55 protein-coding genes (2 of these 55 cut by a window edge) are annotated in these 55486 nt (G+C 69.6%); 29 read left to right on the top strand and 26 right to left on the bottom strand.

All coding sequences use genetic code 11. The features are described from left to right. Positions 1-1910: the 5' portion of an efflux RND transporter permease subunit gene (locus tag KW843_RS04130; RefSeq protein WP_218293823.1), read on the bottom strand. It extends 1195 nt beyond the left edge of the window; only the first 1910 of its 3105 coding nucleotides appear in the window; its start codon is at positions 1908-1910; the stop codon falls past the left edge of the window. 12 nt (positions 1911-1922) lie between these two features. Continuing rightward, positions 1923-3257, bottom strand: coding sequence for an efflux RND transporter periplasmic adaptor subunit (locus tag KW843_RS04125; protein WP_218293822.1), 1335 nt, complete (start codon positions 3255-3257; stop codon positions 1923-1925). A gap of 349 nt (positions 3258-3606) precedes the next feature. On the opposite strand from KW843_RS04125, the gene KW843_RS04120 reads away from it, so the two are divergent. The 8 genes from KW843_RS04120 to KW843_RS04085 all read left to right on the top strand — a co-directional run bounded on the left by KW843_RS04120 (position 3607) and on the right by KW843_RS04085 (position 9438). Continuing rightward, complete coding sequence (locus KW843_RS04120) at positions 3607-4017, top strand: DUF2306 domain-containing protein (RefSeq protein WP_218293821.1); 411 nt, start codon at positions 3607-3609, stop codon at positions 4015-4017. Between the two features lie 50 nt (positions 4018-4067). Further along, positions 4068-4640 carry a DUF6622 family protein gene (locus KW843_RS04115; protein ID WP_218293820.1) on the top strand — a complete coding sequence of 191 codons (573 nt, stop codon included), beginning with the start codon at positions 4068-4070 and terminating at the stop codon, positions 4638-4640. Between the two features lie 67 nt (positions 4641-4707). Next, entirely contained in the window at positions 4708-5001 is a 294-nt protein-coding gene (locus KW843_RS04110; RefSeq protein ID WP_218293819.1) for a 2TM domain-containing protein, read from the top strand. A gap of 10 nt (positions 5002-5011) precedes the next feature. Beyond that, complete coding sequence (locus KW843_RS04105) at positions 5012-6085, top strand: dienelactone hydrolase (RefSeq protein ID WP_218293818.1); 1074 nt, start codon at positions 5012-5014, stop codon at positions 6083-6085. Positions 6086-6113: 28 nt separating this feature from the next. Then, positions 6114-7139, top strand: coding sequence for an alpha/beta hydrolase (locus KW843_RS04100; RefSeq protein WP_255594527.1), 1026 nt, complete (start codon positions 6114-6116; stop codon positions 7137-7139). Between the two features lie 36 nt (positions 7140-7175). Next, positions 7176-7481 carry a 2TM domain-containing protein gene (locus KW843_RS04095; protein ID WP_218293817.1) on the top strand — a complete coding sequence of 102 codons (306 nt, stop codon included), beginning with the start codon at positions 7176-7178 and terminating at the stop codon, positions 7479-7481. Between the two features lie 41 nt (positions 7482-7522). Further along, positions 7523-8593, top strand: a complete 1071-nt coding sequence (locus tag KW843_RS04090) for a sensor histidine kinase (RefSeq protein WP_218293816.1) — start codon at positions 7523-7525, stop codon at positions 8591-8593. Beyond that, positions 8590-9438 (top strand): LytTR family DNA-binding domain-containing protein, encoded by an 849-nt coding sequence (locus tag KW843_RS04085; protein WP_218293815.1) that lies wholly within the window; start codon positions 8590-8592, stop codon positions 9436-9438. The genes KW843_RS04090 and KW843_RS04085 overlap by 4 nt, the downstream gene beginning before the upstream one ends. 21 nt (positions 9439-9459) lie before the next feature. Here the strand turns inward: KW843_RS04085 and KW843_RS04080 are convergent, their stop codons facing one another. From KW843_RS04080 to KW843_RS04050, 7 genes are all read right to left on the bottom strand, one after another. Continuing rightward, a complete protein-coding gene (locus KW843_RS04080; protein ID WP_218293814.1) occupies positions 9460-10092 on the bottom strand; it encodes a LysE family translocator in 633 nt (210 codons plus the stop codon). A 181-nt stretch (positions 10093-10273) separates the two neighbouring features. Next, positions 10274-10912 carry an ATP-binding cassette domain-containing protein gene (locus KW843_RS04075; protein WP_255594526.1) on the bottom strand — a complete coding sequence of 213 codons (639 nt, stop codon included), beginning with the start codon at positions 10910-10912 and terminating at the stop codon, positions 10274-10276. 34 nt (positions 10913-10946) lie between these two features. Next, a complete protein-coding gene (locus KW843_RS04070; protein WP_218293813.1) occupies positions 10947-11867 on the bottom strand; it encodes an EamA family transporter in 921 nt (306 codons plus the stop codon). Next, on the bottom strand, positions 11864-12856 hold the full coding sequence (locus tag KW843_RS04065; RefSeq protein WP_218293812.1) for an SDR family oxidoreductase: 993 nt from the start codon (positions 12854-12856) through the stop codon (positions 11864-11866). Before KW843_RS04065 ends, KW843_RS04070 begins: the two co-directional genes overlap by 4 nt. Beyond that, positions 12853-13782, bottom strand: a complete 930-nt coding sequence (locus tag KW843_RS04060; RefSeq protein WP_218293811.1) for a bile acid:sodium symporter family protein — start codon at positions 13780-13782, stop codon at positions 12853-12855. Before KW843_RS04060 ends, KW843_RS04065 begins: the two co-directional genes overlap by 4 nt. A gap of 31 nt (positions 13783-13813) precedes the next feature. After that, positions 13814-15148, bottom strand: coding sequence for an NAD(P)/FAD-dependent oxidoreductase (locus KW843_RS04055; RefSeq protein ID WP_218293810.1), 1335 nt, complete (start codon positions 15146-15148; stop codon positions 13814-13816). A gap of 54 nt (positions 15149-15202) precedes the next feature. Continuing rightward, on the bottom strand, positions 15203-16027 hold the full coding sequence (locus tag KW843_RS04050; protein ID WP_218293809.1) for an SDR family oxidoreductase: 825 nt from the start codon (positions 16025-16027) through the stop codon (positions 15203-15205). Positions 16028-16124: 97 nt separating this feature from the next. Here KW843_RS04050 and KW843_RS04045 point away from each other — a divergent pair, with 97 nt between their 5' ends. From KW843_RS04045 to KW843_RS04025, 5 genes are all read left to right on the top strand, one after another. Beyond that, on the top strand, positions 16125-16877 hold the full coding sequence (locus KW843_RS04045) for an IclR family transcriptional regulator (protein WP_218293808.1): 753 nt from the start codon (positions 16125-16127) through the stop codon (positions 16875-16877). Between the two features lie 32 nt (positions 16878-16909). After that, entirely contained in the window at positions 16910-17278 is a 369-nt protein-coding gene (locus KW843_RS04040; protein ID WP_218293807.1) for a hypothetical protein, read from the top strand. A 371-nt stretch (positions 17279-17649) separates the two neighbouring features. Beyond that, complete coding sequence (locus KW843_RS04035; protein ID WP_218294433.1) at positions 17650-18537, top strand: transglutaminase family protein; 888 nt, start codon at positions 17650-17652, stop codon at positions 18535-18537. Between the two features lie 153 nt (positions 18538-18690). Next, positions 18691-18861: a hypothetical protein gene (locus KW843_RS04030; RefSeq protein WP_162995995.1), complete on the top strand. Its 171-nt coding sequence runs from the start codon at positions 18691-18693 to the stop codon at positions 18859-18861. A 180-nt stretch (positions 18862-19041) separates the two neighbouring features. Beyond that, a complete protein-coding gene (locus tag KW843_RS04025; RefSeq protein ID WP_218293806.1) occupies positions 19042-19734 on the top strand; it encodes a glutathione S-transferase family protein in 693 nt (230 codons plus the stop codon). A gap of 30 nt (positions 19735-19764) precedes the next feature. Here KW843_RS04025 and KW843_RS04020 read toward each other — a convergent pair whose 3' ends face one another. The 7 genes from KW843_RS04020 to KW843_RS03990 all read right to left on the bottom strand — a co-directional run bounded on the left by KW843_RS04020 (position 19765) and on the right by KW843_RS03990 (position 27596). Next, positions 19765-20847 (bottom strand): XdhC family protein, encoded by a 1083-nt coding sequence (locus tag KW843_RS04020; RefSeq protein ID WP_218293805.1) that lies wholly within the window; start codon positions 20845-20847, stop codon positions 19765-19767. A gap of 100 nt (positions 20848-20947) precedes the next feature. After that, entirely contained in the window at positions 20948-21586 is a 639-nt protein-coding gene (locus tag KW843_RS04015; RefSeq protein WP_218293804.1) for a CoxG family protein, read from the bottom strand. 58 nt (positions 21587-21644) lie between these two features. Further along, entirely contained in the window at positions 21645-22859 is a 1215-nt protein-coding gene (locus KW843_RS04010) for a VWA domain-containing protein (RefSeq protein WP_218293803.1), read from the bottom strand. 11 nt (positions 22860-22870) lie between these two features. After that, positions 22871-23809, bottom strand: a complete 939-nt coding sequence (locus KW843_RS04005) for a MoxR family ATPase (protein ID WP_218293802.1) — start codon at positions 23807-23809, stop codon at positions 22871-22873. A 111-nt stretch (positions 23810-23920) separates the two neighbouring features. After that, on the bottom strand, positions 23921-24712 hold the full coding sequence (locus tag KW843_RS04000; protein WP_218293801.1) for a xanthine dehydrogenase family protein subunit M: 792 nt from the start codon (positions 24710-24712) through the stop codon (positions 23921-23923). A gap of 11 nt (positions 24713-24723) precedes the next feature. After that, complete coding sequence (locus KW843_RS03995) at positions 24724-27111, bottom strand: xanthine dehydrogenase family protein molybdopterin-binding subunit (protein ID WP_218293799.1); 2388 nt, start codon at positions 27109-27111, stop codon at positions 24724-24726. A 14-nt stretch (positions 27112-27125) separates the two neighbouring features. Continuing rightward, positions 27126-27596: a (2Fe-2S)-binding protein gene (locus tag KW843_RS03990; protein ID WP_218293798.1), complete on the bottom strand. Its 471-nt coding sequence runs from the start codon at positions 27594-27596 to the stop codon at positions 27126-27128. Positions 27597-27801: 205 nt separating this feature from the next. Between KW843_RS03990 and KW843_RS03985 the strand changes: the two genes are divergently transcribed. Further along, on the top strand, positions 27802-28983 hold the full coding sequence (locus KW843_RS03985; protein WP_218293796.1) for a helix-turn-helix domain-containing protein: 1182 nt from the start codon (positions 27802-27804) through the stop codon (positions 28981-28983). A gap of 149 nt (positions 28984-29132) precedes the next feature. Here the strand turns inward: KW843_RS03985 and KW843_RS03980 are convergent, their stop codons facing one another. Further along, positions 29133-29948 (bottom strand): TOBE domain-containing protein, encoded by an 816-nt coding sequence (locus KW843_RS03980; RefSeq protein ID WP_218293794.1) that lies wholly within the window; start codon positions 29946-29948, stop codon positions 29133-29135. A 309-nt stretch (positions 29949-30257) separates the two neighbouring features. Here KW843_RS03980 and modA point away from each other — a divergent pair, with 309 nt between their 5' ends. The 8 genes from modA to KW843_RS03940 all read left to right on the top strand — a co-directional run bounded on the left by modA (position 30258) and on the right by KW843_RS03940 (position 38520). Next, positions 30258-30965, top strand: a complete 708-nt coding sequence (gene modA, locus KW843_RS03975) for a molybdate ABC transporter substrate-binding protein (protein ID WP_255594618.1) — start codon at positions 30258-30260, stop codon at positions 30963-30965. A 75-nt stretch (positions 30966-31040) separates the two neighbouring features. After that, positions 31041-31724, top strand: a complete 684-nt coding sequence (gene modB, locus KW843_RS03970; protein WP_218293791.1) for a molybdate ABC transporter permease subunit — start codon at positions 31041-31043, stop codon at positions 31722-31724. A gap of 11 nt (positions 31725-31735) precedes the next feature. Beyond that, a complete protein-coding gene (modC, locus tag KW843_RS03965; RefSeq protein WP_218293789.1) occupies positions 31736-32839 on the top strand; it encodes a molybdenum ABC transporter ATP-binding protein in 1104 nt (367 codons plus the stop codon). 95 nt (positions 32840-32934) lie between these two features. Continuing rightward, positions 32935-34641: an EAL domain-containing protein gene (locus KW843_RS03960; RefSeq protein ID WP_255594524.1), complete on the top strand. Its 1707-nt coding sequence runs from the start codon at positions 32935-32937 to the stop codon at positions 34639-34641. Positions 34642-34801: 160 nt separating this feature from the next. Beyond that, positions 34802-35938, top strand: coding sequence for a saccharopine dehydrogenase family protein (locus KW843_RS03955; RefSeq protein WP_370628428.1), 1137 nt, complete (start codon positions 34802-34804; stop codon positions 35936-35938). Continuing rightward, positions 35938-36336: a DoxX-like family protein gene (locus KW843_RS03950; RefSeq protein WP_218294431.1), complete on the top strand. Its 399-nt coding sequence runs from the start codon at positions 35938-35940 to the stop codon at positions 36334-36336. The genes KW843_RS03955 and KW843_RS03950 overlap by 1 nt, the downstream gene beginning before the upstream one ends. After that, positions 36333-36809 (top strand): DUF2269 domain-containing protein, encoded by a 477-nt coding sequence (locus KW843_RS03945; RefSeq protein ID WP_218293786.1) that lies wholly within the window; start codon positions 36333-36335, stop codon positions 36807-36809. The genes KW843_RS03950 and KW843_RS03945 overlap by 4 nt, the downstream gene beginning before the upstream one ends. 13 nt (positions 36810-36822) lie before the next feature. Next, entirely contained in the window at positions 36823-38520 is a 1698-nt protein-coding gene (locus tag KW843_RS03940) for an AarF/ABC1/UbiB kinase family protein (RefSeq protein WP_218293784.1), read from the top strand. Positions 38521-38639: 119 nt separating this feature from the next. Here the strand turns inward: KW843_RS03940 and KW843_RS03935 are convergent, their stop codons facing one another. The 4 genes from KW843_RS03935 to KW843_RS03920 are packed head-to-tail and all read right to left on the bottom strand — an operon-like array spanning position 38640 to position 41775. Beyond that, entirely contained in the window at positions 38640-39479 is an 840-nt protein-coding gene (locus KW843_RS03935; RefSeq protein WP_218293782.1) for a molybdate ABC transporter substrate-binding protein, read from the bottom strand. A gap of 9 nt (positions 39480-39488) precedes the next feature. Beyond that, the gene (locus tag KW843_RS03930; protein ID WP_218293781.1) at positions 39489-40316 is read right to left on the bottom strand and encodes an extracellular solute-binding protein; all 828 of its coding nucleotides are present in this window, start codon (positions 40314-40316) and stop codon (positions 39489-39491) included. Beyond that, the gene (locus KW843_RS03925) at positions 40313-41041 is read right to left on the bottom strand and encodes a phosphate ABC transporter ATP-binding protein (protein ID WP_218293779.1); all 729 of its coding nucleotides are present in this window, start codon (positions 41039-41041) and stop codon (positions 40313-40315) included. Before KW843_RS03925 ends, KW843_RS03930 begins: the two co-directional genes overlap by 4 nt. Beyond that, a complete protein-coding gene (locus KW843_RS03920) occupies positions 41038-41775 on the bottom strand; it encodes an ABC transporter permease (protein ID WP_218293776.1) in 738 nt (245 codons plus the stop codon). The genes KW843_RS03925 and KW843_RS03920 overlap by 4 nt, the downstream gene beginning before the upstream one ends. Positions 41776-41825: 50 nt before the next feature. Between KW843_RS03920 and KW843_RS03915 the strand changes: the two genes are divergently transcribed. The 4 genes from KW843_RS03915 to KW843_RS03900 all read left to right on the top strand — a co-directional run bounded on the left by KW843_RS03915 (position 41826) and on the right by KW843_RS03900 (position 45946). Next, on the top strand, positions 41826-42947 hold the full coding sequence (locus KW843_RS03915) for a substrate-binding domain-containing protein (RefSeq protein ID WP_218293774.1): 1122 nt from the start codon (positions 41826-41828) through the stop codon (positions 42945-42947). Between the two features lie 318 nt (positions 42948-43265). Beyond that, complete coding sequence (locus tag KW843_RS03910; protein ID WP_218293772.1) at positions 43266-43805, top strand: TRAP transporter small permease subunit; 540 nt, start codon at positions 43266-43268, stop codon at positions 43803-43805. Positions 43806-43902: 97 nt separating this feature from the next. Continuing rightward, entirely contained in the window at positions 43903-45423 is a 1521-nt protein-coding gene (locus tag KW843_RS03905; protein ID WP_218293771.1) for a TRAP transporter large permease subunit, read from the top strand. Positions 45424-45457: 34 nt separating this feature from the next. Continuing rightward, on the top strand, positions 45458-45946 hold the full coding sequence (locus KW843_RS03900; protein WP_218293769.1) for a hypothetical protein: 489 nt from the start codon (positions 45458-45460) through the stop codon (positions 45944-45946). Positions 45947-46351: 405 nt separating this feature from the next. Here KW843_RS03900 and KW843_RS03895 read toward each other — a convergent pair whose 3' ends face one another. The 5 genes from KW843_RS03895 to xseB form a co-directional block, all read right to left on the bottom strand. Then, positions 46352-47434 (bottom strand): TRAP transporter substrate-binding protein, encoded by a 1083-nt coding sequence (locus tag KW843_RS03895; protein WP_218293768.1) that lies wholly within the window; start codon positions 47432-47434, stop codon positions 46352-46354. Between the two features lie 224 nt (positions 47435-47658). Next, on the bottom strand, positions 47659-48741 hold the full coding sequence (locus tag KW843_RS03890; RefSeq protein WP_218293766.1) for a TRAP transporter substrate-binding protein: 1083 nt from the start codon (positions 48739-48741) through the stop codon (positions 47659-47661). A gap of 283 nt (positions 48742-49024) precedes the next feature. Continuing rightward, positions 49025-50905, bottom strand: coding sequence for a 1-deoxy-D-xylulose-5-phosphate synthase (gene dxs, locus KW843_RS03885; protein WP_218293765.1), 1881 nt, complete (start codon positions 50903-50905; stop codon positions 49025-49027). A gap of 98 nt (positions 50906-51003) precedes the next feature. Beyond that, complete coding sequence (locus tag KW843_RS03880; RefSeq protein WP_218294430.1) at positions 51004-51942, bottom strand: polyprenyl synthetase family protein; 939 nt, start codon at positions 51940-51942, stop codon at positions 51004-51006. Next, complete coding sequence (gene xseB / locus KW843_RS03875) at positions 51939-52181, bottom strand: exodeoxyribonuclease VII small subunit (RefSeq protein WP_218293763.1); 243 nt, start codon at positions 52179-52181, stop codon at positions 51939-51941. The genes KW843_RS03880 and xseB overlap by 4 nt, the downstream gene beginning before the upstream one ends. Before the next feature lie 309 nt (positions 52182-52490). On the opposite strand from xseB, the gene KW843_RS03870 reads away from it, so the two are divergent. From KW843_RS03870 to KW843_RS03860, 3 genes are all read left to right on the top strand, one after another. Continuing rightward, complete coding sequence (locus KW843_RS03870; RefSeq protein WP_218293762.1) at positions 52491-53645, top strand: aromatic ring-hydroxylating dioxygenase subunit alpha; 1155 nt, start codon at positions 52491-52493, stop codon at positions 53643-53645. Positions 53646-53785: 140 nt separating this feature from the next. Further along, positions 53786-54697 carry a DMT family transporter gene (locus tag KW843_RS03865; protein WP_218293761.1) on the top strand — a complete coding sequence of 304 codons (912 nt, stop codon included), beginning with the start codon at positions 53786-53788 and terminating at the stop codon, positions 54695-54697. A gap of 77 nt (positions 54698-54774) precedes the next feature. Continuing rightward, on the top strand, positions 54775-55486 hold the 5' portion of the coding sequence (locus KW843_RS03860; protein ID WP_218293759.1) for a sulfurtransferase. 188 nt of this gene lie beyond the right edge of the window; 712 of the gene's 900 nt are visible here — the first part of the coding sequence; it begins with the start codon at positions 54775-54777; its stop codon lies off the right edge, out of view.

Raw genomic sequence — 55486 nt, 5'->3', positions numbered from 1 at the left:
ACCCGCTCGCGCAGCCGCAGCATGATCGCCTCCTGCGCGTCGCGCCGGGGCTGGAGGTTGATCAGCATGCGCCCGGCGTTGAGCATGGTGTTGTTGGCGGCATCCACGCCCACGAAAGAGCTGAGCGACAACACGTCCGGGTCCTGCAGGATGGCGCGCACGGCCGCCTGCTGGAGTTCGCTCATGCGGTCGTACGAAACGTCCTGCGAGGCCTCGATGCGCGCCTGCAGCTGGCCGGTGTCCTGCGTGGGAAACAGGCCCTTCGGAATCACCACATACAGCAGGGCCGTGAGCGCCAGCGTGAGCACCGCCACCGCCAGGGTCACGCCCTGGTGGCGCAGCACCCACTGCAGCCAGCGGTCGTAGCCCGCGATCACCCGCTCGAACCCCCGGTTGATGCGCCCCGCCATCCCCCGGGGGCCGCCCACGGGTTCGGCACGCAGCCAGCGCGCGGCCATCATGGGCACCAGCGTGAGCGACACGATGCCGGAGATGAGGATGGTGATGGCGAGCGTGACCGCGAATTCGCGGAACAGGCGGCCGACCACATCGCTCATGAACAGCAGCGGGATGAGCACCGCGATCAGCGACACGGTCAGCGAGATGATGGTGAAGCCGATCTGCGTGGCGCCCTTGAGCGCGGCCTGGAACGGCGGCTCGCCCTCCTCCAGGTAGCGCGCGATGTTCTCGATCATCACGATGGCATCGTCCACCACGAAGCCGGTGGCGATGGTCAGCGCCATCAGGCTCAGGTTGTTGAGGCTGTAGCCCAGCAGGTACATCACCCCGCAGGTGCCGATGAGCGAGATGGGCACCGCCAGGCTGGCGATGACCGTGGCCCGCAGGCTGTGCAGGAAGAAGAAGATCACCAGCACGACCATGAGCACGGCCAGGACCAGCTCCATCTCCACATGGTGCACCGAGGCGCGGATGCCCGTGGTGCGGTCGGACAGCACCTGGACCTTGAGCGACGCGGGCAGGCCCGCCTGCAGCTCGGGCAGCAGCTTCTTGATGTTGTCCACCGTGGCGATCACGTTGGCGCCCGGCTGGCGCTGCACGTTCAGGATGATGGCCGGGGTCTCGTTGGCCCAGGCGCCCAGGCGGTTGTTCTCGGCGCTGTCGACCACGCGCGCCACCTCCAGCATGCGCACCGGCGCGCCGTTGCGCCAGGACACGATGAGGTTCTTGTAGTCGTCCACCGTCAGCAGCTGGTCGTTGGCGTTGATGGTGTAGGAGCGCTGCGGCCCGTCGAAACTGCCCTTGGCGCTGTTGGCATTGGCCGAGGTGATGGCCGTGCGCAGGGTATCGAGGCCAATGCCGTAAGACGCCAGCGCCTTGCTGTCGGCCTGGATGCGCACCGCGGGGCGCTGCCCGCCCGCCAGCGACACCAGCCCCACGCCACTGACCTGGCTGATCTTCTGCGCCAGGCGGGTGTTGACCAGGTTCTGCACCTCGGTCAGCGGCAGCGTGTCCGAGCTGATGGCCAGCGTGAGCACCGGCGCATCGGCGGGGTTCACCTTGGCATACACCGGCGGCGCGGGCAAGTCGGCGGGCAGCAGCGAGTTGCCGGCGTTGATGGCCGCCTGCACCTCCTGCTCGGCCACGTCCAGCGCCAGGCCCAGGCCGAACTGCAGGGTGATGATGGACACGCCCGAGGCGCTGGTCGAGGCCATGCGCTCCAGCCCCGGCATCTGGCCGAACTGCCGCTCCAGCGGCGCGCTCACGGTGCGGCTCATCACTTCGGGACTAGCGCCCGGGTACAGCGTCTGGACCTGGATGGTGGGGTAGTCCACCTCGGGCAGGGCGGACAGCGGCAGGAAGCGGAAACCCAGCAGCCCGGCGAGCACGATGGCCACCATCAGGAGCGCGGTGGCCACGGGCCTTTCGATGAAGGGACGTGAAGGACTCATGCTGGTGGCGGCTCAGGGGTTCTGCGCGGGGCGCTGGCGGCGCTGCTGGCCTTCACCGGAGGCACCGCCACGCGGCCCGCTCGCTCCCGATCGGGGCCCGCTGGCGCCCGGGCGGGGGCCGCGCGCGGCCGCAGGGGCACCGGGCAGTTGCACGGCCATGCCGTCCTGCAGGCGGTCCCCGCCCTCGGTCACCACGCGTTCGCCCTCCCGGAGCCCTTCGGCGATGGCCATGAGCCCCACGGTCGCCTGGCCGCGCTTGACCTTGCGCAGGGACACGGTGCGGTCTTCGTTGATGACATAGACATAGTCGCCATTGGCGCCCGTGCGCACGGCCGTCACCGGGACCACCACCGCGGGCACGTTGCGCAGCAGCAGCTGCACGTTCACGAACTGGTTGGGAAAAAGCGCCCCCGCCGCGTTCTCGAAGCGCGCCTTGGCCTTGACGGTACCTGTGGTGGTGTCCACCTGGTTGTCCAGCGTGGAAAAAAGGCCCTTGTCGAGTTCGGCCTTGCGCGTGCGGTCCAGTGCCGTCACGGCCAGCGTGGGCGCCGCGCCCTGCGCCGCCCGGACATCGCCCACGCGGTCCTGCGGGACCGAGAACTGCACGTCGATCGGGGCCACCTGGGTGATGGTGGCGATGCCCGTCGCGTCGCCCGATGTCACATAGTTGCCCGCATCCACCGTGCGCAGCCCGATGCGGCCCGTGGCGGGCGAGGTGATGCGCGTGTAGTCCAGGTTCAGGCGCGCCGTGCCTTCCTGGGCCTTGTCGGTCATCACCGTGCCTTCAAGCTGCTTGACCAGCGCGGCCTGCGTGTCCACGTCCTGGCGGGCGATGGAGTCCTGCGACAGCAGGGTGCGGTAGCGCTCCAGCGTGAGGCGCGCATTCTCCAGCTGGGCCTCGTCCCGCTGCCGGGTGCCCTGGGCCTGCATCAGCGCCTGCTCGAAGGGCCTGGGGTCGATCTGCGCCAGCACCTGCCCCTTCTTGACCATCTGGCCCTCGGTGAAAAGCACCTGCGTGAGCATGCCCGACACCTGGGGCCGCAGCGTGACGGTGGTGGCGGGGATCACGGTGCCCAGCGCGTCGATGACCACGGGCAGTTCCGCCCTGCGCGCCACCGCGTCGCCCACGGTGACCATGGGGCGCCCCCCCCCGGGCATGCCCCGGCCGGGCCCGGCGCCCTGCTCGCCGCCGGAACGCTGGACGAGGTACCAGGCAGCCCCGCCGACAAGGCCCACCAGCACCAGGGCCAGCAGGCTGCCCACCCATCGCGAGCGCCGGGGCGGTGGGGCCGCGGGGGCGGGCGGAATGGCCGATGGCGGGGGCGCGTTGACGTCTTGCGGGTTCATGGCGGTCCTGATTCGTGTTCTTGGGCTGCGGGCCGGACTGGGGGAATGGCAACAGGCGGCGGCGGGGATCGCGCCATGCCTGATCGTAGAGAGTCAATTCAAGCTTTGCCTTGAACGCTGTGCGAAGAAAAGTAAACCTGGGAGGCCGGGCGCCAGGGCACCTTCCGTTCCGGGCGGCCGGCGTCCCCACATTCCCCGGAGTTTGCATGAAATCGGGGGCCCAAGGCCCTGCAGGCCGCACCGCCATCCTGCATTTCGCGGCAGCCAGGCCGCGTTTCGTCGCAAGGCGCTGGCGGCCCCGGGCGGGCGGCGGCACAGTCCGCTCCATCGAACGCGCCAGGAGCACCCCATGCAACTCACCCCCGTCATCGCCATCCACCTCGCCGCCGCCCTCGCCGCCACGGCCATCGGCCCCCTCGCCCTGTGGGCGCGCAAGGGCGCCACCCAGCGCCCCCGCCTGCACCGCGCCGCCGGATATGCCTGGGTCACCCTCATGGTGGCCACCGCGGTCTCCGCCATCTTCATCAGCGGCGGCAATGGTCCCCGCTGGGGGAGCTTCGGGCTCATCCACCTGCTGATCCCGGTGACGCTGGGGATGCTGGTGCTGTCCTTCATCTACCTGGCCCGGCGCAACATCGTCGGCCACCGCGTGGTCATGCAGCGCATCTACATCGGCGCCTGCATCGTCGCAGGCGGCTTCACCCTGTTGCCCGGGCGTTTTCTGGGGCACTCGCTCTGGAGCCAGCTGGGCCTGCTCTGACCCCGCCCCTTTCCCTCCCCCACATCCCCTCCACACCAAGGAACCACACCATGCTGCTCAATGTGATTGTTCACCAGCCCCAGGCACTGATCCAGATCGTCACGCACACTCCCTACTGGGTCTGGGGCCTGCTGGCCGCCCTCGTGGGGCTGGGGGCCAGCCAGCTGTGCGACCGCACCGCCAGCCTGCGCCGGACCCTGCTCATGCCCGTGGGCATGGCCATCTTCTCCGTGGCGGGCGTCGTGTCGGCGTTTGGCGGCGCGGGCCAGACGGCGGCGCAGGCGGTCGGCGCCTGGCTCGTGGCCGCGGTGCTGATCGGCGCGCTGGCCCTGTGGTTCCAGCCCACCGCGCCGGCCGGCACGCTCTACGCGGCCTCCTCGCGCAGCTTCCACGTTCCGGGCAGCGCGATGCCGCTGGCGCTGATCATCGGCATCTTCCTGACCAAGTACTTCGTGGGCGCCGAGCTGGCCCTGCAGCCCTCCCTGGCCCGGGACGGCGCGTTCGCCCTGCAGATCTCCGCCCTCTACGGCGTGTTCAACGGCCTGTTCGCCGCCCGGGCACTGCGTCTGTGGCGCCTGGCGCAGCACAGCGCGGTCTTCGGCGCCTCGCCGGTGGGCACCTGAACCCCGGCCATGGCCGTTGCCTGCCCTTCCCTTCCCTGCCTTGCCTGACTGTTTAGGAGAACCCGCCATGCGCCAAGAACCGACCTTCAACGACCCCATCGAACGACTGGCCCGCAAACGCGCCGGCGCCAAGCTGGGCTGGTACATGCACGCCAGCGTCTATCTTCTGGTCAACCTGCTGCTCGTCACGCTGTCCGCCAGCAGCGGCCGCCACTGGGCCGTCTACCCCGCGCTGGGCTGGGGCATCGGCCTGGCCGTGCACGGCATCGTGGTGTTTCTGCTGGCTGGTGGGTCCGGCCTGCACGAGCGCATGGTGCAGGCCGAGCGCGACCGCATTGCCCAGAACCACAACCCATCCTGAGCGAGGCTCCATGAAACAGCTGCACATCCACCACCACGTTTCCCTGATCCTGGCGGGCCTGCTCGCCGTGTGCGCCAGCCTGGCGCAGGCGGGTACGGGCCTCATGGAGATTCCGGGCATGCAGGGCGACGGCCCCGTCACCGTGTACTACCCCAGCAGCGCACCCGACGAGGCACTGCAGCGCGGCCCCTTCAGCCTCCAGGCGGCCTGGCAAGGCGCTCCGGTGGCGGGCAACGGCCGGCTGGTCGTGGTGTCGCACGGCTCCGGCGGCAACCCGTGGGTGCACTCGGACCTGGCGCGCGCCCTGGTGGGCGCGGGCTTCGTGGTGGCCCTGCCCGAGCACGCCGGCGACAACGCGAAAGACCCGTCGACCCCCGGCCCCGAAAGCTGGAAGCGGCGCCCGGCCGAGGTCTCGCGCGCCATCGACGCCATCGCCAAGGACGCGGCCCTGGCGCCCCTGCTGTCGCTGGACCGGGTGGGCATGTACGGCATGTCCGCCGGCGGCCACACCGCCCTCAGCCTGGCTGGCGGACGCTGGTCGCCCGCCTTGTTCCGGCAGCACTGCGAAGCCCACATCGCGGACGACTTCGCGACCTGCGTGGGGCTTGCCACCGAACTCAAGGGCAACCTCCTTGACGGCGTGAAGAAGGCCGTGGCGCTGGGCGTCATCCGCCAGCGTTTTGACGACGCCGCCTGGCAGGCCCATGGCGAACCGCGCATCGCGGCCGTGGTGGCGGGGGTACCGGCCGCGGCGGATTTCGACATGGAGTCACTGGCCAGGCCGCGCGTGCCCCTGGCGCTGATCACCTCCGGGCACGACCTGTGGCTGGTGCCCCGCTTTCACAGCGACCGTGTGCTCCAGGCCTGCGCCGACCGCTGCACCGTGCTGGCCGCCCTGCCCGACGCCGGCCACGGCGCGCTGCTCTCCCCACCGCCGCCCCGGGACCGGATGTCCGCGCTGGCGGCGCGGCTGCTGGGCGACCCGCCGGGCTTCGACCGCAGCCAGATGCGCGCTGTCGATCTGCGGATCGTGCGCTACTTCGAGCAGCACCTGCTGCCGCTGCCGCGCCGTGGCGCTCCGTGACCGCATGACGCGGCACACCCGTTTCGCCATGAAGCCCGTGTCCGCATCCCCCTTGCCGCAGTCCTTCTGGCCCATCAGTCCCCGCCACCTTTACGCCATGCTCATCCCTGCCATCCTTCTCCTTGCCGGCTTCGCCGCGCTCGCGGCCGCCATTGCCTGGGGCGGGCCCCGGGACATCGCCGCGCTGGACAGCGTGAACACGCCTTTTGCGGGCGTGGACTTCAGCCAGCTGCCGCCCGTGCAACGCTACACGGCACGCGACGGCACGGCGCTGGCCTGGTACGGCTACGCCCCCGTGGCGGCAGCCGGCGCGGAGCCCCTGCGGCGCGTGGTGCTGATCCATGGGTCTTCCTCGCGGGCTCGGTCCACCCATGTGCTGGCCCAGGCGCTGGCCGCATCCGGCTATGCGGTGGCAGCGCTGGACATGCGGGGGCACGGCGAATCCGGCCCGCGCGGGCAGGCTGCCTATGTGGGCCAGATGGACGATGACCTAGAGGATTTCCTGCGAGCCGTGCCCCACGCCGGCCCCCAGACGCTCATGGGATTTTCCGCCGGGGGCGGCTTCGCCCTGCGCATTGCGGGCGGCCCCCTGCAGGGGCTTTTCGACCGCTACGTGCTGCTCGCCCCCTTCCTGCACCAGAATGCGCCCACCGCGCGGCCGGACACTGGCGGCTGGGCCGCGGTGGGCGTCCCCCGGCTCATGGCGCTGACACTGCTCAACCAGTTGGGCATCGCCTGGTGGAACCACCTGCCCGTGCTGGGTTTCGCACTGGACGAAGCCTCGCGCGCCGGGCTCACGCCGCACTATTCCTACACGGTGGCCAGCAACTTTCGCCCGCGCGGCGACTACCTGAGCGACATCCGCAACGCCCGTGGCCACATCTGCATCGTGGCCGGCCAGGAGGACGAGCTGTTCCACGCCGAGCGCTATGCCGGGCTCTTCGCCCAGGCAGGCAAGTCCGTGTCCGTGACACTGGTGCCCGGCGTGAACCACATCGGCCTCACGCTGAACGCGCTGGCCGTGCGCACCATCGCCCACGCCTGCCAGGGCTGAGCCTGCGCGGCGCCCGCCTAGAATCGACCCCTCACCATGCCCCAACCCATGACCCCCGACGACATCGAACAACTGGCCCGCCGGCGCGCTGGCGCCAAGCTGGGCTGGTATGTGCACGCCGCCGCCTTCGTCGTGGTCAACCTGGTGCTGTTCAGCCTGTCGCGCTACGGCTTCGGCAACCGGCCGTGGTCGGTGTTCCCGCTGCTGGGCTGGGGCCTGGGGCTGGCGCTGCACGGCATCTCGGTGTTCGTGCTGGGCACCGGCAGCGGCTTGCGCGAGCGCATGGTGCAAAAGGAGCGCGAGCGGCTTTTGCGCGACCAGCAAGAGCGCAACCAGCGCTAGGCCCCACGGCCTGCGCCTTCGACCACCACGCCCGCGCCGCCATGAAAATCGACTGGATCGAGAAGCTACAGCACCTGCTGCAGGTGCTGGCCTTCTGCCTGGCCATCGCGGCCCTGCAGTACGCCTTCCAGCCCGAGAAGGCCTACGACATCCCGGCCCGCTACTCGCTGGCCATCGGCTCGCTGACCTGGGCGCTGATCGACTTCGGCCGGCACCTGTTTCCGTCCAGCAAGGAGACGGGCTGGCCCACGGGCCTGTCCGGGTTCCTGCTGCCGTTTGCCAGCATCGTGCTGGGCTACCTGGGCGGCACGCTGCTGGGCGACTGGTGGTGCGGCAGCTCGTCGTGGGACCAGGGTGGCCGTGCGCAGCTGCGCATCTCCATCGGCATCACCGTGGTGGCGGGGTTCCTGGGCACCTACTACTTCTACACCAAGAGCAAGAGCGCCTGGCTGCTGGCCAAGGTCAACGAGGTGCGCAGCCAGGCGAGCGAAGCGCAGCTCAAGCTGCTGGAAACGCAGCTCGAACCCCACATGCTGTTCAACACCCTGGCCAACCTGCGCATGCTGATCGGCACCGACCCGGCCCGCGCGCAGGAGATGCTGGACCGCATGATCGGCTACCTGCGCGCCACGCTCAGCGCCTCGCGCAGCACCCAACACCGGCTGGAGAACGAGTTCGAGCGCCTGCGTGACTACCTGGAGCTGATGGCGGTGCGCATGGGCCCGCGCCTGGCCTACACGCTGGACCTGCCAGACGCGCTGCGCGATGTGCCCGTGCCGCCGCTGCTGCTGCAGCCCCTGGTGGAAAACGCCATCCGCCACGGCTTGGAGCCGCAGGTCGAGGGCGGGCACATCACCGTGCGTGCCAGCACGCGGCAGAGTGACAGCGGGCCGCTATTGGTGCTGGAGGTGACCGACACCGGCGCCGGCCTGCCCGACACCCTGCCCACCCCGGGGCCGGGGCAGAGCTTTGGCCTGGCCCAGGCCCGTGAGCGGCTGGCCACACTGCACGGAACGGCGGGCACTCTGAAATTGATAGCTGGTAGCGCTGGCGGGACAAGCGCTACGGTCACTTTTCCCTTGAAATCGAGCCCGTCGACCACCACCCCATGACCCAGCCTGCCGTGCGCGCCCTGATTGCTGAAGACGAACCCCTGCTCGCCGCCGCGCTGCAGCAAGAGCTGGCCCGGGCCTGGCCCGGGCTGCAGGTCGTGGCCACCGTGGGCGACGGTCTGTCCGCCGTGCGCCAGGCCCTGGCGCTGCAGCCGGACGTGCTGTTCTTCGACATCCGCATGCCCGGCCAGAGCGGGCTGGACGCGGCCGTGGAACTGGCCGACGCCTGGCCAACGGAAGGCCCCGCGGGCCGCCCCTTCCCGGCGCTGGTGTTCGTGACCGCCTACGACCAGTACGCGGTGCAGGCGTTCGAAGCGCAGGCGGTGGACTATCTGCTCAAGCCCGTGCAGGCCGCGCGGCTGCAAAAAACGGTGCAAAAACTGCAGCTGGCGCTTGCCAGCAAAGCGCCAGCCGCTATGGATTTTGAAGCAACCATGACCCAGCTGCGGAACCTGCTGGTGGCGCCCGGGGTGGCGGCCCCCGTTGCCGCAGCTGCGCCCGCTGCACCGGCGACGGGCACGCCGCTCACGCTCATCCAGGCCAGCAGCGGCAGCCAGATCCACATGGTGCCGGTGGCCGACGTGCTGTATTTCGAGGCGGCCGACAAGTACGTGCGGGTGCTGACCTCGGCCCGCGAGTACCTGATCCGCACCCCGCTCAAGGACCTGATCGGCCAGCTCGACACCCAGGTGTTCTGGCAGATCCACCGCAGCACGCTGGTGCGCGCCAGTTGCATCACCACCGTGACCCGCGACGAGGCGGGCAAGCTGCACCTGGAGCTGGCCGGACGGCCCGAGAAGCTGCCCGTGAGCCGCCTCTACGCCCACCTGTTCAAGGCGATGTAGCGGCGCGCCCGCGCCCGGGTGTCAGCGATTGGTGGCCAGCAGCAGGCCGCCCGCCCCCATGAAGAAACCGCCCGTGGCCTTGTTCAGCCGGACCACGCCGCGCGAAGTGCGGATGAACCGGCGGATCTGGCGCCCGCCGGCGGCATACACGGCCGTGGAGACGAACTCCGCCGCCAGGTACACGGCGCCCAGCACCACGAACTGGCGCACGGCCGGCTGGCTCGGGTCGATGAACTGCGGGAAGATCGCCGCGAACAGGATGATGGCCTTGGGGTTGGTGATGCCCAGCAGGAACTCCTGGGTGATGAGCGCCTTCAGCCGCACCGGGGCGCCGGAGGATTTCACGTCGCCGCCCTCGACCACCTCCAGCCCGCTGAACTCACGGCTGCGCCATGCCTTCCAGCCCAGCCAGAAGAGGTAGCAGGCGCCCACCCACTTGACGACCGTGAACGCCATCTCGGATGCCAGCAGCATCGCCCCCAGGCCCACGGCCGAGATGGTCAGGAAGATGGCGAACGCCGCCACCCGCCCCAGCGTGGCCACCAGCGCCGCGCCGATGCCCGCGCGGATGCCGTTGTTGAGGCCGCAGAAGTTGTTGGGGCCGGGCGTGAGCGCAATGGCCACGGCCACCGGGGCGAAGAGGAGCGCGTCCATGGGGTGTCCTTCAAGAGAAATGGGCAGGCAGGGTCGCCCAGTTTAGGGCTGTCAGCACTATTTTTGCTGGCATCGCAACCCGAAGGGGAGGCCGCCCACTGCATCCCATCCAGGCCACTCGTCGTTGCGTTCCTAGCCAAGGCCCCGGCCTTGGCACTGGCGAAAACAGTGTTGACAGGCCCTAGCGAGGCCGGGCCAATGTCGCCACGCTGTCCCAGGGCACGCCCGGCAGCGCCTCGTAGTGCGCCACCACCACCAGCCGCGCCGGCTGGCGCGCGGCTTCGGCCAGGGCCTGACCGAGGTAGCTGACCGAAGGCTTGTCGAGCCCCGCCACCGGCTCGTCGATGAGCGTGAGCGCGGCCCCGCTGGCCAGCGCGGCGGCCATCAGCGCCTTGCGCCGGCTGCCGGTGGACAAGGCAAAAAAAGGCTTGTCCAGATGAGGTTCCAGCGAGAACCCCTCCACATGCGCCGCCAGGGCGGCGGCGTCCCACCGCGCGCAGTGCGCAGGCAGGCTGCCCAGCCACTGGCGCACCGTGAGCGGGTCCAGCGCCGTGGCGCGCGGGTCCTGCCAGAACACCTGCGCGCGCCAGGCCGCGGCAGGCACCGCCCCCCGGCGCACGCCGCGCAGCGTGATATCGCCCGCCTGGGGCGCCAGCTCACCCGCCAGCACGCGCAGCAGCGTGGTCTTGCCCGTGCTCTCGTCGCCCTGCACCAGCGCCAGCCCCGCGGGCCATGCGAGGCTGAAGCCCTCCAGCACCGCGCACTCCGGGTAGGCAAACCGCAACCCCTGCACCTGCAACACCACGCTGTCGGCCACCATGCATCCTTGCGAAAAAAGAAGAAAAGAGGGGATTCTAGGAGGCCGCCGGCCTCGCGCGCCGCGCCCGCAGCCAGCCCCCGGCCTGGTTGACCACGAGCCCGCAGAGCACGGCCCCCGCTCCCGCCCACTGCAGCGGCGCGGGCTGCTCTCCCAGAAAGGCATATGCGGCCCACAGCCCGACCACCGGCACCAGCAGTGAAAACGGAGTGACCCGCCCGGCGGGGTGGCGCTGCAACAGCTGCGTCCACAACGTGTAGGCGAGCAAGGTGGCCAGCAGGGCGAGGTACAGCACGGCCGCCAGCGCCACGCCGTCCACCGCCCGCAGCTGCGCGAGCACGCCCTGCGCGCCATCGGTCCACAGCGCCAGCGCGAAGAAAGGCACGATCGGCACCGTGCTGCTCCACACGATGAACGGGAACGGCCCGTACGGCCCCGCCGTCGCGGCACGGCGCGCCACGAGATTGGACACCGCCCACATGAAGGCGGCCGCCAGCGTGAGCACGAAGCCCGCGAGCGTCATCTGCCCGGGGCCTTCGCCATGGGCGAGCCCGATGGTCATCAGCCCCGCGAAGGCCAGCGTGAGGCCCCACCACTGCCAGGGCCGGGCGCGCTCGCCCAGCAGCGGGGCGGCCAGCAGCAGCGTGAAGAAGGCCTGCGTCTGCATGACGACCGACGCCATGCCCGCCGTCATCCCCAGCTGCAACCCCAGGAACAGGAATCCGAACTGGCCCAGGCCCTGGGCCAGCCCATAGCCCAGCACGAACCGCCAGGGGAGCGCCGGGCGCGGCACGAACAGCAGGAAGGGCAGCGACGCGGCCGAGAACCGCAGCGCCCCCAGCAGCATGGGGCTAAGCCCCTGCAGGCCCAGCTTCATCACCACGAAGTTCAGCCCCCAGATGACCACCACCGCCAAGGCGCGCAGCAGGTCGCCCCGGCTCAGCGCGGCGGCATTCATGCGGACACCACGCGGCTGCCCACTGCCACCGGACGCCCCTGGCGTTCGCGCGCGGCCACGAAGGCGTCGAAGGCCTCGCTGCTGGTCTTGGCCGGCACGTAGCCCAGCACCTCCTTGAGCGCGGTGTTGTGCAGCACCGGGCGATAGCGCAGAAAGTCGAGCTGCTCGGGCCCGTAGCGGCTCACGCCCAGGGCCGACCCCATCGCCAGCGCGGCGCGCAGCAGGCCCGCCGGCAGGTCCAGCACCGGTTTGCCCAGGCGCGCCGCGATCTCGCGCAGCGGCAGCGCGCCATCGCCCGCGAGGTTGAAGCACCCGGCGCGGCGCGTGCGCAGCGCGTGCACGATGGCACCGGTGACATCCTCGTCCCAGATGAACACGAACGGACTGGCGCTGCCCCGGATGGCCAGCAGGCGCCGCTTCTCGAACAGCGCCGTGATCTGGTTGTCCACCCGCTCGCCCAGGATGGTGCCGATGCGCAGCACGGTCTGCGCGAGTTGCGGGTGCTGTGTGCGGTAGCGCGCCAGCATCTCCTCCACCAGGCGCTTATGGTGCGCATAGGCAAAGACTTCGTTCCCCCGCAGCGCATCCGTTTCGCGCAGCCAGTCGGGATTGTCGGCGTGGTAGCCATAGGCCGCGCCGCTGGAGCTGACGACCAGGTGCCGCACGCCCGTGGCCACGCAGGCGTCGAGCACGTTCTGGCTGCCCAGCACGTCCACGGAGTATTCGAATTCGCGGTTGGAGCCCTTGCCGGGCGTGACGATGGAGGCCAGGTGCACCACGCTGTCAATGGAGTGCTCGGCCAGCGTTTGCGCCAGCGCCGGGTCGCGCACGTCCTGCACCACGTAGGTGACGCCGGGCAGGCGGCGCTCGGCGGGCACTTCGCGCACGTCGGCGGCGACGATGACGGGGGCGCCCTCGCGCGCCAGGGCCGCCACCACGCCGCGGCCCAGGAAACCGTCGGCCCCGGTCACGAGAATGCGCGCCATCATGCGCCGCCCTCCCGCACGGCATGGGGCACCACGGGCGGCCGGCGTCCCCACCATCCCGCCAGCGCCAGGCCCGCGATGATGTCCCAGAAGCCCCAGACGCCCGCCACCACGGCCATGCCGCCCAGGCCGCCGAAGAAGCTGAAGATCAGCACCAGGCCCAGCCCGGCATTGCGGATGCCGACTTCGATGCTCACGGCGCGCCGGTCGTAGTCGGACAGGCCGCTCAGCCGTGCACAGGCATACCCGGTGCCGAAGGCCAGCGCATCGTGCAGCGCCACCGCCAGCAGCACCAGCCCCACGTAGTCGAGAAAATAGCGCCAGTTGCCCGCCACCGCACCGATGATGAAGCCGATCAGGCAGACGAAGCTCAGGATGCGCACGGGCTTGTGCACCCGCCGCGTGAAGCGGGGCAGCTTCTCGGCACACAGGATGCCCAGCACGAACGGCAGCCCGATGATGGCCACGATGTGGCCCGCCATCTCCAGCGGGTCCAGCGCGATGCTGCGCAGCAGCGGCGCCGCCGTGGGGTGCATGCCGCCCCAGAAGGCGAAGTTCAGCGGCATGAGCACGATGGCCAGCGCGTTGGAGATCGCCGTCATCGACACCGACAGCGCCACGTTGCCCCCCGCGCGGTGCGTGAGGATGTTGCTCACGTTGCCTGGCGGGCAGCAGGCCACGAGGATCATGCCCAGCGCGATGCTGGGGCCGGGCGAAAGCAGCAGCGTGAGCACGAAGGTCACCGCCGGCAGCACGATGAACTGCGCGGCCACGCCCACCGCCATGGCGCCCGGCATGCGCAGCACGCGCTTGAAGTCGGCCACGCGCGTGTCCAGCGCGATGCCGAACATGAGGAAGCCCAGCACCACGTTGAGCACCACGAGCGATGCGGGATTGAAATTGAGCCGGATTTCGTCGACAGGCAGCATGGTGGGCCCTTCGGAATAGTGGGGAGGGAATTCAGGCCAGCGCGGCAGACGCCGCGCGCACCGCGCTGCGGTAGGTGTCCTTGTGCACGTAGTACGCCATGCGTTCGAGCTTGAGGTACTTGAAGCCGCCCGAGAGGTCGGGGGCCGGGCCGGCCTTGGCCTGGCGCAGCGCATCGGCGCGGGGCGATCCCTCTGCCTGCGCCCTGAAGAAGCGCGCCACCAGTTCGGCCTGCTCGTAGCGGCCCTGCCAGCCGATGCCGCTGGCCTCGATCATGCCCATCACGGCCAAGTTGTCGAAGCGCGGCGAAAGGATGTTCAAGTACAGCTGCGGCGCCATGCCCTGCCAGTTGAGCAGGCTGTGGTCGATGAAGGGGTAGTGCAGCTTGTAGCCCGTGGCGCAGAGCACCAGGTCATAGTCCTGCGCGCTGCCGTCCTTGAAAAACACGGTGTGCCCCTGCAGGCGCGCGATGTCGGGTCGTACGTGGATGTCGCCGTGGCCCAGGTGGTGCAGCACCAGCGAGTTCACCACGGGGTGCGACTCGTACATCTTGTAGTCGGGCCTGGGCAGGCCAAAACGCACCGGGTCGCCCGTGAACCACTGCAGCACCACGCTGTCGACCTTCTGCTTGAGCCAGGGCGGCATCTTGAACTTGCCACCGAGCGTGTCGGAGGGCTTGCCAAACACGTACTTGGGCACGAAGTAGTAGCCGCGCCGCACCGACAGATCCACACTGCGCGCGTAGTGCACCGCATCCACGGCGATGTCGCAGCCCGAATTGCCCGCGCCCACCACCAGCACGCGTTTTCCCTTGAACAGCTCGGCGCTCTTGTAGGCGCTGGTGTGCAGCAGCTCGCCGTCGAACCGGCCCTCGAAACGCGGCATGCTGGGTTCGGCCAGCGTGCCGTTGGCAATGACCACGCCCTTGAACTGCGCGGTCTGCGCGGGGCCCCCGTGCTGGCTCCAGGTGATGCGCCACAAGGGGGCCGCCCCTTCCCCCGCCGGCTCCACGTTCAATACGCGGCAGCCGAACCAGTAGTGCGGGCGCAGCGCGAAGTGCTCCGCGAAATCAAAGAAATACTGCCGCATCTCGCGGTGGCTGGGGTAGTCGGCCACGCCGGCGCGCATGGGGAATTCGGTGAACTCCGTGGTGGTCTTGCTGGAGATCAGGTGCGCGGATTCGTAGACGGTGCTGCGCGGGTTCTCGATGTTCCACAGCCCCCCCACGTCCGTGTGGGCCTCGAAGCCCTGGAATGGCACGCCCAGCTTCTGCAGGTTGCGCGCCGCCGCCAGTCCGCTGGGGCCGGCGCCGATGAGCGCGATCTGTGTGCGGGTGTCCACCACGGTGGGGGTTGTCTCCGGTGTCATGTCTTTTTTGCTTTCTGTCGGCATTTTTTTGGGGCCCATCCCGCCATGGGCAGGTCAGGCGCGGGGGTCGGTGGGGGGCGCCAGGCCCGGTATCGGCGTGGCACCCGCCTCGCCCCTGCGCGGCTTGCGCGGCTGGCCCAGCAGCAGGCGGTCGTGCAGGGCGCCGGGCAAGAGGTTGAGCAGCCGCGCCAGCCAGCCAATGCGCGCGGGCAGAACGATGTGGGTGCGGCCCCGCGCGATGCCAGCCAGCATGGCGCGCGCGGCGGCATCGGGCTCCATGAGGCCGGGCATGGCAAACCGGTTGCCCGCCGTGAGGGCCGTGCGCAGGTAGCCCGGGCTCACCGTGACCACCGCCACGGGCCCGCCGCGCATTTCGGCGCGCAGGCTCTCCAGGTAGCGGATCAGGCCGCCCTTGCTGGCGCAATAGGCGCCGTTGCCCGGCATGCCGCGCCATCCCGCGATGCTGGCCACGCCCACCAGGGCCCCGCGCCGCTGCGAGCGCATCGCGGTCACGAACGGCTGGAAGGTGGTGGCGGCGCCCAGGAGGTTGATCTCCAGCATGCGGCGCAGCACGGCCAGGTCGTCCGCCTGCGCGGTGTCATAGCCGCCGGCCACGCCGGCGTTGGCGATCACCAGGTCGGGCGCGCCCGCGCGCGCCATCCAGTCGGCCGCCATGGCCTGCATGGCGGCACTGTCCGCCACGTCGGGCGTGTACACGGCGCAGCGCTCTGGCGCGAGCGCGGCCAGCGCCTGCAGCGTGGGCAGGTGCAGCCCCACCAGCGCCACCGCGGCGCCCCGTGCGATCAGTTCCCGCGCCAATGCCTGGCCCAGGCCGCCACAGGCGCCCGTCAGTACCGCGTTCTGGAATGAGGCTGTCATGGACATGTGTTGTTCAAGGGGATATGGGTTTGCAGCTTAGCCACAGTGCGGAATAATCTCGGAATGATTTATGAATTCGTCTCGAATTCCGGTATTTATGACAGAAACATCCCCCAGCCTGCGGCTCTTTGAGTTGCTCGAGATCCTGTGCGCCCAGGGCCGCCCGTTCACGCTGGCCAATGCGGTGGAGGCCTGCGGCTGGCCCAAGCCCAGCGTGCACCGCATGCTGGGCCAGCTGGAGGGCGGCGGGCTGCTCGCGCGCGAACCGGGCGGGCGCCGCTACGCTCCGGCGCCCCGCCTGCTGCGGCTGGCCGAAAGCGCGCTGAGCGCGGGCACGCAGCAAAGCGTGCGCCACGCGGTGCTGCGCCAGCTGGTGGCCGACATCGGCGAGAGCTGCAACCTGACCGCCCTGAGCGGCGCCGAAGTGATCTACCTGGACCGCGTGGAATCAGCGTTTCCGCTGCGCCTGGAGCTGCGGCCGGGCACCCGCGTGCCCATCCACTGCTCGGCCAGCGGCAAGCTTTTCCTGGCCTACCTGTCGGCGGCGCGGCGCGGCGCCATCCTGGACGGGTTGCCGCTCACGCGCCACACGGCCACCACCCTCACCGACCGCAAGGCCCTGGAGGCCGAACTGGAGCAGATCGCGCGCCAGGGCTATGCCACCGACGCCGAGGAGTTCGTGGATGGGCTGGTGTGCGTGGCGGTGCCCGTGCCGGCGGGGGGGCGGCGCAGCGTGCACAGCGCGGTGGCGCTGCAGGCCCCGGCAGTGCGCATGCCGCTGGCGCGGGCCCTGCAGCAGGTGCCCCGGCTCAGCGAGGCGGCGCAGGCCCTCGCCCGCACCTGGACATGAACCCGGACCGCAACCACGAGACACCACACCCCATGCCACTTCACTACCTGGACTTTGACTACAGCGAAGACACGGACGGCACCGGCACCTTCGATGCCATGGCCAGCGTGTCGCCCGCGCAGATGCCCGCCCTGCACGCCGAGATCGCGCAGGTGCTGCGCTGGGCCCACGCGCAGTACCCCGACGCCTGCGGCCCCTCGGAGGAAGGTGGCGAATGGCAATACGACCTGCAGGGCGTGCAGGAGGTGAGCACGCCGCTGGCGCTGGACTTCGATGCAGCGAGCGGGCGCATCGCCACCGTGCCCGGCACCCCGGCCCCTCCCCGGACCACGGTCACACTGTCGCTCAGCGGGCATGCGGGCTTCTGCGGCGCCCTGCGCGAAGCGTTCGCCATCGACTGACGCGGCGGCGCGGTGCGGGGCTGCCTCGCATGCCTGCGTGAGCGCGGGCCGTCCGCCTACACCGCCCCCGGGGCCCGCGCCCTATCCTCGGATCACGCCGCCGTGTCGGATGCCCCGACGCGCAGCGCACGAAGGATATTTCCATGGAAAGCACCCCGTCCCGCGCCCCTGCCCGGTCCCAGCCTTTTCTTCGAGGCTGCGGCGGCAGCACGGCTTCACCCCTGGCCCTGCCCACTGGCGCGGGCCGTGAAAACACCCTGGCGCAGGGCGGTGAAGCCACTCTTCCCTCGCTGCCGCCCTCCACCCAGCCCGCTGCGGCCAGCCCGGTGGCGCGCGCGCCGGCGATCCACCAGGGCCACGGCCGGGTGCGCATGGAGTTGCAGATCGACCTGAGCTATGAGATCGACCAGTACGGCGCGGACTTCGTGTTCAACATCCATGCCGCACAGACGCCCAGCCAGGCGGTCAGCAGCGAACGGCTCGTCATCAACCAGGACATTCCCCACAATATCCATACCGACCCGGCCACCGGCAACCGCTATCTGCGCCTGCATGGCGAACCCGGCATCCTGGAAGTGTCGTATTCCGCCACGGTGGACATCACCCACTACCGCACCGACCCCTCCCAGCTGGCGGAGGTCCCCGTGCGGCGCCTGCCGCAGGAAGTCATGGGGTACATCTACCCCAGCCGGTACTGCCAGTCCGACCGCCTGCTGCGCCTTGCCCTCAACGAGTTTGGCGGGCTCTGGCAAGGCCACAGCCGCGTGCAGGCGATCCGGGACTGGGTCCAGCGGCATGTGGCGTTCACCTCGAACACGTCCAACTCCAACACCTCGGCGGTCGATACCCTGGTCGAGCAGGTGGGGGTGTGCCGCGATTTCGCGCACCTGATGATTGCCCTGTGCCGCGCCGTGAACATTCCCGCGCGCTTCACCACCGGCACCGACTACGGTGCCGACCCGGCCCTGGGCCCGCCGGACTTCCATGCCTACGTCGAGGCCTACCTGGGAGACCGGTGGTACATCTTCGACCCCTCGGGCACCGCCATACCCATGGGGTTGCTGCGCTTTGGCACCGGCCGCGATGCGGCGGACGTGGCGTTCGCCACCATCTTCGGCGGCGTGCGGGCACAGCCCCCGGTGATACGGACCCAGGCCGTGGAAGACGCCGCACGGGGTTTCGTGCTGCCCTGCCATTGCACCGATGCGCTCTCCACCGACCACGGTGCGGGCGTGGCGGCGGGTTTCATCGCGCCGTGAAGGGGTGCCGGTGCGCCCGCGCACCGTGCTTTTTCGCGCCCCATGGGCCGCCAAACCCCTGGGTCCTAGGGGCGGATGGCGGTGGCCGGGAAGCCCCCCCACCCCGGCTGTGGCCTAATATCACTCTTTTTTCCACTATCTCAGAGACCTACCATGGGCAACAAGATCGTCACCGAAGCAGACCGCAAGCGCACCCCCCGGCCCACGCCGGTGCCCGGCTACACCCTCGCCACCCCTGGCCGCGGCCAGCGCGTGAGCCTGGAGCGCGGTGTTGCCACCCGCAGCAAGAAGAACCCCGGCAAGCGCTCCAAGAAGGGCGGCTGATCGCCAGATCGCCACGGCCGGCTGCGCCGGCCCCCGCAAAAGCCCTCGCCAGAGGGCTTTTTGCTTTCTGGCCCCCGCCAGGGCCGGCGCGGGCAAGGCCCCCCAGGCTTGCGGGCGCGAACATCGTGCAGGCGACACCAACCCGGCCCCGAACCGCCGTGGACAGGTTCTAATCCGCCCATGATCACCGTTCACCACCTCGAAACCTCGCGCTCGCAGCGCGTCCTGTGGCTCCTGGAAGAACTGGGCGTGCCCTACGAGCTCAAGATCTACCAGCGCGACAAGGCCACCCGGCTGGCCCCGCCCGAGCTCAAGAAGATCCATCCACTGGGCAAGTCGCCCGTGATCACCGACGGCGGCGAGGTGATCGCCGAATCCGCCGCGATCATCGAATACCTGGTGGAAACCTACGGCGCCCGCGCCAGCGGGGACCTGGCCCACCTGCAGCCCGCCCCCGGCACGCCCGAGTACCGCCAGTGCCGGTTCTGGATGCACTACGCCGAGGGCTCGCTCATGAACTGGCTCGTGATGAAGCTGGTGTTCATGACCATTCCCACGCAGCCCATGCCCTTTTTCGTGAAGCCCATCGCCCGGGCGCTGTGCGGCAAGGTGCAGGACAAGGTAATCGACCCCAACGTGGCCACCGCGCTGGCCTTCATGGAAGAGCACCTGGGCCGGCACACCTGGTTCGCGGGCGAGCACCTCACCATGGCCGACTTCCAGATGAGCTTCGCGGTGGAAGCCGCGCTCGCGCGCGCCAGCACGGCCGGCAACTGCCCGCGCCTGCAGGCCTACCGCCAGCGCATGGAGGCACGCCCGGCGTACCAGCGCGGCATCGCCAAGGGCGGGCCGGTGGTGATGGGCGCTGCCTGACGGCGCCACGGCGGGAAGGGGCGGGCCGCGCTAGCGCAGCCCGCACACCAGCGGCCCGGGGTCGTTCCGCGCCAGTTCCCGCTCGTTCTTGGCCTGCGCCACCTCCACGTCGCGCGGCAGGGCCACGCCGTTCTTCACGGCCAGGATTTCCGCCATCACGCTCACCGCGATCTCGGGCGGCGTCTTGCTGCCGATGTAGATGCCGATCGGGCCGCGCAGGCGGGCCAAGCTCTCGGCGGTCTGCCCGAAATGCTCCATCATCCGGGCACGGCGCGCTTCGTTGTTGCGGCGCGAGCCGATGCCGCCCACATAGAACGCCTCGGTGTCCAGCGCCTCCAGCAGCGCCAGGTCGTCGAGCTTGGGGTCGTGCGTGAGCGCCACCACGCAACTGCGCCGGTCGGGCCTGAAGGCCAGCACCACATCGTCGGGCATGCCGCTCACCAGCGTGGCAGCGGGCACGTTCCAGCTGCCGCGGTACTCCTCGCGCGGGTCGCACACCGTGACCGCGAAGCCGTTGAACAGCGCCATGGTGGCCAGGTATTCCGCCAGCTGGCCGGCGCCGATCAGCAGCATCCGGTACTCCGGGCCGAAGGTGTTGGTCAGCTGCCGGGTGTCCACCGCCAGCTCGGCGGGGGCCGCGGCGGGCTGCACGGTGGCCAGCCCGTCGGCCAGGCGCACGGTGCGCTGCATGAGCCGCCCGCCCTCCAGCGCAAGGATCAGCTCGCGGAGGCTGGCCGGGTCGGGGTCGTATTCCAGCAGCAGCTCCAGCGTGCCGCCGCAGGGCAGCCCGAACCGGTGCGCCTCGTCGGCCGTGACGCCGTATTTGACAAACGCGGGAGGTCCGCTCGGAATGCGCCTATCGCCGCCATCGCCCGTGCCGGCCTGCGCCGCCGCCTGCGCATAGGCCCGCGTGTGGCGGTCGATCAGGTCGTCCTCGATGCACCCGCCCGAGACCGATCCCACCACCGAGCCGTCTTCACACAGCGCCATGATCGAACCCACCGGCCGGGGCGAGGAGCCCCAGGTCCGCACCACCGTGGCCAGCAGCGCCCTCCGGCCCGCGGCCCGCCAGCCCTGCAGCGTGCGCAGCACCATCACATCCAGGTTTTCCATTTGCTTCGTTGCCCATTCATTTCTACGGCCCCTGCCTCCGGCCCCGCAGCCCACACAGGGTGCGCGCGGCGCCTCGGGCGGGGCTCAAACCTGCAGGGGCTCAGTTCCACCACCACGCTAACAGCACCAGCGCCGCCGCGCCCACCACCCACACCCAGACCGGAATGCCGCTGGGGGGATTGTCCTCACCCGCCGATGCCGCCAGCGCGCCCGACGCCGCAACGGCGCCCCCGCCCCCCGCCCCGGGCTCGGGGTCGTCGGCCACGGGCGCGCGCGGATGGCGGCGCTGCATCTCGGTGTCAAAGCGCTTGAAGAAATCCTCGGCCATGCCCTTGGCCGCGCCATCGATGAGGCGCTGGCCGAGCTGGGCGATCTTGCCGCCCACGGTGGCGTGCACGGTGTAGTGCAGCTCGCAGCTGTCCTGGCCGGCCGCATCGGCCGGCAGCGGCACCAGCTTGACCTGGGCGCTGCCCTTGCCAAACCCGGCCACGCCGCCCGATCCGTCGAAGGCGATGGTGTAGCTTTCGGGCGGCACGATCTCGGAGAGCGTGATCTTGCCCGCGAACTTGGCGGACACCGGGCCGATCTTGAGCGCCATCGCCACGCTGTACTGGTGCTCGCCCGTGGGCTCGACCTTGTCGCAGCCAGGGATGCACAGCTTGAGCACCTCGGGATCGTTGAGTGCGTCCCAGGCCTGCTGCTGGCTGACGGCGAGGGTTCGGCTGGCTTGCATTTCCATGGTGGAGTCCTCCGGGTTCCTGAACAATTGGGGGGCTGTGCGCGTGCGGGCCACGCGCTCACTGGCGCAGCACTTCGGCCAGGCTGCCAGCCAGGTCCTGCAGGCGGCTGAGGTTGTGCACGGCGACCATGCCGTGGGCCTGGCGGTGCAGCACCGCGGCGCCACGCGCCGTGGGCGCATAGCCCTCGAAGCGCAGCAGGGGGTTGAGCCACAGCAGCCGGCCGCAGTGCCGGCGCAGCCAGCCCAGCTCCCTCTCCAACACCTCGGGCGCGCCGGTATCGAGCCCGTCGCTGACCAGCAGCACCAGCGTGCGCCGCCCCACGAGCCGGCGCGCGTGCTGCACGCGCAACCGGGCCAGGCTGTCGCCCAGGCGCGTGCCGCCGGCAAAGTCAGGGATCGCCTGGCTGGCCGCCTCCAGCATCGCATCGGTATCGGCCAGGCGGAACGCGGGCGTGAGGTCGGTGAGGCCGGTGCCGAACGCGAACACGTCGCGGCGCAGGCCCGCGCCTGCGTGGCGGGGCGCGGTGGCGGCATGCAGAAACGCAAGCAAAAGCCGCGCGTAGCGCTCCATGGAGCCGGACACATCAACCAGCACGCACAGCGGCAATGGCTGCCGGCGCCGCTGCAGCAAAGGCACGCGCAGCACCTCGCCGCCCGTCCGCGCGGCCTGCTGCATGGCGCCCGGCCAGTGGGGACGCCCGCCGCGCGTGCCCGGGCGGGTGCGGCGGGCCGCATAGCGCGGCAGGGGCAAGGGAATTTCACGCGCCAGCCGCTCCACCAGCCTGTATTCGCTGGCCGAAAGCTGGTTGAAGTCGGCGTGCCGCAGGCGCTGCAGGTCGCTGGCGGTCATGGCGGCGTCGAGGTCGATCTTGTCGTCCTCGCGCGGCGCTGGCGCATCGCGCGCGGCGCGCACCGGGGCCAGCGCCTCGCTCACGCGCGGGCGGCGTTTGGCGGGCTCGGCCCTGGACTCGGCACTGGGCAGCATCTGGGCCAGCAGCTTCTGTGCGATGCCGGGGTTCTTGAAATAGGCGTCGAACAGCTCGCGGAACACCTGCCGGTCCTGCTCACGGCTGATGAGCACGGACTCCAGCGCGGCGCCGAAGTCCTCCCGCCCCACGCCCACCAGCATCACGGCCTGTTGCGCCAGGGCCATGCGGGCCGCATCCACGGGCACGCCGGCACGGCGCAGCGTGCGGCCAAAACCCGTGAGGTTGTCGGCCAGCTTGCCGGTGCGGGCATCCCCCAGCTGCGAGATCGTCATGCCCTCAGCCATGGCGCGAACCTTCACGCATCCGTCTCGGCGGGCTGCAGCAGCTGCGCCGCCATGTCGCGCGTGAGCGCCGCCACGTCCTCGCGCTGCTTGAAGAGGATGCCGGCGGTGTCGGACACCACCTCCGGGTCCACCACGATGGTGTCGAGCGCCACCAGCGCCTTGGCCCACTCCACGCTCTCGGCTATGCCCGGCGCGCGCTGAAAGGCGTTGGCGAACGGCTGGCTGCGCAGGCGGCCCACAAAATCCGCCACCTGGACGGCCAGCGCGTCGCTGGCGCCCGGCACCTGGGCGCGCACGATGGCCAGCTCGCGTTCGCGCTCGGGGTAGTCCAGCCAGTGGTACAGGCAGCGGCGCTTGACGGCGTCGTGCAGGTCGCGCGTGCGGTTGCTGGTGAGGATGGTGACCGGCGTGGCCGTGGCGCGCACGGTGCCGATCTCGGGAATGCTCACCTGGTACTCGCCCAGGTATTCGAGCAAAAACGCCTCGAAGGGCTCATCGGCACGGTCGACCTCGTCGATGAGCAGCACCGCACCGGGGGCTGGTGCCTGCAGCGCCTGCAACAGGGGGCGGCGGATGAGGTAGCGGTCCTGGTACACCTCGCGCTCCACCTGCGCCATGTCGGCACTGCCCTGGCCTTCCGCCGCACGCATGTGCAAAAGCTGGGCCGCGTAGTTCCATTCGTAGAGCGCCTCGCGCTGCTCCAGCCCGTCGTAGCACTGCAGGCGGATCAGGCTGCGCGAGAGCACCTTGGCAAGTGCCTGGGCCAGCGCCGTCTTGCCCACGCCGGGTTCCCCTTCCAGCAGCAGCGGGCGCTGCAGCTGGAGCGCCAGGAACACGGCCGTGGCCAGCCGCCGGTCGGCAAAGTACCCGACGCCCTGCAAGGCCAGCACCAGGGCATCGATGGAGGACAGCGCGGGCGCGGTCACGGGCGCAGCAGGGGAAACGTTCATCGCTATATTTTTAATAGCTACCAGCGCTTGACAGACAAGCGCTGGAGGCCAATTTCATTCAAACACCCGCTCCTGGATGCCGGACAGCGGCAGCGGGCACTCTCCCGCCCGTCAGCCCAGCATCTGCGCCACCGCCCGCTGGGTCTGCACGCTGATGAGGTTGGCGCGGTAGGCCGCGCTCGCGTGGATGTCCGCGTTGAGATCGCCCGCGTCAATCCTGACCGCCGCCGCCGATGCGGGCGTGAAGCTCTGGTTCAGCGCGGCCTCGAGCCCCGCGTGCCGGAACACGCTGCTGGCCGCACCCGTCACCGCCACGCGCACGCCGCCATCGGTCTGCGCCACGAACACGCCCACCAGCGAGAAGCGCGATGCCGCCTGCTTGAACTTCAGGTAGGCCGCGCGCTTGGGGATGGGGAAGCGGATGGCGGTGATGATCTCGCCCTCTTCCAGCGCCGTGGTGTACATGCCCACGAAGAAGTCGTCGGCCGCGATCTCGCGCTGGTTGGTGACGATGGTGGCGCCCAGGCCCAGCACGGCGCTGGGGTAGCAGGCCGCGGGGTCGTTGTTGGCCACCGACCCGCCCAGCGTGCCCCGCGCGCGCACCTGCCGGTCGCCGATGTGGGCGGCCAGGTCGGCCAGCGCAGGGATGGCGCTTTGGACCTCTGCACTGTTGGCCACGTCCATGTGGCGCGTCATGGCGCCGATCACCAGCGCGTTGCCCTCGCGGCGGATGCCCGCCAGCTCGGGAATACTGTTCAGGTCGACGATCTTCTCGGGATTGGCCAGGCGCAGCCGCATCGAAGGCAGCAGGCTTTGCCCACCGGCCAGCAGCTTGCCGCCCTGGGCGATGAGCTGCGCGGCGGCTGCGGTGGACGATGGGTTTTCAAAGGTGAAGGCGTACATGGTGTGTCTCCTCAGGCCTTGGCGTTCTGGATGGCTTCCCACACGCGGTGCGGTGATGCGGGCATGTCGAACTCTTTGACACCCAGCGGGTGCAGTGCGTCGAGCACCGCATTGATCACCGCCGGCGGCGAACCGATGGCCCCCGCCTCGCCGCAGCCCTTGGTGCCCAGCGGGTTGTGCGTGCAGGGCGTGCAGACATGGCCCAGCTTGAACTCGGGGAAGTCATCAGCGCGCGGCATGGCGTAGTCCATGAAGCTGCCCGTCAGCAACTGGCCCGTCTCGCGGTCGTACACGCAGTTTTCCATCAGCGCCTGGCCGATGCCCTGCACCAGGCCGCCGTGCACCTGGCCTTCCACGATCATGGGGTTGATGATGGTGCCGAAGTCGTCCACGGCAGTGAACCTGTCCACGCGCGTGCTGCCGGTGGCGGGGTCCACCTCGACCTCGCAGATGTAGGTGCCTGCGGGGAAGGTGAAGTTGGTCGGGTCGTAGAACGCTGTTTCGTTCAACCCAGGTTCGAGCTTGTCGAGCGGGTAGTTGTGCGGCACGTAGGCCGTGAGCGCCACCTGGCCGAACGGGATCTTCTTGTCCGTGCCGCGCACCGTGAACTCGCCGCCGCTGAAGTCGATGTCGGCGTCGCTGGCCTCCATCAGATGCGCGGCGATTTTCTTGGCCTTGGCCTCGATCTTGTCCAGCGCCTTCATGATGGCCGCGCCGCCCACGCTGATGGAGCGCGACCCGTAGGTGCCCATGCCGAACGGCACGCGGCCCGTGTCGCCGTGCACGATGTCCACGTTCTCCACCGGAATGCCCAGGCGCGCGGCCACCACCTGCGCAAAGGTGGTCTCGTGCCCCTGGCCGTGGCTGTGCGAGCCGGTGAACACCGTCACGCTGCCCGTGGGGTGCACGCGCACCTCCCCGCATTCGAACAGGCCCGCGCGCGCACCCAGCGCCCCTGCGATGTTGGACGGCGCGATGCCGCAGGCCTCGATGTAGCTGCTGTAGCCGATGCCGCGCTTCAGGCCCTTGGCCTCGCTGGCCGCCTTGCGCGCCGCAAAGCCCGCCACGTCGGCCAGCTCCTGCGCCTGGTTCATGCAGGCGTGGTAGTCGCCCACGTCGTACTGCAGCGCCACCGGCGTCTGGTAGGGCCAGCTGGTGATGAAGTTGCGCTTGCGGATCTCGTCCTGCGACAGGTTCATCTCCCAGCCGCAGCGCGATACCAGGCGCTCGAGCAGGTAGGTGGCCTCGGGCCGGCCCGCGCCCCGGTAGGCATCGACCGGCGCGGTGTTGGTGAACCAGGCATCCACCTCCACATAGATCTGCGGCGTGGTGTACTGCCCCGCCAGCAGCGTGGCATAGAGGATGGTGGGCACGGCCGTGGCGAAGGTGGAGAGGTAGGCACCCAGGTTGGCGTCGGTGTGCACGCGCATGGCCAGGAACTTGCCATCCCTGTCCATCGCCATTTCGGCATGGCTCACATGGTCGCGGCCATGCGCGTCCGACAGGAAGGACTCGCTGCGGTCGGCCACCCACTTGATGTTGCGGTTGAGCTTCTTGGCCGCCCAGGTCAGGCACACGTCCTCGGCATACAAAAAGATTTTGGAGCCGAAGCCGCCCCCCACGTCAGGGGCGATCACGCGCACCTTGTGCTCGGGCAGGCCCATCACGAAGGCCGTCATGAGCAGGCGCTCGACGTGCGGGTTCTGGTTGCTCACGTACAGCGTGTATTCGTCGTTGGCCCGGCTGTACGAGCCGATGGCCGTGCGCGGCTCCATCGCGTTGGGGATGAGGCGGTTGTTGACCAGGTCGAGCTTCGTCACGTGCGCGGCACTGGCGAACACCGAGTCCACCGCGCCCTTGTCGCCGATGGCCCACTTGTAGCAGTGGTTGTCCTCGGCGATGTCATGCAGGCCCGCGCCCGCCACCGTGCCTGCGGCGGCATCTGCCACGCTGACCACGGCGGGCAGCACATCGTAATCCACGTCCACCAGCTCGGCCGCGTCGCGCGCCTGCTGCTGCGTGAGGGCGACCACCATGGCCACGTGGTCGCCCACGTAGCGCACCTTGCCCTGCGCCAGGATGGGATGCGGCGGCTCCTTCATGGGCTGGCCGTCGGTGCTGGTGATGAGCCAGCCGCAGGGCAGGCCGTTGATGTTGTCGGCCGCCACGTCGGCGCCCACGAACACGCCCAGCACGCCGGGCGCGGCCTTGGCGGCGTCCACGTTGATGCTGTTGATGCGCGCGTGCGCATGCGGCGAACGCACGAACACGGCATGGCTCTGCGCGGCCAGCACCACGTCGTCGGTGTACTGGCCGGCGCCGGTGAGGAAGCGGTAGTCTTCCTTGCGCTTGAGCGATTCGCCGATGTGCGGCAGCTTGGAAAAGTCGGATGCACCCATGGTCGTTCTCCTTTTTATGCCGATGCCATGGCTTTTTGGCCGACCTGCACCGCGCGCACGATGTTCTGGTAGCCGGTGCAGCGGCAGATGTTGCCTTCGAGCAGCTCGCGGATCTCGCCTTCGTTCGCCTGGGGATGGTGCTTGCACAGGTCCACCGCGCTCATCACCATGCCCGGTGTGCAGAAGCCGCACTGCAGGCCATGGCATTCCTTGAACGCCGCCTGCATGGGGTGCATGGTGCCGTCCGCGGCGGCCAGGCCTTCGATGGTCTGCACCTCGGCGCCCTGGGCCTGCACGGCCAGCATGGCGCAGGACTTCACGGCGCGGCCGTTCACGTGCACGGTGCACGCGCCGCACTGGCTGGTGTCGCAGCCCACGTGCGTGCCGGTGAGCAGCAGGTGCTCTCGCAGCGCATGGACAAGCAGGGTGTTGGGCGGGACGTCAACGCTGGCAGCGCGCCCGTTGACCGTGAACTGGACTTGCATCTGGCTGTCTCCTGGAAGAGTTTTGGCTGGATAGGCCGTTGAATCTTCTGCCTGCCCCCCGGCCCCACCCCTAGGGAGAACCCTAGATTCACGGGAGTGCGCGCGGGATATTCTCAAAATGAAACATGTTGCGCCGCACACCGGCGCATCATGCGCACGGCGTTCCGCGCGCCGCTCCGCCTTCCACGTCCCAGGGGTCTGTCCGATGCTTTCCGCTGCACCGCCGTTGCCGGCCGCCGACCGCCACGCGCTGATCGCGCAGGCCCGCCATGCGCTGCTGGCCGATGGCGCGGCCCCCGCGCGCGCCGATGTGGAGCCCTGGATCACGCGATCGTGGCAGCGCTGCCTGGCCCAGGGCCTGCGCCCCGCGCAGCACGTGGCGTTCGACATGGTCAGCGCCCCCGCGCTGCGCCGCAGCCGGGAACAGAACCACCCCCTGCTGCAGGCCGCGCGGCCGGTGCTCGCACAGCTCACCCGTGCCATCGCGGGCATGCGCTACTTCGCCATCCTGACCGATGCGCGCGGCATCGTGGTGGATGTGCAGGGCACCTTCGACCGCCGCGACCCGCGCGCCCGCGCCATCGGCCGCGTGGGCATCGACCTCTCGGAGGCCGCGGTGGGCACCACGGCCATCGGCGCCGCGCTGGCCGAGCTGCAGCCCGTCTGGCTGCACCGGGGCGAACACTTCTTTGACGACAACGCCAGCTACAGCTGCGCGGGCGCGCCGCTGTTCGATCCGCACGGCCACTGCATGGGCATGCTCGACCTGACCGGCGTGGACGTGCCCGAGCGCCCCGAGCTGCGGCACCTGGTGGCGCGCTCGGCCCGCGCCATGGAAGACGCGCTGCTGCTGCACATGCCCCATGCGCTGCTGCTGCGCCTGAACTGGCCCGGCTGCCCGCTGGGCGCCGAAGGCGACGGCCTGGTGGCGCTGGATGGCGATGGCTATGTGATCGGCAGCAACAGCGTGGCCCGCCAGCTGCTGCCCCAGCCCCTGCGCGCGCCCGGCAGCCCGTTGCACTGCGGTGACCTCATCGCGCTGCCCTGGACCCTGCTGTTCGACGCCGCCCGCCAGCGCGGCGCGGCCAGGCCGCTGGATCTGCCCCTGTGGTCCGGCCTGCGGCTGCAGGGGCTGGCGCACCACGGCACGCGCGCGGCGGGTGTCCACGGCCTCGCGGCCGCGCCCCCGGGCGCGCAGGCCACCTTGCCCGCCAATGGGCCGCGCCTTGCCGGCGCAGCGGCCCCCGCGCCGCTGCGCGAGGCGGAAACCGCCCTCATCCTCCAGGCGGTGCAGGATGCCCGCGGCAACGTGGCGGAGGCGGCCCGCGCCCTGGGCATCAGCCGCGCCACCGTGTACCGCAAGCTGGGGGCGCACAGGGGGCACTGAGGGCGGGTCTTCGGGCCCGGCACAAGGACTGCGTTCATGCACGAAAATGCCGCACCGCGCTTGTCACACAAGCGGCTGCAGCTATTCAAACAATAGCAATCCCGCCAGCACGCCTGTCGGCGGCCCCCAGCGGCCGCCCTGCACCCGCCTCAGACCTCCGCCAGGGCCAGCACCACCGCGCTGTCATCGACGACCAGCACCACCTTGCTGCCGGCGCGCAGTCCGCTGCCCGCGGGGGCAAAACCCACCATCCGCACCCCCGCGGCCAGTTCGGCGGACACCTCGTCGCCCGACGCGCCGCGCACCACGCGCACCGCCCTGGCCGGCAGGCGGCAGCGGGCGGGCTCCTCCGTCCCCTGCGTGCCGGTCTCGGTGCGCGGGCCCGCCAGGCGTTCCACCCGCACCGCCGTGGCCTTGCACAGTGCCTGCACCGCCAGCCCGGGCTGCAGGCCCAGCAGTTCGGCGCTCTCGCGCGTGATCCGCGAGATGAGCACGGCCGCCGCCGGGGCGCCGCCCCCGCCCTCCCCGGTCTCCAGCGCCAGGTGCACCCGCACGATCTGCCCCTGCACCTCCAGCCGCCGCACCACGCACGGCCACTGGTTGCGCATGCTGGTGCGCACGGCCAGCCGCGCCAGCGCGGGCCCGGCATGGGGCGTGGCCTGCCAGCGCGACAGCACCGCGCCGCGCGCCTGGGCCATGGCATCGGCGGCGGCGAGCAACTGCTGCCCCGCCTCGGTCAGCCGCGCCCCGCCGCCCCCCGCCCCACCCACGGCCCGCGCCACCAGCGCGCTGCCCGCGAGGTTGGTCAGGGTGTCCACCGCCTGCCAGGCCGCCTTGTAGCTCACCCCCACCACCCGGGCCGCCTGCGAGATCGAGCCCGTGGCGCCGATCTGCCGCAGGATGTCGATGCGCTTGTCGGTGAGGGCGTGGGTCAGCGCGGAAGAAATGGAAAGGGAGGAAGGCATGGTGAAGATCGGATTGGTGGCCAGGGCCGGCATGGGATTCTGACCGGACGGCGCACCGCCCCCGCCCCGCCTTCGCGCCCCGGCGCAACGCGGCAGTGGCAACGGGCCCGCCTGTTGACCTGGCGCAGGGACATCTCTCGCCAGCACATGTCCGGGGCGCGTTTTTTTCTGCCGCCAGGCGCCGGGCCGCCGTGGCTTCATATACTCTCGCTATTCCATTAATGAATAGCGCACCTGCGCCACGCCGCCATGCCGTTCCGCTTCATTCCTGTGTCCCGCTCCCTTGCCGCCACCGCCATCTGCCTTGCGATGTTTCAGGCCGCCCATGCCGACAGCGTGTCGGTCGCCGTGGCCGCCAACTTCACCGCCCCCATGCAGAAGATCGCCGCGGCATTTGAGGCCGACACCGGCCACAAGGCGGAGCTGTCCTTCGGCGCCACGGGCAAGTTCCATGCGCAGATCACCAACGGTGCGCCATTCCAGATCCTGCTGGCGGCCGATGACACCACCCCCGCCAGGCTGGAGAAGGAAGGCAAGGCCGTCGCCAACTCGCGCTTCACCTATGCCATCGGCACGCTGGTGCTGTGGAGCGCGCAGCCCGGCACCGTGGACGCGCAGGGCGCCGTGCTCAAGACCGGCGACTTCAAGCACCTGGCCATCGCCAACCCCAAGCTCGCCCCCTACGGCCTGGCCGCGATGCAGGTGATGGACAAGCTGGGCGTCACCGCGCGGCTGCAGCCGCGCTTCGTGCAGGGCGAGAACATTGCCCAGACCTACCAGTTCGTCTCCACGGGCAACGCGCAGCTGGGCTTCGTGGCGCTGTCGCAGGTGATGGCCGATGGCAAGATCACGGGCGGGTCCGCATGGCAGGTACCGGCCGAACTGCACGAACCCATCCGCCAGGACGCGGCCCTGCTCAGCCCCGGCAAGGACAGCGCCGCCGCCGCGGCACTGCTCCAGTACCTGCGCGGCGACAAGGCACGCGCCATCATCAGGTCCTACGGCTATAGTTTCTGAGCCGGCGGCCCACACGCGCCGGCGCCGCGGCCCCGGCGATTTCCCTTCACCTCCCCATCCGTTTTTCAGCTATCCATGCCTTTTTCCAGCGCCGACCTTGCGGCCATCGGCCTCACGCTGCGCCTGGCGGGCACCACCATGGCACTGCTGCTGGTGCTGGGCACGCCGCTGGCCTGGTGGCTGGCGCACACGCCGTCGCGCTGGCGGGGCCCGGTGTCGGCCGTGGTGGCGCTGCCGCTGGTGCTGCCGCCCACGGTGATCGGCTTTTACCTGCTGGTCACGATGGGCCCCCACGGCCCGGTGGGCCAGTTCACGCAGTCGCTGGGGCTGGGCACGCTGCCCTTCACTTTCTGGGGGCTGGTGGCGGGCTCGCTCATCTACTCGCTGCCCTTCGCGGTGCAGCCGCTGCAGCACGCGTTCGAGGCCATCGGCCAGCGCCCGCTGGAAGCCGCCGCCACGCTTGGCGCCGGGCCCATGGACCGTTTTTTCACCGTGGCGCTGCCGCTCGCGCGCCCGGGCTTCGTGACCGCCGCCATCCTGAGCTTCGCCCACACGGTGGGCGAGTTTGGCGTGGTGCTGATGCTGGGCGGCAACATCCCCGGCGTGACGCGCGTGGTGTCGGTGCAAATTTACGACCATGTGGAGGCGCTGGAATACACGCAGGCCCACTGGCTGGCCGGCGGCATGGTGCTGTTCTCGTTCGTCGTACTGCTGGGGCTGAACCTCACGCGGCACCGGCCGGCGTCCATGGTGCAATGAGGGCCGGCGCGATGGCACCCCAGGACGAGACGCTCCCCCCGCAGATCACCGCCCGGCTGAAGCTGGAGCGCCCCGGCTTCACGCTGGACGTGGACCTGCGCCTGCCGGGGCGTGGCGTGACGGCCCTGTTCGGGCCCTCGGGCTGCGGCAAGACCACCTGCCTGCGCGCCATCGCGGGGCTGGCGCGGGCGCAACCGGGCCGGGTGGAAGTCAACGGCGAGGTATGGCAGGACGATGCGCTGCGGGTCTGGCGCGCCACGCACGAGCGCGCGCTGGGCTATGTGTTCCAGGAAGCCAGCCTGTTCGACCACCTGAGCGTGCGCGGCAACATCGGCTATGGCCTGCGGCGTACGCCCGCCGCGCGCCGCAAGGTGGCGCTGGAGCAGGCCGTGGAGCTGCTGGGCATCGGCCCGCTGATGGACCGCAAGCCCCATGCGCTGTCGGGCGGCGAACGCCAGCGCGTGGCGATGGCCCGCGCCCTGGCCACCAGTCCGCGCCTGCTGCTGATGGATGAACCCCTGGCCGCGCTGGACGCACAGCGCAAGGCCGAGGTGCTGCCCTACCTGGAGCGCCTGCACCGCACGCTGGACATCCCGGTGCTCTACGTCAGCCACTCCATCGACGAGGTGGCCCGGCTGGCGGGCCACATGGTGCTGATGCAGGCGGGCCGGGTGCAGGCCCAGGGCAGCACCCACGAGCTGATCGTCAGGCTGGACCTGCCCCTGGCCCATGGCGATGCGGCGGCCACGGTGATCGACGGCGAGGTGCTCGGGCACGACCCGGACGACCATGTCACCACGGTGGCGTTCGCGGGGCGGCGGCTGCTGCTGGTGAGCCCGGTGGCGCGCGCGGCCGGGGAGCCCATCCGCCTGCGCGTGCAGGCACGCGACGTGAGCCTGGCGCTCACCGAACCGGCACACACGAGCATCCTCAACGTCCTGCCCGCCACCGTGGCCCAGGTCGCCGAGGACAGCCCCGGGCAGCTCATGGTGGCGCTGGATCTGGGGCCCACGCGGCTGCTGGCGCGCATCACCCAGCGCTCGGCCCAGGCACTGGCGCTGGCGCCCGGCAAGGCGGTCTTCGCGCAGGTCAAGGGCATCGCCATCGTCAACTGAGTGTCGGACAGCCGACACTGTCCAGGGATGTGCCGCGAGGCGCCGGACCGGCCGCCCAACGGTCGTATGATGCCCCTCCACAACGAGGGCGGGACATGGTGGTTTCAATCTGGCACAACGCAGCGCAGGCGTTCGCGGTGGGGTTTCCGCCGCTGCTCCAGTGCCTGCTGTTCTGGCTGTTCGCGTCGCTGGTGGTGCATGTCTGCCAGCGGCTGGTGGAGCACACGGCATTTTCGGTCGATCCGTCCAGCCGGCGCATCAGCGCGTCGCACGCGGCCCTGTGCATCGGTTGCATCGTCTGGGCGCTCGATGTGGTCGGCCTGTTCATGTATGCGGAACTGGCGCACCACGCCGCGGCGCTGGACCTGGTGCCCGCCCTGAGCGGGCTGATCATCATGGTGGTCAGCGCGCGCCTGACGATTCCCACGCTCAGCACCGGTGCCAGCAAGGCACGCATCGCGGTGGCGGGGCTGTGCCTGGCCGTCGGCATGCTGGTGGCGCATTTCACGATCACGCGGGACCAGGTGCAGGACTTCGCCTCGGTGAACTGGACGGCCATCGCGCTGGCCTTCGCCATCGCCATGGGCATCGCCACCGTCACGTCCATGCGCCACCGCTCGGCCAGGCTGAGCGTGCTCACCCCCCGCTACCGCCGCCAGTCGTGGGAGGAGAAGGTGCTGTGCGGGGCCGCGATCCTGCTGCTGCACTGGCTGCTGGTCAACACCTTTGCCCTGCACGCCCGCACGCCACGCGGCGAATCCGAGAGCCATGCGCTGCTCGGCATCGTGCTGGTGTTCGGCATCGCCCTGGCCATGGAACAGCTGAGCAACATGCGGTTTGACACCGGCCGCCAGCAGTTGCTGCGCAGGGGCCTGTCGATGATGCGGGTATCCAACATGGCCCAGAACCCCGAGCGCGACATGCAGCTGTCGCTCATCGCCGACCACCTGCCCAGCCTGCTGCGGCCGCAACGGCTGGCGCTGCACTTCCAGCCCATCCTGGACTTCCGGCAGCAGGGCGTGCAGTTCGAGGCGCTGCTGCGCATCACCGACAAGACCCTGGGGCCCATCAACCCCGAGATGTTCCTGCTGGTGTGCGAACTGCAGGGCCGGACGGTCGAAGTGGACCGCACCATCCTGGCCAACGCGCTCGACTGCGTGAAGTCCTGGCAGGCCCAGGGCCTGCACGACGTCACCATCAGCGTGAACGTGGCGCCCCTCACGCTGCTGGAAGACAGCTTCGTGCCCTGGCTGCGCGGCGAACTGGCCCAGCGCGCCCTGCCGCCCCACGCGCTCAAGCTCGAGCTGACGGAGCACGCCATCATCGCGCTGGGCGCGCAGATGGTGGCCGCGATGCAGCGCCTGCGCACCCTGGGCGTGGCGGTGGTGATGGACGACTTTGGCACGGGCTACTCGTCATTGGGCATGCTGGCCGACCTGCCGATCGCCGGCATCAAATGCGACCGCCTGTTCGTGCAGCAGCTGCCGCAGGACCGGCGCCGCCAGTCGCTGCTGCGGCACATCGGCACGCTGGCGCAGGAGTTTGGGCTGTCCGTGGTGGTGGAGGGCGTTGAAACCGCAGAGGAACTGCGCATCCTGCGGTCAGTGGGCCTGCACGGCATCCAGGGCTATGTGTACAGCCGCCCCATGCCCGCGGCGGACGTGCCCGCCTGGCACGAAACGCAGATGCTGCCCCGGCGTGCCGCGCTGCAGGAGCTGGTGCCCGCGAAGGGTACCGCGACGGCGGCGCGCGCGCCCACGGCCTCCGCGCGGGGCCCGGCGCCCTGGGTGCCCGGAACATGACCACCCCCAAGGCGGCCCCCCCGCACCCCGCCGCAACCGCGCGGGAGCGCGCCAGCAGGGAATGCGAACGCACCGCGCGCCGCCGGAAACACCGCCAGCCACCCGGCCTGGCGCCTGCCCTTCTCCTTTCACCCCCTCTTCTCCTGGACATGCACCACCCGTGACGGCACTCACCACGCTGGTCCTCGGCGGCTACGGCAACTTCGGCGCGCGCATCTGCCGCGCGCTGGCCGGCGACCCCGCCACGGCGCGCCACGTGGCGCTGCTGGTGGCGGGCCGTGACGCGGCACGCGCCCAGGCGCTGGCCGGCACGCTCGGGCATGGAGCCCGGGGCGTGGCGCTGGACCACCAGGCACCCGGCCTGGCCGCCACGCTGCGCCAGTGGGGCGTGGGCCTGGTCATCCACACGGCCGGGCCGTTCCAGGCACAGGGCTACGGCGTGGCCCGGGCCGCCGCCGAGGCGGGAGCGCACTACGTCGACCTGGCCGACGGCCGCCGATTCGTGTGCGATTTCCCTGCCGCCATGCACGACCCGTTCACCGCCGCGCAGCGCACGGCCGTCACGGGCGCCAGCACGGTGCCGGCGCTGTCCTCGGCCGTCATCGACCACCTGTGCGCGGGCTGGCAGCGCATCGACAGCATCGACATCTGCATCGCCCCCGCGCAGCGCGCGCCGCGCGGGCAGGCCACGCTGGCCGCGGTGCTGAGCTACTGCGGCCTGCCCATTCCCGTGTGGGAGGGCGGGCGCTGGCAGCCCCGGCGCGGCTGGGCGCAACCCAGCCGCGTCCAGTTCCACCGCCTGCGGCCGCGCCTGGGCGCGGTATGCGACATCCCGGACCTCGAGATTTTTCCCGCGCACTACCAGGCTGCCGACCGCGTCACCTTCCGCGCCGCGCTGGAAGTCGGCCTGGCGCAGCGCACCTTCGCCGCCATCGCCGCGCTGCGCGGCTGGGGCATCCTGCCCCGCCCCGAGATGCTGGCGGGCCTGATGCACCACACCGGGGGTGTGCTGGATTTCCTGGGCACTCCGCTGGGGGGCATGGTGGTGCGCGCGGCGGGCACCGGTGCCCAGGGCCAGCCGTGCCGCCGGGCCTGGCACATCGCGGCAGACCACGACCACGGCCCCGAGATCCCCTGCATGGCCGCGATCCTGCTCGCCCGGCGGCTCGCCGCCGGGCATCCCCTGCCGACCGGCGCCCATACCAGCACCGGACTCCTCCCGCTGGAGGCCTTCGCCCCCGAATTCGCACGATGGGGCATGCAGACGGATGTGGTCGAGGAGCCCGCGCCACCATGATGGCGCCGCCGCAACACCGTCTGCTGCGCTACAGCCTGGTCGCGGTCTGGCTGGCCACCGCCTTCGCCAGCGTGTGGGAGCTCCACGGCCAGAGCCGCGAGCTGCTGGCGGGCCTGCCCAGGGCGTGGACCGACGGTGGTGCACCGTGGCTGCCCACCGCCCTCATCCTGGCCGGGGCCGCTGCCGACCTCGTGCTGGGGCTGTGGCTGGCGTTGCGCCCCGGGCGTTGCGCATATGCGGCCGCACTGCTTCTGATGGCCGCCATGACGCTGCTGGCCACGCTCATCCACCCCGCATGGTGGCTGCACCCCTTGGGGCCGCTCACCAAGAACCTGCCCATCGCCGCCATCCTGTGGGTGCTGCTGCAGGACACAACCACCTCGCCGCCCCCGCCATGAGCCTGTACCTCATCCTCAAGTGGATTCACATCGTCTCCAGCGTGCTGCTGGTGGGCACCGGGCTGGGCTCGGCGTTCTACCTCTTCTTCACCAACCGCAGCGGCAACGTGCAGGCGCAGGCCGTGGTCAGCCACCTCGTGGTGCGCGCCGACTGGTGGTTCACCACCCCCACGGTCTTCATCCAGCCGGCCACGGGGCTGGCGATGGCCGCGATGGCGGGCCTGCCGTGGAGCACGCCGTGGCTGGCCGCATCGCTCGTGCTCTACGCGGTGGCCGGTGCGTGCTGGGTGCCGGTGGTGTGGCTGCAATTGCGCATGCGCGACATGGCGGCGGAGGCGGCGCGCAGCGGCAGCGCCCCGCCCGCGCGGTACTGGCGCTATGCACGCCGGTGGGAGGCGCTGGGCTACCCCGCCTTCGCGGCCATGGCGGTGGTGTTCTACCTGATGGTGAACAAGCCTGCGCTGGCGTTCTGACTATCATCGCCCCATGCTCATAGAGACCCTGGACACGGCGCGCGACCTGGGGCGCCTGAAGGAAATTCTGGGTGTGATGGTGCGCCATGGCTTTGGCGACACCGTGCGCCGCCTCGGCCTGGCCGACAGGCTCGAACGCGCCGGCCAGGCCCTGCACTGGGCGCATGCCGCCGACCTGGCCCGCGTCGAGCCACCCGCCCAGGTGCGGCTGGCACTGGAAGAACTGGGGCCTGCGTTCGTGAAGTTCGGGCAGATCCTGGCGGGCCGCGCGGACCTCTTCGGCCCCGAGTGGATCGCCGAGTTTGAAAAGCTGCACAGCCAGGTGCCCGCCGTGCCCCTCGATGTGCTGCGCCCGCAACTGCGGGAAGACCTGGGGGCCGAGCCGGAAGAGGTGTTCGCCTGGTTCGACGCCACGCCGCTGGCCGCGGCCTCCATCGCGCAGGTGCACCGCGCGCGGCTGCGCGATGGCACCGAGGTGATCGTCAAGATCCGCCGCCCCGGCATTGCCGACACCATCCACGCCGACCTGCGCCTGCTGCTGCGCCTGGCCGCGCTGGCGGAGGCCGAACTGCCTGCGCTGAAACCTTACCGGCCGCAGCAGCTGGTGCGCGAGTTCGCGCGCTCCCTGCGCCGCGAACTCGACCTGGCCGGCGAATGCCGGCAGGCCGAGCGCATCGCGCTGAACCTGGCGCAGCTGCCCCACATCGTGATCCCGCGCGTGTACTGGGAGCACACCCGCGAGCGCCTGAATGTGCAGGACTTCATCGACGGAACGCCAGGCGGCGCGCTGGGGGCGCTGGTACCCGAAGCCGGATTCGACCGCTCGGTGCTCGCCCGGCGCGGCGCGCAGGCCGTGCTCAAGATGATCGTGGAGGATGGACTCTTCCATGCCGACCCGCATCCGGGCAACGTGTTCTACCTGCCGGGCAACCGCATTGCCTTCATCGACTTTGGCATGGTGGGCCGCCTGTCGCAGCGCCGGCGCGAAGAGCTGCTGCAGTTGCTGCTGGGCCTGGTGGAGCACCAGCCGCAGGCGGTGGCCGATGTGCTGCTGGACTGGACGGGCGACGAACACGGCGTCAACCTGGGCCAGCTGGAGACCGAGGTGGAGGCCTTCGTGGACCAGTACCACGGCGTGCCGCTGGCGCAGCTGAGCCTGGGCCAGATGCTGGCCGACGTGACCGCCATCCTGCGCGAACACCACCTGGGCCTGCCGGCGGACCTGGCGCTGCTGATCAAGGCCTTCATCTCCCTCGAAGGCATGGGCCGCAACCTGGACCCGGACTTCCACATGGCCACCGAGGCCCTGCCCCTGCTCCAGCAGGTGGCGCGCGACCGCTACCACCCCCGGGCGCTGGCGGGCCGCGCCTGGTGGACGCTGCGGCGCGCGCTATCGACCGTGGAGCAGTTGCCCGACGATGTCGCGCGGCTGCTGCGCAATGCGCGGCGCGGGCATTTTCAGGTGGGCATCGAGCTGGCCCACCTCAAGCGCGTGGGCGACCAGATCGACCGTTCGGCCAACCGGCTCGCGATGGCGCTGGTGATTGCCGCGCTGATCATCGGCTCGTCCATCGTGATGACCGTCAAGGGCGGACCCACGCTGTTCGGCCTGCCGGCTTTCGGGTTTCTCGGATTCTTCGGCGCGGTGGTCTGCGGCCTGTGGCTGGTGCGCGCCATCTGGCGCAGCAGCCACCACCGCGACGACGACTGAACACGGCGGCCCCCGGCGGCACCGGAAAAAAACACACGCCATGCCCACCCCACCAGGCGGGCGGGCGGGCATGGCGTGTGTACCCAGCAACCGCCGACCGACGCATTCGGATTCGGTTGTCAGGGCGGCCCGAACCCCAGCCGCCGCAGCACGGCCTGCGCCGCCGGTTGCCGCAGCGCGGTGGCAAACGCCTGCGCCGCAGCGGGGGCATCGGCGCGCACCGCCATGCCATAGGCGGCCCCCACCTGCAGCGCGGGGGGCAGTTGCACCACCCGCAAGCGCGGCACCTCGGCCTGCGCGGCCACCGCGTTCGTGCAATAGGTCAGAAACACATCGGCCTGGCGCTGGTCCATCACCCATGCGTAAGTGCCCCGGCCGGCGGGCGGCTTGGGCGAGTCCGCGCCCCCCGTGAGCTTCAGGGCCTTGGCATCCAGCTGGGCATAGGCGCCCGGCTGAATCTTGTCGGCCTGGCGGAACAGCGCCCAGGCGTAGTCGCCCGACGGGTCGGCCTTGGGCGTGGACGTGCCCACGCGCACGTCACTGCGCAGCAAGGTGGCCAGCAAGGTGCCGGGGGTGGCGCTGATCTGCTCGCTGGTCAGCGCACACAGCGCATTGCGCGTGAACACCACCGGCGCCCGCCAGCCGCCCCGGGCCGCCAGGCGCTCGGGATGGTCGGTGTCGGCCGAGGCAAAGACCTGGGCCGCCTCGCCCTTCTCGATGCGCTCGCGCAGCAGGCCCGAGGCCCCGAAGGTCAGCGCCACCTTCTGGCCGGTGCGGGCTTCATGGTCGCGCGCGATCTCGGTGAAGGCCTCGCGCAGGCTGCCGGCGGCATAGACCTGCACGGGTGCCTTTTCAGCGCCCAAGGCCTCGGCAGCCACCGTGGAACAGCCCGCCAGCGGCAGGGCCAGCACACAAACCACGGCCGCGGCCAAGGCCGCCGTCCTCACGCGGTGCTCCATGGCGCGTTCTCACGGGGCTGCGTTCGGGAAGAACAGCTGCTCGCCGCCAATCTTGTAGCTGGCGATGGCGGCTTGGCCCGCGGGCGACACCACCCAGTCCACGAACTTCTGCGCGTCCTGCGCCTTCACGTGCGGGTGTTTGGCGGGGTTCACCACCATCACGCCGTACTGGTTGAAGAGCTTGGTGTCGCCCTCGACCAGGATGGCCAGGTCGGCGCGGTTCTTGAAGTTGAGCCAGGTGCCCCGGTCGGCCAGCACGTAGGCGCCGCTCGATGCCGCGATGTTGAGCGCGGGCCCCATGCCGCAGCCGCATTCCTTGTAGCCGCTGCCCTTGGCGGCGTCGGCGCCCGCGAGCTTCCAGTAGCGCAGCTCGGCCGCGTGGGTGCCGCTCTTGTCGCCGCGCGAGATGAAGCCGCCGTTGGCCGCGGACAACTTCTGCAGGGCTTGCACGATGTCCTTGCCCTTGGTGCCCACCGGGTCGTTCCTGGGGCCGATCAGGATGAAGTCGTTGTACATCACGGGATAGCGCTTCACGCCCCAGCCATCGGCCACGAACTTTTCCTCGGCCGCCTGATCGTGCACGAACAGCACGTCGGCATCGCCCCGGCGCGCCATGTCCAGCGCCTGCCCCGTGCCCAGCGCTACCACCTTGGTATCGAGCCCGGTGGCCTTCTTGAACTCGGGCAGCAGGTAGCCGAACAGGCCCGACTGCTCCGTGGAGGTGGTGGACGCCATGGTGATGCTCTGCGCAAACGCGGAACCAGACGCTACCAAAACAATAGCTACCAGCGCTTTGTGTACCAGCGCTGCAGCGCGAAAAGGCTTGAAACTCGTCATACCAGCTCTCCTTTGACAAACAGACGGGCGGCCTCCGGCAGGGGGCCGTTGAAGAAATCGTGCACCGGCAGGTCGGCCACCAGGCGGCCATGCTCCATGTAGATCACGCGGTTGGCCAGGCGCTTGACCTGGCCCAGGTTATGGCTGCTGAACACCATGGTCACGGGGTGCGCCGGGCCTGCCGCGCTGTGGCTGGCGGCAAAGTCGGCCATCAGGGCCTCGACCTCGCGCTTGGCATGCGGGTCGAGGCTGGCGGTGGGTTCGTCCAGCAGCAGCACGTCGGGCCGCAGCGCCCAGGCGCGGGCCAGCGCCACGCGTTGCTGCTGCCCCCCCGACAGGGTGCGCGCGTTCTGCGCGGCGATGTCCCGCAGCCCCACGCGCTGCAGCGCCGTGAGCGCCGTGACTCGCGCATCGCGCCACCGCACGCCCCGCAGCCACAGGGCCAGCGCCACGTTGTTCCGTGCGCTGGTGCGCAGCATGTGCGGGCGCTGGAACAGCATGGCCTGGCGCAGCGCGGCATCGCACTGCAGGCCCCCCCCGCTGGCATCGGCCAGGCCGTTGAGCACGCGCAGCAGCGTGCTTTTGCCGCTGCCGTTGGCGCCCACCAGCGCCACGCGCTCGCCGGGGGTGATGCGCAGCGTGACACGGTCCAGCGCCTGCACGTGGCCGTAGCGCACGGTCACCTGGCGCAGATCGACCCAGGGGTTTGCCAAGGGCCCACTCATGCCGCCACCCCCACGGGGGTGCTGGATGCAGAGCCGTCCACCCGTTCGCGCCAGCGGCGCACCAGGGCGATCAGCACATTGAGCGCCAGCACCACGGCCAGCAGGATGATGCCCAGCGCCAGCGCCAGGGGCAGGTCGCCCTTGCTGGTCTCCAGGGCGATGGCGGTGGTCATCACGCGCGTGAAGCCGTCGATGTTGCCGCCCACGATCATCACCGCGCCCACCTCCGAGATCGCGCGGCCAAACGATGCCAGCAGCACCGTCAGCAGGGCGTAGCGCTCGTCCCACGCCAGCAGCAGGGCGCGCAGCAGCGGGCCCGCGCCCATGGAGCGCAGCTGTTCGCCATGCGCGCGCTCGGCATCCTCCACCACCTGGCGCGTGAGCGCCGTGACCACCGGCAACACCAGGATGGCCTGCGCCAGCACCATGGCCTTGAAGCTGAACAGCCAGCCCAGCGAGCCCAGCGGCCCGCTGCGCGAGAGCACCAGGTACACCACCAGCCCCACCACCACCGACGGCACCGCCAGCAAGGTGTTGAGCACCGCCAGCGCGGCGCCGCGCCCGGCGAAGCGGGCCACGCCAAGCCAGGCGCCCAGCACCAGGCCCACGCCGCAGGCAAGAAGGCACGCCGTGGCGCTGACCGACAGGGAGCGGCCCACGATGGTCCACAGGACGGGGTCGGACGAGAGAGTGAGTTGCAGCGCTGTGCTCGCGCTTTCCGAGAGTGTGGACATGGGTTCGGCTATCGTAGGCACCCAACCAATATCCAGCGATATGAACTCCCGTGCATAGGGTCCAACTTCACTACACACTCAGCCGCGATGCCGGCAACGCGCTGATCCGCAACCCGCTGCCCGAACTGCTGCAGGCGGTGGCGGAGCACGGGTCCATCTCCGGCGCGGCGCGGGGGCTGGGCCTGTCCTACCGCCACGTCTGGGGGGCCCTCAAGCGCTGGGAGGACCAGCTGGGCGGCGAACTCATCATCTGGGGCAAGGGCCAGTCGGCGCAGCTCAGCGAGTTCGGCGCCAAGCTGCTGTGGGCGGAGCGGCAGGCCCAGGCACGGCTCGCGCCGCAGATCGCCGCGCTGCACGCCGACCTGGAACGCGCATTCGCCGTGGCCTTCGACCCCCACGCCCATGTGCTCACCCTGTACGCCAGCCATGACGACGCGCTGGCCGCGCTGCGCGCCCATGCCGCGGCGCACGGCGGAACGGGCGCGCTGCATCTGGACATCCGCTTCACCGGCAGCGTGGATGCCATCCGCGCGTTGAACGAAGGGCGCTGCACGCTGGCGGGCTTTCACACCGTGGACAACGCCAAGGCGGACTCTCTGACGGCACGCACCTACCAGCCCCTGCTGCAGCCCGGGCTGCACAAGATCATCGGCTTTGCCCAGCGCACCCAGGGCCTCATCGTCGCACCCGGCAACCCGCTGGCGCTGCACGGCCTGGACGACATCGCCCGCACCGGGGCCCGCTTCGTGAACCGGCCGCTGGGTACCGGCACGCGCGTGCTGCTCGACGACCTGCTCGCGCAAGCCGGGATCGGGGCCACCTCCATCGCGGGCTATGCGCTCAACGAACCCTCTCACACGGCGGTGGCGCAGGCCGTGGCCGCGGGTGCCGCGGACGTGGGCATGGGCATCGAGCTGGCCGCGCGGGCGCGCGGACTGGGCTTCGTGCCGCTGGTGCACGAGCGCTACCACCTGGCATGCCTCAAGGCCAGCCTGGACCAGCCCGCCACGCAGGCGCTACGCGCGCTGCTGCAGACCCCCGAATGGCTGGAGCGGCTGGGGGCCCTGCCGGGCTACACCCCCCTGCACTGCGGCGAAGTCCTGGCCATGAGCACCGTGCTGCCCTGGTGGCGCTTTGCCCGCCCCAAGCGCCGGGCACGCGCCACGGCCTGAGGGACGGAAGGGGCCCGGGAGTCCGCTGAAGCGACTCCGAAGCCACAGGAGGCATGGGCAGCAGGCCGCCCGCCGGGAGACGGCGCGGTGGGCGGACACCGGAGAAAAAAGGCAGGAGAAAGAGGGGCAGACACCCGCCCCCCTGAGGAAAACCCCATGTCCGCGCGTCAGGCTTTCTTCAGCGGCGAAGGGGTAGGATGCGCGTTACTTTCGGACACCCGTTGGGATATTGCTGCGCGCCGTGCAGGCCGCGGACATGCCCCTGGGCCCAGCAGCGCATTGGGCCCGCCCCTTTTTTATACTCTCAGGAGACACCAAGTGTCAGCACTACTCAAATTAGCCTTGGGCATGGACTGGATTTCCGGCAAGCTCAGCAAGGTGGCCACGTGGACCGTCCTGGCCGCGGCGCTCATCTCGGCAGGCAACGCCTTCATCCGCTATGGCCTGGACCTCAGCTCCAACGCCTGGCTGGAGATCCAGTGGTACCTGTTCGCCGCCACCGTGATGCTGGGCGCCCCGTTCGTCCTCATGCTCAATGAGCACGTGCGCGTCGACATCATCTACGGCAAGCTGCGCGGCAACAAGCAGGTGTATGTCGACATCGCGGGCCTGGTGGTGTTTCTGCTGCCCGCCATGCTGCTGATCGCCTACCTGAGCTGGCCGCTGTTCACCCGTGCCTTCTTCTCGGGCGAAATGTCGGGCAATGCGGGGGGGTTGATCCGCTGGCCCGCCATCCTGCTCATGCCGATCGGTTTTTCACTGATGTTCCTGCAGGGCCTGGCCGAGATCATCAAGCGCGTGGCCTATCTGCGCGGCATCTACCAGATGAGCACCCACTACGAGAAACCGGTTCAGTAATCCGGCCCGCAAGCGCCGAACCATGAACCCGTGGTGCCGCTGAGCTGCGAAGCCCGCCGCGCCACGCTCTCAATTCCGGATTTTCAGGAACAACAAAATGCAAATGGAAAACTTTGCCCCGATCATGTTCGCGGGCTTGGTGGTGGTGATGCTGATCGGCTTCCCCGTCGCCTTCTCGCTGGCCGCGCTGGGGCTGGCCTCGGGCTTCTTCGCCATCGAGATGGGCTGGTTCCCCGCCGTCTTCATGGCCAACCTGCCCATCAATATCTTCGGGATCCTGAGCAACGAGCTTTTGCTGGCCATTCCGTTCTTCACCTTCATGGGCGCCATCCTCGAGAAATGCGGCCTGGCCGAAGACATGCTCGACTCCATGGGCCAGCTCTTCGGCACCGTGCGCGGCGGCCTGGGCTACTCGGTGATCATCGTGGGCTTCATCCTGGGGGCCATCACCGGCACGGTGGCGGGCCAGGTGATCGCCATGGCGCTCATCTCGCTGCCCGTCATGATCCGCTATGGCTACAACATGCGCTACGCCACCGGCGTGCTAGCCGCCTCGGGCACCATCACGCAGCTGGTGCCGCCCTCGCTCGTGCTGATCGTGATGGCCGACCAGCTGGGACGCTCGGTGGGTGACATGTACCGCGGCGCCTGGGGTCCCTCCATCCTGCAGGTGCTGATCTTCGCGGGCTACACGTTCATGCTGGGCGTCTTCAAGCCCCACTACCTGCCGGGCATCCCGAAGGAAGCGCGCACCATGTCGGGCGCCAAGCTGTGGCTCAAGTGCCTGCGCGGCATCATCCCGTCGGCCCTGCTGATCTTCGCCGTGCTGGGCTCCATGGGCGGCCTGCCCGGCATCGACACCGCCATTGCGACGCCGACCGAGGCGGGCGCCATGGGCGTGGTGGGCGCCATGGTCCTGGCCGCGATCCACAAGCGCCTGACGCTGGCCCTGATGTGGGAAGCCATGCAGGGCACCATGCGCCTGACCGCCATGGTGGTGTTCATCCTGATCGGTGCACGCGTGTTCTCGATGGTGTTCCAGGGCGTGGACGGTGCCAAGTGGGTCGAACACATGCTCTCGGGCCTGCCCGGCGGCCAGATCGGCTTCCTGATCGCGGTGAACCTGTTCATCTTCTTCCTGGCGTTCTTCCTCGACTTCTTCGAGATCGCCTTCATCATCCTGCCCATGCTGGGCCCCGTGGCCGACAAGCTGGGCATCGACCTGATCTGGTTCGGCGTGCTGCTGTGCGTGAACATGCAGACGAGCTTCATGCACCCGCCCTTCGGTTTCGCGCTTTTCTACCTGCGGGGTATCGCCAACACGCTCTTCAAGGAAGGCCGCATTCCCAAGCCCGTGCTGTCCAGCGACATCTACATGGGCGCGATTCCCTGGGTGATCATGCAGCTGCTGCTGGTGACCATCGTGATCTTCGTGCCACAGACGGTGACCATGTTCCTGCCCAAACAGGAGATCATCGACACCGACAAGGTCCAGATCGAGGTGCCGACGGATGACCTGATGCGCTCGGAAGCCACGCCCGATGCGGGCGGAGAAACCGCCGGCGAGAACCCTTTCGGCAACGCCCCGGCTGAAGCAGCGTCGGAACCGGCAAAGTGATGCACAACAGGCCCATCCCCGCGCTCCCATTGCCATGCTGAACCTCACCCCGCTGCCCCTGCCCGAGCCCTTTCGATTTACACCCGAGGGCGGCACGGTCGTGGGCCCCGCGTTCTCGCGCTCGTTCCGGCTCATGGCCACCGTGATCGTGGGCGGTTGCGCCCTGTGGTTCGCCCAGCTGTGGACACGGGGAGCGCTGGGCAACTCGGTGGGCACGGGCACCGGATGGTTCATCGCGGGCCTGGCGCTGATGGCCTGGACCTGGTGGAGCATCATGGTGAGCACCACGCGCATGGACACGAAAGGCCTGCACCAGCGCTGGGTGTGGGACAAGGCCATGCCCTACGACGACCTGGCCTATGTGCGGCTGATCCGCGTGCGCGGGTTCAGCTGGCTCATCGCTCCCCGCCTGTACGTGCGCACGCTCGCCGGCAAGTTCACGGTGTTCTATGGCGCCACGCCCGCCCTGATCGGCGAGTTCGAGCGCATGGGAAAAGAGCTCAGCGCCTTCCGGCAATTCTGAGCCGCCACGGCTTCGTGGAGAGGCGGGCACTCCGAGAGGGGTGCCCGCCTTTTTCATGCGCTCCACACAATGGCGGGCCCGACTCGCCAACGCGCAGCGGCGATCACTCCTGGCGGACGCTCCCGGCGCCCGCGTGCAACCTCCCGCGCCTTGCCCCCAGGCCTCTTGGACACCCTCCGCACGGCCACCGGGGGCGCTGCATGCCACACGCAGGGCAAGGTGAGCCAGGGGTTGGCCGTGGGTGGAGCTGCGTGCCACGGGGATGAGGAGCCCGGCGGCGGCCCCGGCTCCCGCTGCGTGGGCCCATCCTCTGGCGAGCGGACCGCACAGCGAATAGAAAAACGACGCCCATGAAAAAACCGCGCCAGGGCGCGGTTTTCTTTTTGCACTGAGCGCGGTGGGGCGTCAGAGCTTGAGGGTCTGCATGTAGCTGTCGAAACGGCCTTCGGCCACGCGGAACCACGCCACCTGGTCGCGCTGGAAGTTGCGGAAGTCCGCATAGATCTTCTTCCACTCGGGGCTCTTGGCATCGTTCTCGGCGTACACCTCCTGGGAAGCCTTGAACGAAGCGTCCAGCACGTCCTTGGTGAAGGGCAGCAGCTTGATCTTCGCGCCGATCAGTTGCTTGAGGGCCACGGGGTTGCGGGCGTCGTACTTGGCCAGCATGTCCACGGCGGCGTGCGACGAAGCGGACTGGATGATGGCCTTGTTCTCGGCCGACAGGGCATCGAAGGCCTTCTGGTTGATGAAGAAGTCCACTTCAGGACCGCCTTCCCACCAGCCGGGGTAGTAGTAGTGAGGCGCCACCTTGTTGAAGCCCAGCTTCTGGTCGTCATAGGGGCCGACCCATTCCGCCGCATCGATGGTGCCTTTTTCCAGCGCCTGGTAGATTTCGCCGCCTGGCAGGCTTTGGGGAACAACACCCATCTTCTGCATCACTTCGCCGACGAGGCCGCCGCCCAGGCGCATCTTCAGGCCCTTGAGGTCAGCGACCGACTTGATTTCCTTGCGGTACCAGCCGCCCATCTGCGTGCCCGTGTTGCCGCCCGCGAAGCTCAGCATGCCGTAGCCTGCGTAGAACTCGTCCATCAGCTTGCGGCCGTTGCCGTGCATCATCCACGCGTTCATCTGGCGCGAATTCATGCCGAACGGGATCGCGGAGCCCAGCGCGAACGCGGGGTTCTTGCCGTAGAAGTAGTACGGCACGGTGTGGCACATTTCCACGGAGCCTTGCTGCACGCCGTCAGCCACGCCCATGGCGGGCATCAGTTCGCCGCCAGCGTGCACCGAAATCTCGAACTTGCCGCCCGACATGGCCTTCACCGCATTGGCAAACACCTCGGCACCGCCGTAGATGGTGTCAAGGGGCTTGGGGAAGCTCGACGCAAGGCGCCAGCGCACGGCAGCCTGTGCGTGAACGGCAGGCGCAACACCCGCGGCCAGCACGCCCGCGATGCCCGCATGCTTGATGATTGAACGACGATCCATGTGGTTATCTCCGAAAACTCGATTGCACAACTTGGCGCAACGGGCGGTAACCCACGGGCCAAGAACCTTTTTACCGGAGTCGATTGTAGGAACATGCCCTGTGCCGGATTTGCGGGTTTTCCCGTGAAATCCCAGACGCCCGATCAGGGCTTCAGGGTTCTGCAAGCATCGGCTGCGCCCCGCGCACACAAGGCCGCAACGGGCCGCATCGCCCGCAAGCGGCGTCAGATCTTCTGCGCCGACATGAAGGTGTCGTAGCGCGCTTCGGCAAAGCGGAACCAGAGGATCTGGTCGCGCTGGAAGTTGCGCATGTCCCCGTAGATCTTCTTCCACTCGGGGCTTTTGGAATCGTTGTGCGCAAAGACCTCCATGGACGCCTTGAAGGCCGCATCCATGACACTTTGCGAGAACGGCAGCACCTTGGTCTTGGCGGCCACCAGCTGCTTGAGCGCGGTGGGGTTCAGCGCGTCGTACTTGGCCAGCATGTCCGCATGCGCGATGGCGGCGGCCGCCTCCACGATGAGCTTGTTGTCGGCCGAGAGGCCGTCGAACGCCTTCTTGTGGATGAAGAAATCCACCTCGGGCCCGCCCTCCCACCAGCCGGGGTAATAGTAAAAGGGCGCCACCTTGTTGAACCCCAGCTTCTGGTCGTCATACGGCCCCACCCATTCGGCGGCGTCGATGGTGCCCTTTTGCAAGGCCTGGTAGATCTCGCCCCCCGGAATGCTCTGCGGAATGGCGCCCAGCCGGGACATCACTTCACCCACCAGACCGCCGCCCAGGCGCATCTTCATGCCCTTGAAGTCGCTCGGGCTCTTGATCTCGCGCAAGTACCACCCGCCCATCTGCGTGCCGGTGTTTCCCCCCGCGAAACTGACCATGCTGAAGCCGGCGTAGAACTCGTCCATGAGCTTGCGTCCATTGCCATGGAGCATCCAGGCGCTCATCTGGCGCGCGTTGAAGCCGAAGGGGATGGCCGAGCCCAGCGCGAAGGCGGGGCTCTTGCCGTAGAAGTAATACGGCACGGTATGGCACATCTCGACCGCGCCGCCCTGCACGGCGTCCACCACGCCAAATGCCGGCACGAGTTCGCCCCCCGCGTGCACGGAGATCTCGAAGCGGCCGTTCGTCATCACTTTCACGGCCTTGGCGAACACCTCCGCGCCGCCATAGATGGTGTCCAGCGACTTGGGGAAACTGGAGGCCAGGCGCCACCGGATGGATGCCTGCGCAAACACCGCGGGCGCCACGCCGGTGGCCAGGACCCCTGCGATACCTGCGTGTCTGACGAGAGAGCGGCGATCCATAGAACTTGTCTCCAAGAGGGGTGTTGGCAGGCGCGGGCGCATGGCGCCATTGCGGCGCTGGCGAGGGACGGGCACTGTTGCCTTTTGTCGCAATTGTAGGAGGAGGGTCCGCGGCTGGCCCTCTAGGTTTTCCCGGGCACGCAAGGCCATGCGCGGCACCGGCTGGCGGCCCCGCCGTCAGCGCCCCACCCTGTCCCGGAAAAAAGCAGAGGGCGCGGCCTGCGCATCCACCCACGGCATGCGGCCGTCGGCGAAGCCAGTCCGCGCAGCGCGGCCGTTCGCCCTAGCCCGGGAACCGCTTCTCTATCGCGTTGCGGATTCCCGCCGCGTCGAGCCCCTGCAATGCCAGGAGCCTGGCCGGATCGCCGTGCTCGATGAACACGTCCGGCAGGCCCAGCTGCAGCACCGGGCGCACCATGCCCATGGCGTTGAGCGCTTCGGTCACGGCGCTGCCCGCGCCGCCCATGATCGCGCCTTCTTCCAGCGTGACCAGCGCATCGTGGCGCTCGGCCACTTCACGCAGCAGCGCCTCGTCGACGGGCTTGGCCCAGCGCATGTTGACCACCGTGGCGTCCAGCGCCTCGGCCGCTTCGAGCGCGGGGTACAGCAGCGTGCCAAACGACAGGATGGCGATGCGCGGGGCACCGGCACGGGTGCCCTGGCGCTCGCGGCGGATCTCGCCCTTGCCAAAGGGCAGGCTGTCCAGGCCCGCCAGCGGCGCCACGCCCGCGCCGCTGCCGCGCGGGTAGCGCACGGCCACGGGGTGGTCCTGCTCGAAGGCGCTGCTCAGCAACTGGCGGCATTCGCGCTCGTCGGCCGGGCAGGCCATGCTCATGTTCGGGATGCAGCGCACAAACGGGATGTCATACGCCCCGGCATGCGTGGCGCCGTCCGCGCCCACCAGCCCGGCACGGTCGAGCGCGAACACCACGGGCAGGTTCTGCAGCGCCACGTCGTGGATCAGCTGGTCGTAGCCGCGCTGCAGGAAGGTGGAGTAGATCGCCACCACGGGCTTGACGCCCTCGCAGGCCATGCCGGCGGCGAACGTCACGGCGTGCTGCTCGGCGATGCCCACGTCGTAGTAGCGGTCCGGAAAGCGCTTTTCAAACTCGACCATGCCCGAGCCTTCGCGCATGGCGGGCGTGATGCCCACCAGGCGCCCGTCGTGCGCGGCCATGTCGCACAGCCACTGGCCGAACACCTGGGTGAAGGTGGGCTTCGGCGCGGCGCTGCTCTTGACCAGGCCCACGGCCGGGTCGAACTTGCCGGGGCCGTGGTAGGCCACGGGGTCGGCCTCGGCCAGCTTGTAGCCCTGGCCCTTCTTGGTGACCACGTGCAGGAACTGCGGGCCCTTGAGGCTCTTGATGTTCTCGAGCGTGGGGATCAGCGAATCGAGGTCGTGGCCGTCGATGGGACCGATGTAGTTGAAGCCGAACTTCTCGAACAGCGTGGCGGGCACCACCATGCCCTTGGCCTGCTGCTCGAAGCGCTTGGCCAGCTCCAGCAAGGGCGGCACGGGGCGCAGCACGGTCTTGCCCACGTTCTTGGCGGCGGCGTAGAACTGGCCGCTCATGAGCTGGGCCAGGTAGCGGTTGAGCGCACCGACGGGCGGGCTGATGCTCATGTCGTTGTCGTTGAGCACGACAAGCAGGTTGGCGTCGGCCACGCCGCCGTTGTTGAGCGCCTCGAAGGCCATGCCGGCGCTCATCGCGCCGTCGCCGATGATGGCCACCGCATGCCGGTCTTCTCCCTTGCGCTTGGCGGCCAGCGCCATGCCCAGTGCCGCCGAGATGCTGGTGCTCGAGTGCGCCGTTCCGAAGGTGTCATACACGCTTTCCGCCCGCTGCGGAAACCCCGAGATGCCGCCCAGCTGGCGCAGCGTATGCATGCGGTCGCGCCGGCCGGTCAGGATCTTGTGGGGGTAAGTCTGGTGGCCCACGTCCCACACGAGGCGGTCTTCGGGGGTGTTGAAGACGTGGTGCAGCGCCACGGTCAGCTCCACCGTGCCCAGGTTGGAGCTGAGGTGGCCGCCGGTCTGGGAGACGCTCTGCAGCACGAACTCGCGCAGTTCGGTGGCCAGCGCCTTGAGGTCTGCGCGCGAGAGCTTGCGCAGGTCTGCCGGGTCATTGATGTTCTGCAGCAGGGGAAAGGACGTCGTGGACATTTACTATTCTTTTTATAGCTTCCAGCGCTTTACCGATAAGCGCCAGTGGCCAGTTTGGTATGTTTCTTCATCGCGACGCGGCACGGCCCGGGCCCTGCTCAGTGCGAGCGGCGCACCACCATGTCCGCCAGGGCCGCCAGTGCGCGGGTATCGGGCAGGCCGCTGCGGGCCAGCGCCGCATGCGCCTCGCCCAGGAGTTCGTCGGCATGGGCCCGCGCGGGCTCCAGCCCAAGCAGCGAGACATAGGTGGGCTTGTCGGCCGCCGCGTCCTTGCCCGCCGTCTTGCCCAGCGTGGCCGAATCGGCCACCACGTCCAGGATGTCGTCGACCACCTGGAAAGCAAGGCCCATGGCGGCGCCATAGTCGGACAGCGCCTGGTACGCCGCGCCCACCGCATGGCCGCACACCGCGCCCATGAGCACGCTGCCCTGCAGCAGCGCGCCCGTCTTGAGGCGGTGCATCTGCCGCAGCTGGTCCTGCGTGAGCGCAACCCCCACGCTGGCCAGGTCGATCGCCTGCCCACCCGCCATGCCGGCCGACCCCGCAGCGCAGGCCAGCAGCCGGCACAGCGCGGCCTGGGTGGCAGCGGGGATGAGGGTGTTGTCCGGCGTCAGCAATTCGAACGCAAAGGCCTGCAGGGCGTCGCCCGCCAGCAGCGCCTGGGCCTCGCCAAACTGCACGTGCACCGTGGGCTTGCCCCGGCGCAGCACGTCGTTGTCCATGCAGGGCATGTCGTCGTGCACCAGCGAGTAGGCGTGGATCAGCTCCACCGCGCAGGCCGCGCGCAGCGCCGCGTCGTCGAATACCGCGGAGGCGGAGGCACCGCTGCACACCGCCTCATAGGCCGCCAGCACCAGCAGGGGCCGCAGGCGCTTGCCGCCGTCGAGCACGGCGTAGCGCATGGCATCGCCCAGCCCGGCGGGCGCGCCGTGGCCCACCCACTGCGAGAGGGCCTGCTCCACGCGTGCCAGGTGGTTCTGGCTCCAGAGATTCATGTCAAGGGGTCGGCTCGCACACGCCATCGGCACCGCGCTCATTCCTGGTTCCATGGTTGCAGCTGTCCTTCGTCCAGCACCTTGATCTGGTCCTGCACGGCATCGAGCCGCTGGCGGCAGAACGCCAGCAGCGCCGCACCGCGCTGGTAGCCGGCCAGCATCTGGTCCAGCGGCAGCTGGCCCGATTCAATGCGGGCCACGAGTTGCTCCAGCTCTTCCAGCGCCGCTTCGTAGCTAGCGGGTTCGGCGGGGGGCGCGGGAGTTGCGGGGGCCTTGGGCATGGAGGGGGCGACGGTGCGCGGGTGAAAAACCGGTCATTTTAGGCGCACCACCGCGGCGCGGCGCGGGACGCCCCCCGGCGCGCTCCGCCCCCGGCGCCAGAAGCCTGTGTCCGGCCCGCCACGGGGCCGCGGCACGCCGTGAGCGGATGGCCGGAACAGGGGTTTCAATACACGTAAGTGGGATGCGGGAATAACCCCACCGCCTATAATCCCATTCCCGTCGAGCCGGCTCATCTCCTGAGCCGGTTTCTTTTTTCCAGATGCGCCCAGGCGCACCTCCCTGTGGGGAGTCTTTAGGTCAGGTCACCCATGTCTGATTTAAGTCTTCAACTGCAGCAGGCCGCAAGCCAACTACCAGTTTCAAGCTACTTTGACGATGCGCTGTTCCAGCGCGAGCTGGAGTCCATCTTCCAGCGCGGGCCCCGCTATGTGGGGCATCAACTGTCCGTGCCGAACGTCGGCGACTACTACGCACTGCCCCAGGAGGGCGAGGGCCGCGCCCTGGTGCGCAACGCCCAGGGCGGGGTCGAGCTCGTCTCCAACGTCTGCCGCCACCGCCAGGCCGTCATGCTCAAGGGCAAGGGCTCGCTGCACACCCAGCAAAAGGGCAGCGCGGGCGGCAACATCGTGTGCCCCCTGCACCGCTGGACCTACAGCCCCCAGGGCGAGCTGCTGGGCGCCCCGCACTTCGCGAACGACCCCTGCCTGAACCTGAACAACTACAAGCTGCGCGAGTGGAACGGCCTGCTGTTCGAGGACAACGGCTACGACGTGGCCGCCGACCTCGCCCAGATGGGCCCGCGCGCCGACCTGGACTTCGAGGGCTACGTGCTCGACCACGTGGAGCTGCACGAGTGCAACTACAACTGGAAGACCTTCATCGAGGTCTATCTGGAGGACTACCACGTGGGGCCCTTCCACCCCGGCCTGGGCAGCTTCGTGACCTGCGAGGACCTGCGCTGGGAGTTCGGCAAGAACTACTCGGTGCAGACCGTGGGTGTGGCCAACCGCCTGGGCAAGGCCGGCAGCCCCGTGTACGAGCGCTGGCATGAGGCCCTGCTCGCCTTCCGGGAGGGCAAGCCGCCCAAGCACGGAGCCATCTGGCTCACGCTGTACCCCCACATCATGGTGGAGTGGTACCCGCATGTGCTCACCGTGTCCACGCTGCACCCCGTCAGCCCCACCAAGACGCTGAACATGGTGGAGTTCTACTACCCCGAGGAGATCGCCGCCTTCGAGCGCGAATTCGTCGAGGCGCAGAAGGCCGCCTACATGGAGACCTGCATCGAGGACGACGAGATCGGCGAACGCATGGACGCCGGCCGCAAGGCCCTGCTGGCCCGTGGCGACAACGAAGTGGGCCCTTACCAAAGCCCCATGGAAGACGGCATGCAGCACTTCCACGAGTGGTACCGTGAGGCGATGGGCTCGGACACCATCGACCCGGCAACGCCAAAACGCTGAATACGGCGGCAAAACCCCGCCAATCCGCAGGCCCACCATGGTCTGCTCTCATTACAATAGCTGCCAGTGCTTAAAAAATAAGCGCTGGCAGCTATTTTCATTTCTGCGCCCCACGGCGCGCCTCGAGAGACCACAACCCGATGCAAGCCCTCTGGATGGTGTTGGCCGCGTTCCTGTTTGCCAGCATGGGCGTGTGCGTCAAGATCGCGTCGGACTTTTTCAACTCGGCCGAGCTGGTGTGCTACCGGGGCCTGATCGGCATGTTCATCCTGTGGCTGCTGGCGCGCTCGCAAAAGGTGACGCTGGCGACGCAATACCCCGGCATGCACGCCTGGCGCAGCCTGGTGGGCGTGACCTCGCTCGGAGCCTGGTTCTTCGCCATCGCCCACCTGCCCCTGGCCACGGCCATGACGCTCAACTACATGAGCAGCGTGTGGATCGCCGCCTTCCTGATCGGGGGCACGCTGCTGGCCTGGCGCCCCTCGCCAGCCACCCCGCGCCCGGCCCTGCAAGGCCCGCTGGTGCTCACCGTGCTGGTCGGTTTTGTGGGCGTGGTGCTGATGCTGCGCCCCAGCCTGGACCAGAACCAGGCCTTTGCCGGCCTGATCGGGCTGATGTCGGGCCTGACGGCTGCGTTTGCCTATATGCAGGTGGTGGCGCTGTCGCGCCTGGGCGAGCCCGAGTCGCGCACCGTCTTCTACTTCGCCGTCGGCTCGGCGGTGGCGGGCGGCGTGGCCATGCTGTTCACCGGCACCTCGGCCTGGCCGGGCTGGCAGGCGCTGTGGCTGCTGCCCATCGGCGTGCTGGCCGCGGGCGGCCAGCTGTGCATGACCAAGGCCTACGCCAGCGCCAAGACCCAGCGCGGCACGCTGGTGGTGGCCAATCTGCAGTATTCGGGGATCGTGTTCGCCGCCGTCTACAGCGTGCTGCTGTTTGGCGACAAGATTCCGCCCATCGGCTGGATCGGCATGGCCCTCATCGTGGGCAGCGGCATCGTGGCCACCATCCTGCGGGCCCGCGCCGCGCCCGGCGCGCCGGCCGAAGAACATTGATACGAAGTGGGCATGCCATCGGCTTTCCAACTGGACACAATGGAGCCCGTCTTTCCCTTCGCACCGGACCGCACCCCATGACCTACACGACCCTCATCTCCGCCCCCGAACTGCAAGCCCTGGCCGCCAGCGGCGCGCCGTTGATGGTGTTCGACTGCAGCTTCGACCTGATGCATCCCAGCGCGGGCGCCCAACAGTACGCGCAGGTCCACCTTCCCGGCGCCGTGTACGCCGACCTCAACAACGACCTGAGCGCCAGACACGGCGCGCCCGGCGCCGGCGGCACGCTCACCGCGCAGGAAGCCGACCTGCCCGCGTCCGGCGGCCGCCACCCGCTGCCCAGCCGCGAACGGTTTGCCATGTGGCTGTCCAGCGTGGGCTTCGCCAACAACATGCAGGCCGTCGTGTACGACCGCCAGGGTGCCAACTACTGCGGCCGGCTGTGGTGGATGCTCAAGTGGGCGGGCCACGATGCAGCGGCCGTCCTCGATGGCGGCCTGCAGGCCTGGCAGGCCGCGGGCGGCCCGGTGGCCAGCGGCGAGGAACCCGCGCGCTTTCAGTCCAACTTCCAGCTGGGCGAACCCCTGCGCCGGCTGGCCACTGCCGCCGACGTGCTGACCCGGCTGCGGCAGCCCGGCCAGACCGTGGTCGATGCGCGGGGGGGTGCCCGCTACCGTGGCGAGGTGGAGCCGCTGGACCCGGTGGCGGGCCACATCCCCGGCGCGCTCAATCGCCCGTTCACCGAGAACATCGCCGCCGATGGCCGCTTCAAGCCCGCCGCCGTGCTGC

This window comes from Acidovorax sp. sif1233, assembly GCF_019218755.1.
GTDB lineage: Bacteria > Pseudomonadota > Gammaproteobacteria > Burkholderiales > Burkholderiaceae_C > Acidovorax.
Note: the sequence above shows the minus strand (reverse complement) of the source record. Positions and strands in the feature narration are given on the sequence as shown.

What these genes read in the sequence shown, in the direction of transcription:
- KW843_RS04125 (WP_218293822.1), bottom strand. Translation starts at nt 3,257, where the DNA reads ATGAACCCGCAAGACGTCAACGCGCCCCCGCCATCGGCCATTCCGCCC.
- KW843_RS04120 (WP_218293821.1), top strand. Translation starts at nt 3,607, where the DNA reads ATGCAACTCACCCCCGTCATCGCCATCCACCTCGCCGCCGCCCTCGCC.
- KW843_RS04115 (WP_218293820.1), top strand. Translation starts at nt 4,068, where the DNA reads ATGCTGCTCAATGTGATTGTTCACCAGCCCCAGGCACTGATCCAGATC.
- KW843_RS04110 (WP_218293819.1), top strand. Translation starts at nt 4,708, where the DNA reads ATGCGCCAAGAACCGACCTTCAACGACCCCATCGAACGACTGGCCCGC.
- KW843_RS04105 (WP_218293818.1), top strand. Translation starts at nt 5,012, where the DNA reads ATGAAACAGCTGCACATCCACCACCACGTTTCCCTGATCCTGGCGGGC.
- KW843_RS04100 (WP_255594527.1), top strand. Translation starts at nt 6,114, where the DNA reads ATGAAGCCCGTGTCCGCATCCCCCTTGCCGCAGTCCTTCTGGCCCATC.
- KW843_RS04095 (WP_218293817.1), top strand. Translation starts at nt 7,176, where the DNA reads ATGCCCCAACCCATGACCCCCGACGACATCGAACAACTGGCCCGCCGG.
- KW843_RS04090 (WP_218293816.1), top strand. Translation starts at nt 7,523, where the DNA reads ATGAAAATCGACTGGATCGAGAAGCTACAGCACCTGCTGCAGGTGCTG.
- KW843_RS04085 (WP_218293815.1), top strand. Translation starts at nt 8,590, where the DNA reads ATGACCCAGCCTGCCGTGCGCGCCCTGATTGCTGAAGACGAACCCCTG.
- KW843_RS04080 (WP_218293814.1), bottom strand. Translation starts at nt 10,092, where the DNA reads ATGGACGCGCTCCTCTTCGCCCCGGTGGCCGTGGCCATTGCGCTCACG.
- KW843_RS04075 (WP_255594526.1), bottom strand. Translation starts at nt 10,912, where the DNA reads ATGGTGGCCGACAGCGTGGTGTTGCAGGTGCAGGGGTTGCGGTTTGCC.
- KW843_RS04070 (WP_218293813.1), bottom strand. Translation starts at nt 11,867, where the DNA reads ATGAATGCCGCCGCGCTGAGCCGGGGCGACCTGCTGCGCGCCTTGGCG.
- KW843_RS04065 (WP_218293812.1), bottom strand. Translation starts at nt 12,856, where the DNA reads ATGATGGCGCGCATTCTCGTGACCGGGGCCGACGGTTTCCTGGGCCGC.
- KW843_RS04060 (WP_218293811.1), bottom strand. Translation starts at nt 13,782, where the DNA reads ATGCTGCCTGTCGACGAAATCCGGCTCAATTTCAATCCCGCATCGCTC.
- KW843_RS04055 (WP_218293810.1), bottom strand. Translation starts at nt 15,148, where the DNA reads ATGACACCGGAGACAACCCCCACCGTGGTGGACACCCGCACACAGATC.
- KW843_RS04050 (WP_218293809.1), bottom strand. Translation starts at nt 16,027, where the DNA reads ATGACAGCCTCATTCCAGAACGCGGTACTGACGGGCGCCTGTGGCGGC.
- KW843_RS04045 (WP_218293808.1), top strand. Translation starts at nt 16,125, where the DNA reads ATGACAGAAACATCCCCCAGCCTGCGGCTCTTTGAGTTGCTCGAGATC.
- KW843_RS04040 (WP_218293807.1), top strand. Translation starts at nt 16,910, where the DNA reads ATGCCACTTCACTACCTGGACTTTGACTACAGCGAAGACACGGACGGC.
- KW843_RS04035 (WP_218294433.1), top strand. Translation starts at nt 17,650, where the DNA reads ATGGAGTTGCAGATCGACCTGAGCTATGAGATCGACCAGTACGGCGCG.
- KW843_RS04030 (WP_162995995.1), top strand. Translation starts at nt 18,691, where the DNA reads ATGGGCAACAAGATCGTCACCGAAGCAGACCGCAAGCGCACCCCCCGG.
- KW843_RS04025 (WP_218293806.1), top strand. Translation starts at nt 19,042, where the DNA reads ATGATCACCGTTCACCACCTCGAAACCTCGCGCTCGCAGCGCGTCCTG.
- KW843_RS04020 (WP_218293805.1), bottom strand. Translation starts at nt 20,847, where the DNA reads ATGGAAAACCTGGATGTGATGGTGCTGCGCACGCTGCAGGGCTGGCGG.
- KW843_RS04015 (WP_218293804.1), bottom strand. Translation starts at nt 21,586, where the DNA reads ATGGAAATGCAAGCCAGCCGAACCCTCGCCGTCAGCCAGCAGCAGGCC.
- KW843_RS04010 (WP_218293803.1), bottom strand. Translation starts at nt 22,859, where the DNA reads ATGGCTGAGGGCATGACGATCTCGCAGCTGGGGGATGCCCGCACCGGC.
- KW843_RS04005 (WP_218293802.1), bottom strand. Translation starts at nt 23,809, where the DNA reads ATGAACGTTTCCCCTGCTGCGCCCGTGACCGCGCCCGCGCTGTCCTCC.
- KW843_RS04000 (WP_218293801.1), bottom strand. Translation starts at nt 24,712, where the DNA reads ATGTACGCCTTCACCTTTGAAAACCCATCGTCCACCGCAGCCGCCGCG.
- KW843_RS03995 (WP_218293799.1), bottom strand. Translation starts at nt 27,111, where the DNA reads ATGGGTGCATCCGACTTTTCCAAGCTGCCGCACATCGGCGAATCGCTC.
- KW843_RS03990 (WP_218293798.1), bottom strand. Translation starts at nt 27,596, where the DNA reads ATGCAAGTCCAGTTCACGGTCAACGGGCGCGCTGCCAGCGTTGACGTC.
- KW843_RS03985 (WP_218293796.1), top strand. Translation starts at nt 27,802, where the DNA reads ATGCTTTCCGCTGCACCGCCGTTGCCGGCCGCCGACCGCCACGCGCTG.
- KW843_RS03980 (WP_218293794.1), bottom strand. Translation starts at nt 29,948, where the DNA reads ATGCCTTCCTCCCTTTCCATTTCTTCCGCGCTGACCCACGCCCTCACC.
- modA (WP_255594618.1), top strand. Translation starts at nt 30,258, where the DNA reads ATGTTTCAGGCCGCCCATGCCGACAGCGTGTCGGTCGCCGTGGCCGCC.
- modB (WP_218293791.1), top strand. Translation starts at nt 31,041, where the DNA reads ATGCCTTTTTCCAGCGCCGACCTTGCGGCCATCGGCCTCACGCTGCGC.
- modC (WP_218293789.1), top strand. Translation starts at nt 31,736, where the DNA reads ATGGCACCCCAGGACGAGACGCTCCCCCCGCAGATCACCGCCCGGCTG.
- KW843_RS03960 (WP_255594524.1), top strand. Translation starts at nt 32,935, where the DNA reads ATGGTGGTTTCAATCTGGCACAACGCAGCGCAGGCGTTCGCGGTGGGG.
- KW843_RS03950 (WP_218294431.1), top strand. Translation starts at nt 35,938, where the DNA reads ATGGCGCCGCCGCAACACCGTCTGCTGCGCTACAGCCTGGTCGCGGTC.
- KW843_RS03945 (WP_218293786.1), top strand. Translation starts at nt 36,333, where the DNA reads ATGAGCCTGTACCTCATCCTCAAGTGGATTCACATCGTCTCCAGCGTG.
- KW843_RS03940 (WP_218293784.1), top strand. Translation starts at nt 36,823, where the DNA reads ATGCTCATAGAGACCCTGGACACGGCGCGCGACCTGGGGCGCCTGAAG.
- KW843_RS03935 (WP_218293782.1), bottom strand. Translation starts at nt 39,479, where the DNA reads ATGGAGCACCGCGTGAGGACGGCGGCCTTGGCCGCGGCCGTGGTTTGT.
- KW843_RS03930 (WP_218293781.1), bottom strand. Translation starts at nt 40,316, where the DNA reads ATGACGAGTTTCAAGCCTTTTCGCGCTGCAGCGCTGGTACACAAAGCG.
- KW843_RS03925 (WP_218293779.1), bottom strand. Translation starts at nt 41,041, where the DNA reads ATGAGTGGGCCCTTGGCAAACCCCTGGGTCGATCTGCGCCAGGTGACC.
- KW843_RS03920 (WP_218293776.1), bottom strand. Translation starts at nt 41,775, where the DNA reads ATGTCCACACTCTCGGAAAGCGCGAGCACAGCGCTGCAACTCACTCTC.
- KW843_RS03905 (WP_218293771.1), top strand. Translation starts at nt 43,903, where the DNA reads ATGCAAATGGAAAACTTTGCCCCGATCATGTTCGCGGGCTTGGTGGTG.
- KW843_RS03900 (WP_218293769.1), top strand. Translation starts at nt 45,458, where the DNA reads ATGCTGAACCTCACCCCGCTGCCCCTGCCCGAGCCCTTTCGATTTACA.
- KW843_RS03895 (WP_218293768.1), bottom strand. Translation starts at nt 47,434, where the DNA reads ATGGATCGTCGTTCAATCATCAAGCATGCGGGCATCGCGGGCGTGCTG.
- KW843_RS03890 (WP_218293766.1), bottom strand. Translation starts at nt 48,741, where the DNA reads ATGGATCGCCGCTCTCTCGTCAGACACGCAGGTATCGCAGGGGTCCTG.
- dxs (WP_218293765.1), bottom strand. Translation starts at nt 50,905, where the DNA reads ATGTCCACGACGTCCTTTCCCCTGCTGCAGAACATCAATGACCCGGCA.
- KW843_RS03880 (WP_218294430.1), bottom strand. Translation starts at nt 51,942, where the DNA reads ATGAGCGCGGTGCCGATGGCGTGTGCGAGCCGACCCCTTGACATGAAT.
- xseB (WP_218293763.1), bottom strand. Translation starts at nt 52,181, where the DNA reads ATGCCCAAGGCCCCCGCAACTCCCGCGCCCCCCGCCGAACCCGCTAGC.
- KW843_RS03870 (WP_218293762.1), top strand. Translation starts at nt 52,491, where the DNA reads ATGTCTGATTTAAGTCTTCAACTGCAGCAGGCCGCAAGCCAACTACCA.
- KW843_RS03865 (WP_218293761.1), top strand. Translation starts at nt 53,786, where the DNA reads ATGCAAGCCCTCTGGATGGTGTTGGCCGCGTTCCTGTTTGCCAGCATG.